Genomic DNA, 56948 nt, shown 5'->3' on the forward strand with positions numbered 1-56948 from the left:
TCGTCGTAGTCGGCATCGAACACTTCGCGCAGCAGGAACGCCGCGCGCGCTTCCGGCGTCAGCCGTTCGAGCAGCAGCAAGTACGCGACCGATACGTCGTTCGCGCGCTCGGTCATTTCCTCCGGCGTGGCAGGCGATTCGCCGAGCTCCGGCTCGGGCAGCCAGATGCCCGTGTAGTGTTCGCGCCGGAGCTTCGCCGCGCGCAGGCGATCGATCGACGTCCGCGTCGTGACCGCGACGAGCCAGGCCTCGGCGTTCTCGATGCGCTCGCGCGCCGCGTCGTGCCAGCGCAGCCACACGTCCTGCACGATGTCCTCGGCGTCCGCGATCGAGCCGAGCATCCGGTACGCGATCTTCTGCAGGCGCGGGCGCAACGCGTGGAAGGTTTGTGCGTCGTCGGTCATCACAGCCACACCCCGTTGAACCCGAACGTCACGTGCCCGCTCAGGAACACGCCACCGGCGCTGTTCCATCGAACCGTCACGTCCTGCCAGCCGAGCCGCGGCGCGCCCATTTCGACCTCGATCAACCCGTCTGTATCGTGGGAACAGTGCAGGCGCCCGCGATTCGTGCGCAGCACGACCGACGCCGCGCCGGTTCCCCGCCTCAGCTTTTTCCACGCGACACCGCGCGTCGCGCTGCCGCAGGTATCGAGCGCCGAGCCGTCGGGGTTCCGGAACGCGACGCGGGCGGCTGCATCGTCGCAATCCGACCCAACCGCGAGCGCGTTGGAGCCGATGCCGCGATGCCGACCGCCGATACGTCGCACGAGGTCGCGATCGACACGATGCGCGGGATCGTGCCCTTGACCACGCAGGTTGACGATGACGAAGTCATCGCCATTCGCGTTCGTCTTCTGAAATGCAATCGGCATGGCGGTTCCGGAATGGGGGCAGGCAAATACTGTACGTGGCTCGCCGGTCGTGAGCAATCGTGGCCTGACGGCGGGCATGTGACAGCGACTACGTAATTCTACGTAGATCCTCATACGTAGTTATCCGCTTGTAAGCGGCCCCCGTCGCGCGGAATACTACGGCCCATCGCCGCGGCTTCAGCGAGGCTGCGGCACGACGCATCGACGTCACGCGGGTTCGGCTTTCGGGCCGCATCCACTCAAAAACACATTGGAGACCAGGAGACGCCATGAATCGGGCTTCCAGTACCCTGCTCTGGATCGCGGTCGCGCTACTCGGCGCGTTCGCATTCGGCACGATCGCACTCGCGCACGGCGAGCGCGTCAGTGCCCTCTGGATCGTGATCGCCGCAGTCTGCGTGTATCTGATCGCATATCGCTTCTACAGCCGTTTCATCGCCAGCAAGGTCATGCAGCTCGACGGGCTGCGCATGACGCCGGCGGTCAAGTACAACGACGGCCTCGACTACGTGCCGACCAACAAGTACGTGCTGTTCGGCCATCACTTCGCCGCGATCGCCGGCGCCGGGCCGCTGGTCGGCCCCGTGCTCGCCGCGCAGATGGGCTATACGCCCGGCATGCTGTGGATCCTGGCCGGCGTCGTATTCGCCGGCGCCGTGCAGGACTTCATCGTGCTGTTCATCTCGACGCGCCGCGACGGCCGCTCGCTCGGCGACCTCGTCAAGATGGAACTCGGCACGGTGCCCGGCGTGATCGCGCTGTTCGGCGCGTTCCTGATCATGGTGATCATCCTCGCGGTGCTCGCGCTGATCGTCGTGAAGGCGCTGACGAATTCGCCGTGGGGCACGTTCACCGTCGCCGCGACGATTCCGATCGCGCTGTTCATGGGCGTCTACACGCGCTACATCCGCCCGGGCCGCATCGGCGAAGTGTCGATCATCGGCTTCATCGGGCTGATGGCGGCGATCGCGTTCGGCCAGAACGTGGCCGCCTCGCCCACGGTCGCCGCATGGTTCACGTTCAGCGGCACGCAGCTCACGTGGATTCTCATCGGCTACGGCTTCGTCGCATCGGTGCTGCCGGTGTGGCTGCTGCTCGCGCCGCGCGACTACCTGTCGACGTTCCTGAAGATCGGCACGATCCTCGGCCTCGCGATCGGCATCCTGGTCGTCGCACCGGAACTGAAGATGCCCGCGCTGACGAAGTTCGTCGACGGCACGGGCCCGGTGTGGTCGGGCAACCTGTTCCCGTTCCTGTTCATCACGATCGCGTGCGGCGCCGTATCGGGCTTCCACGCGCTGATCTCGTCGGGCACGACGCCGAAGCTGATCGACAACGAAACCAACGCGCGCTTCATCGGTTACGGCGCGATGCTGATGGAATCGTTCGTCGCGATCATGGCGCTGGTCGCCGCGTGCGTGATCGAGCCGGGCATCTACTTCGCGATGAACGCGCCGGCCGCCGTGCTCGGCTCGACGCCGGAAGCGGTCGCGAACACCGTCACGCAATGGGGCTTCGTGCTGACGCCCGACATGCTCACGCAAACCGCGAAGGCCGTCGGCGAAACGACGATCATCGCGCGCGCGGGCGGCGCGCCGACGCTGGCCGTCGGCATGGCGCACATCCTGCACCAGGTGATCGGCGGCGAAGCGATGATGGCGTTCTGGTATCACTTCGCGATCCTGTTCGAGGCGCTGTTCATCCTGACGGCCGTCGACGCGGGCACGCGTGCGGGCCGCTTCATGCTGCAGGATCTGCTCGGCACGTTCCACCCGGCGCTCAAGCGCACCGAGTCGCTGCCCGCGAACCTGGTCGCGACCGGGCTGTGCGTGGCCGCATGGGGCTACTTCCTGTACCAGGGCGTGGTCGATCCGCTCGGCGGCATCAACACGCTGTGGCCGCTGTTCGGCATCTCCAACCAGATGCTCGCCGCGATCGCGCTGGTGCTCGGCACCGTCGTGCTGTTCAAGATGAAGCGCGAGCGCTATGCGTGGGTGACGATCGTGCCGACCGCGTGGCTCCTGATCTGCACGCTGACGGCCGGCTGGCAGAAGATTTTCGACGCGAACCCGAAGGTCAGCTTCCTCGCGCACGCCGCGAAGCTGCAGGCCGCGGTGGACGAAGGCAAGGTGCTCGCGCCGGCGAAGTCGATCGCGCAGATGAAGCGGATCATCTTCAACGACTACATCGATGCGGCGCTGGCCGGGCTGTTCATCTTCGTCGTCGTGAGCATCGCGGTGTACGGCCTGCTCGCCGTGCTGCGCGCGCGCCGCGAATCGAAGCCGACCGTGCGCGAGACGCCGTACGAAGCGATGCCGGCCGCGCAGGCGCTCGGCAGCGGACGTTGAGGAGAGGCCGCGATGTTTACCGATCTCGGCAGCGACCTGCGCAGCGCGGGGCGTTACCTCGGGCAGGCGTTGCGGCTGATGGTCGGCCTGCCCGACTACGACACCTACGTCGCGCACATGCGCGAAACCCATCCGGACCGCGAGCCGATGACGTACGAGGAATTCTTTCGCGAGCGTCAGAATGCGCGGTACGGGTCGGGAGCAGGGAAATGTTGCTGAACCGGCCGTTGCAATGACCTGACGAATCGGTCCGGTTGACGAAACGGAAGCGCCGCGATGGATGTCGCGGCGCTTTTTTTGCGCCGGCCGGCGGCGCATGGCGCTCGCACGCCGTTTGCCCGGGCGCAGCACGGGCTATCCGGCCGCCGGTATCATAGGGCTCCCTCTTTTCCCGATGGACCGCAGGAGAACACGTCGTGCATGTCGGTGAGCGTTTCAACAGCATTTCCCATCTCGTCGGCGCGGTGCTGTCGGTAGCCGGCCTCGTGGCGCTCGTGACGATGGGCGCGCTCGAAGGGGACCCGTACAAGGTCGTGAGCTTCAGCGTGTACGGCGCGATGCTGATCCTGCTCTACGCGATCTCGACGGCGTATCACAGCGTGCGCAAGCCGCGCCTGAAGGCGATCCTGCAGAAATGCGACCATGCCGCGATCTACCTGCTGATCGCCGGCAGCTACACGCCGTTCACGCTGGTCACGCTGCGCGGCCCGTGGGGCTGGTCGCTGTTCGGCGTGAGCTGGGGGCTCGCCGTGTTCGGCATCGTGCAGGAGCTGACGCTCGGGCGCCGCACGCGCCTGCTGTCGATGATCCTGTACGTGCTGATGGGCTGGCTCGCGCTCGTCGCCGTGCGTCCGCTGATTCATGCGCTGCCGCCCGTGGGCACCGCGTGGCTCGTGGCCGGCGGCGTGATCTACAGCGCGGGAATCTACTTCTTCATCAACGACGAACGCATCCGCCACGGGCACGGTATCTGGCACCTTTTCGTGCTGGCCGGCAGCCTGTGCCAGTTCGTCAGTGTCGCGATGTATGTCGCGTGAGCGGCATGGAGCGTCGGGCAGGTGACGTCCGCGCGTGGCCAGCCGGCCCCAGCATGCGCTACGGGCGCGAGGCGGCCCGCAGCGCGTTGAACCCGGCCCATCCCCAATACACGCGATGATGCGCGATCAGCCCGTCGCGCAGATCCATCACTTCGACGAGATCCACCTGATCGCCGTCCGGCGTTGCGCGCGGGTACTCCCAGACGAGCTGGCGGCCGTTCGAGAAGAACAGCCCGGTCCGGTACCAGCGCCCGAGCCGGTTGTCCGGATCGCGCAGGCCGGCCGCGAGGAAGGCGCCGATCGCGGCCTTGCCGTGCAGCACGCCCGAGCCGTGCGCGGGCCGCGTGGCGACGACGAGCGGCGTTTCGAGCACCGCGTCGTCGGCATACAGCGACATCAGCGCGTCGAGGTCGCGGGCGACGACGGCGGCGTGCCAGTCTTCATGGATGCGTCGGGCGTCGGCGTGGGTGTCTGCGGGTGTCATCGCGGGTTTCCGGAAGTCGATCACGGAAACCACTGTAGAGGCGCGCCGCCGCCAGACGTTTCACGTCGACCCGAAACGTGAATGCCTCGCCGCGGCGAAGGCGGCAGGGCGCGCCGGCCGTTAGCTGGCCAGCGCGTCGAGATTCAGCGTATACGACTTGCCGATCCACATCGCGCAATCGCGATGGTCGCGCAGGTCGTCGCCGGTATTCGGATGCACGAAGATGTCGAGCGCGCCGTGGTTCAGCACGAGCCAGGGCACGATGTCGTCGAATCGCGCGGCGCCGAACGCGATCTGGTACGACCACGCCGGATGCGGGCCGACGAGGCGTTCGTGAAAGCGGCCGAGTTCGATGACCGCGCCGAACCGCGCGTCGACGACCTGGCGAAACGCCCAGGCCGCGTCGCGGCTCGCCGCATCGAAATAGACGTGCGCGTGCCAACTGTCGATGGCGGTAATGTCGAGAGCGACCATGGAGAGGCTCGATTAAAAATGAAAACGCCTGAGATGCCGTGTGAAACGGCTGATGCGTGATTATCGCGCGTCCTTGCGGCATGCGTCGTGTCCCGATCCGGCAGGCCGACGCGGACGATTTGTCCTGCATCAGAAGAATCGGCTGATCGGATGAAATCGTTTCGGCGGTATCCGCATGCGCGACATCACGCCAAAGCCTTGTCTGCAGGCGCGCCGGCCGGCATCGCGCCGGCAACACGTCATTTCGGAAATTGAAAGAGCGGTATGTGCGCCGAGCCGGATCGCCGGTAAGAATCCGATCAGGTCGTTGAATGAAATAAAGAAATTCCGTTTCGAATGGATTCGCGAATGACGCGGCTCATGCGCCGAATGCGCGGCTGAAAATAACAATTGCGGATTCGGCTATTCAACCGGGATGCGGCCCGACATACGATGATTTCAACGCATCGATGCTGGATCGATGCGGGGACAACCATCTGGAGGCCATTATGCGATCCCTCGTTCCCGTTGCCGTTCTTTCTTGCGCACTCGCTGCGTTGCCGGCCGTTAGCTTTGCGCAGTCGATCGGCGTCGCCGACACCCCGAATGCCGCGCCGTTGACCTGGTCGGCGGCGCGTGCCGAAACCGATGCGCAGCTCATGCAGATGACGCGCGCCGGCTATCGCGCGACGACGGCCGGCAACCAGAACTATCCGCTCGCGATGCAGCGTGCGCTCGAGCGCGTGAACAACCCGGTGCCCGACCGGTGGCGCGACGAGAAGGCCGCGATGGAAGCGCGGGCGGCCCGCGACGCGCAGAGCGGCCATCCGGTGAAGGCGTTCTTCGTGAAAACCGCGTACTACCTGAAGGGCGACAACACGTTTTGATGCGGGAGACGGACATGGCGTGCCCGAACCGATTGTTCGGCGTGTTGCGTGAGCTGGCGATACGCAGGCTGCCGCAAGCGAGCGCGACGCGACGGCGCGCCGATGTGCGCGGCGTGCGACGTCGGGCGCACGCCCTGCGCGACGCGGGCCGCTGCGCGCGCGTGTGCCGCAGCGCGTGGCCGGGGGCGGCGGCGAACGACGCATGCGCGAGCGAGGGCGAATCATGAAGGTTGCCCGAAAAGGCCGGCGCCATCCGCCGTTGACGCGCGAATGGCTGCTGCCGCTGCCGCTCGCGCATGCACGCGACATCTCGCTGAAATGCCACATGGCGCTGGTCGCGCTGCGCGGCGAGCACGGTAGCGAAGCGCTGCTGATGCGGCTGCGCACGAGCGTGTATCTGGTCTTCCTCGCGCTCGACGACGCGGTCTCCCCCGATGCGACCATCGCCCTGTGCGTCGACGCGGAGCGCGTGCTGGACGCGAGCGCGGCGCGCGCCGCGCAAGGCGGTGCATGGACGCTGCACGCCGACGAATGCGGGGTGCTCGAACGCGTGCTCGCCGCGAACGACGCGTGCGTCGCGACGCTCGCGCGGCATCGGCTGGCGGAGCTGTGGCGTCATGTCTGCACGTTCGCTTCCGCCGAACAGTCGGGATTGGTCGCGCAGGCCGCGACGAAGATGCGGGAGCCAGCCATTCTGCATTGAACGGCTGCCCGACGGCCGCGTTTCATACGTGTCCGATTCCATCGCGCGGCCGCGCGCCGTCTAATGGCATGACTGGAACCCGGCGTGGCCGGGGGACGACAATCCATCCTCGCGTTCGCGGCGATCGTGCGTGTCGACGCGAACGCATTCGTTTTCGGTCAGGAGGAGCGATGGCGCTATACAGGAGCGGCGGCTACTTCACGTGCGGAAGTGGGCGCGCATTCAGCGAGAACCTGCCGCCGGGCAGCAGGGTGACGGTGGCGGGCATCTACCGATGCACCGTGTGCGGCGACGAAATCGGCATCGCGAAATCACAGAGATTGCCGTCGGAGGAAGCGCATCGGCACGATCTCGACCCGCCGTCCGATCCGCTGCTCGATCCGGGGCCGACCGCGTGGCAACTGATCGCCGCTGCGGAGTCGCGAAGCTAGGCGACGGACGTTCGTCCCCGCACGTACACGTACACGTGCAAGCGCCACGCGTCGCACGGCGTCCGACAAAACAAAAGCGCCACGGAGCGAACTCCGTGGCGCTGCTTCGTTGCGTGGCCGCTGCGACGGCGCGAACCGCCGCGCGGCGAAACGCGCTTAAGCGGCCGTTGCCGACTTCGCCGGCTTCTGCAGCTTGCCCTTGCCGGCGCGCTGGATTTCCTCGAGCTTGATCTCGACGTGGCGCGAGAACACGTACTCGGCCGGACGCTGCTTCGCGATCGAGATGTCCGGTGCGAACGGGCCGTCGGTCTTGATGCCCTTGCGGCTCACGCGCAGCGCCTTCAGCGGGTTCGAGATCGTGTCCATCACGGCCGTGGCCTCGAAGCCACAGTGGACCATGCAGTCCGCGCACTTCTCGTAGTTGCCGACGCCGTAGTTGTCCCACTCCGTCGTTTCCATCAGCTCCTTGAAGGTCTTCACGTAACCTTCGCCGACCAGGTAGCACGGCTTCTGCCAGCCGAACACCGTACGCGCCGGGTTGCCCCACGGCGTGCACTTGTACGTCTGGTTGCCGGCCAGGAAGTCGAGGAACAGCGACGACTGGCTGAACGACCAGCGCTTGCCGCCTTCGCCGCGCTTCAGGATTTCGCGGAACAGGTTCTTCGTCTTGTCGCGGTTCAGGAAGTGCTGCTGATCCGGCGCGCGCTCGTACGCGTAGCCCGGCGACACGGTGATGCCGTCGACGCCGATCGGGCCCAACGTGTCGAAGAACTTCGCGACGCGCTCGGGGATCGCATCGTTGAACAGCGTGCAGTTGATGTTCACGCGGAAGCCGCGGCGCTTCGCTTCCTTGATCGCCGCGACCGCCTTGTCGTACACGCCTTCCTGCGACACGGAATGGTCGTGCATGTCCTTGTCGCCGTCGAGGTGGACCGACCAGACGAAATACGGGCTCGGCTGGTAGTCGTCCATCTTCTTTTCCATCAGCAGCGCGTTCGTGCACAGGTACACGAACTTCTTGCGCTTCATGATGCCCTTGACGATTTCCGGCATCTCCTTGTGGAGCAGCGGCTCGCCGCCGGCGATCGACACGACGGGCGCGCCGCACTCGTCGACGGCCTGCAGGCATTCCTCGACGGAAAGACGCTGGTTCAGGATCGGATCCGGATAATCGATCTTGCCGCAGCCGTTGCACGCGAGGTTGCAGCGGAACAGCGGCTCGAGCATCAGCGCGAGCGGATAGCGTTTGTTGCCGGACAGGTGCTGGCGCACGATGTAGGCGCCGACACGGACTTGCTGGAGCAGCGGAATAGACAAGGGATGTCCTCCTTAAACTTCGCGGGCGACAGCTTGCGTGAGCTTCGCCGGCAACTTGAATTCGACTTTTTCTTCACGGCCCGCCATCGTCGCGACCTCGACGGGCCCCAGCGCGCGCAGCGCGCCGATTACATCCTCGACCATTTCCTCGGGCGCCGACGCGCCGGCGGTCAGGCCGACCGTCTGCACGCCCGCGAACCATTCGGCCTTCACTTCCGAGCCGTCGGCGACGAGATAGCTCGGCACACCGCTTTCGGTGCCGATCTCGCGCAGGCGGTTCGAGTTCGAGCTGTTCGTCGCACCGACGACGAGCAGCACGTCAACCTGTTCGCTCAGCTCGCGCACGGCGGCCTGGCGATTCTGCGTGGCATAGCAGATGTCGCGCGTGTCCGGGCCGACGAGGTCGGTGAACCGGCGCTGCAGCGCTTCGATGATGCCGCGCGTGTCGTCCACCGACAGCGTGGTCTGCGTGATGTACGCGACCGGCGTGTCGACGGGCAACGTCAGCGTATCGACTTCGGCCTCGCTCTGCACGAGGATCACCTCGGCCGGAATCTGGCCGATCGTGCCCTCGACTTCCGGGTGGCCCGCGTGGCCGATCAGGATCAGCCGGCGGCCCGCCGCGACGTACTGGCGGCCTTGCACGTGCACTTTCGTGACGAGCGGGCAGGTCGCGTCGAGCACGTCGAGCCCCCGCGTTTGCGCGTCGCGCTCGACCGTCTGGGCGACACCGTGCGCGCTGAAGATCGCGACAGCGCCGTGCGGCACCTCGTCGAGTTCCTCAACGAATCGTGCCCCTTTATTACGCAGATTTTCGACGACATGCCGGTTATGCACGATCTCGTGACGCACATAGACCGGCGCACCGTGCTGTTGCAGCGCGCGATCGACGATCTCGATCGCACGGACAACCCCCGCACAAAAGCCGCGGGGCTGGGCAAGGATGACTCGCATAGGTGAGCGAACTCCGACGACAGACGCCGGGGTTCGAGGCGCTGGCACGCGCTTGCTCGCCCCGGCTTGATGTTATGAAGGCAGGAACGAACCGGCCGGCCAGGCCCCGGAACCCCGAATTAATCGCGCATTTTAACCCTATCGGGCCGTCCTTGCTTCGGTGCCGTATCGACACCGTTGCAATTGCGGGAGAGCCGCTTCGGCGCTGGCGCGCGCGGAACCCGGTAAACTGCGCGGTTTCGCGGGCGGCCGCTCCGGCTGCCCGCCATCGCGCTCATTTCAAGGCCATTCGATGACCGTCGATTCTTACGCGTATTGCCCGTCCGCCCCTGCGGGGCCGGGTGTTTTGTTCCAGACCCTTATTGATGTCGCACGCGCCGGTGCCCGGCAGGGGGCAGGCCGATGATGCTCGCGATCGCCTTCCTGGTGTCCGGCCTGTCGCTGGTGATCTGGATCGTGCTGCTCGTCGCGCGCGGCGGCTTCTGGCGCGCGCAGCCCGCGCGGCCGCTGCCGGCCGACGCCCGCGGCGCGGCGGCCGAGGCCGGCTGGCCGGCCGTCGTGGCCGTCGTGCCGGCGCGCAACGAAGCCGACGTGATCGCCCGCGCGGCGACTTCGCTGCTCGAGCAGGACTATCCGGGCGACTTTCATCTGATCATCGTCGACGACCACAGCGACGACGGCACCGCCGACGCGGCCCGCGCGGCCGCGCTCGCGATCAACCGCGCCGACCGGCTGACGGTGCTGAGCGCGAAGCCGCTGCCGGCCGGCTGGTCGGGCAAGGTGTGGGCGCAATCGCAGGGGATCGCCGCGGTGCAGACGCTTGGCCTGCCGGCCGACTACCTGTTGCTGACGGATGCCGACATCGGTCATCCGCCCGACGCCGTCGCGCAGCTCGTCACGCGCGCGCAGGCCGAAAATCGCGATCTCGTGTCGCTGATGGTGCGGCTGCGCTGCGATTCGTTCTGGGAAAAGGCGTTGATTCCGGCGTTCGTGTTCTTCTTCGCGAAGCTGTACCCGTTCTCGTGGATCAACAACCCGCGCAACCGGACGGCCGGCGCCGCCGGCGGCTGCATGCTCGTGAAGCGCACGGCGCTCGAGGAAGCGGGCGGCATCGAATCGATTCGCGGCGCGCTGATCGACGACTGCAGCCTTGCCGCGCAGATCAAGCATCGCGGCGGCGGCCGCCATCCGATCCGGCTCGATCTCGCCGATCGCAGCGTGTCGCTGCGCCCGTACGACAGCTGGCGCGACATCTGGAACATGATCGCGCGCACCGCGTTCACGCAGTTGCACTATTCGCCGCTGCTGCTGGCCGGCACGCTGCTCGGGATGACGATCATCTATCTGGTGCCGCCCGTCGCCGCGCTGGCCTACGGCGCGCGCGCATGGCCGGCCTGGCTCGCGTGGGCGTCGATGTGCGCCGCGTATGCGCCGATGCTGCGCTACTACCGGCGCTCGCCGCTGTGGGCGCCCGCGCTGCCGCTCGTCGCGCTGTTCTACGTCGGCGCGACGTTCGCGTCCGCGTGGCGTTACTGGCGCGGCAAGGGCGGCCAGTGGAAGGCGCGCGTGCAGGCGCCGGTGGAGCGCTGACCCACGCCGGCGGATGCCGCCGCCGTACCGATAAACCGGCCCCCTGAAAACACACAGCCCGGATCGACGCAAGCCGATTCGGGCTGTTTGCTTTCCGGCCGGTTGCCGGCCGATGCCGGCGCTTACCGCTGCGTCAGCATCATGTACATCTGGATCACGACGTCCGGCGAGAACGTGAACGGCACCCAGCCGTAGCCCGTGTGGCGCGCGACCAGCAGGCGGTCGCCGTTCGCCTGCTTCTGCACGGCCATCATCGGGTTCTTCGTCGTCACGAAACGCCAGCCGGCCGGAATGCCGGGCGGCGGCTCCGGCTGCATCGACGCGCGTGCATGCGCAAGCTCCTCGATCAACTGGCCCAGTTGCTCGGGATGCAGCGTGATCGACTGGCCGTTGATGGACAGCGTGAGTTCGTTCTGGGACGGGCGCGACACGTGCAGCGTCGCCTTGTCGGCAGGCGCGGCAGCGGCGTCGGCTTCAACCGCGGTTTCGGCTCGTGTGGTCGGAATCGGTGCCGTCTCGGCATCGGCCGGCGCGCCGGCTGCTTCGACCACTTCGACCGTCTCGACCGTTTCAGCCACGGCCGGCGCGGCCGCGTTCACGGACGCTGGCGGCGCCACCGCCGGCTCGACGACTTCAGCCGCCACGGCGGTTGCCGCCGCGCTCGTCGCGGCTTCCTGGACGACGGCCTCGACCAGCGCCTCGGCGTCGGCGATGGCCTTCGCGTGGTGCTGCGCGGCCGCTTCGGCCTGAGCGATCGCCTCGGTATGGCGCTGCGTGATGGCTTCGGCTTCGGCGGTGGCCTCGGCGTGGCGTTGCGCGGCGGCTTCGGCCTGGGCGATCGCCTCGGCGTGGCGTTGCGTGACGGCTTCGGCCTCGGCGGTCGCTTCGGCGTGACGCCGGGCGGCGGCCTGCGTGTCGGCGAGCGCCTGCGTGTGACGCTGGGCGAGCGCCTCGGCCTCGGCGATCGCGGCCCGGTGGCGCTGCGCGGCGGCCTCGGCTTCGGCGGTCGCTTCCGCGTGGCGCTTCGCGGCGGCTTCGGCTTCGGCGGTCGCCGCCGCATGACGTTGCGCGGCCGCTTCGGCTTCGGTCGCGGCAGCGTGATGACGCTGCGCGGCGGCCTCGGCTTCGGCGATCGCCGCCGCGTGCCGCTGCGATGCGGCCTCGGCATCCGCGTGACGTTGCGCGAGCGCTTCGGTCAGCGCGGTGGCTTCCGCATGGCGCTGCGAAGCGGCTTCGGCTTGCGCGGCGGCATCGGTATGACGTTGGGCGGCCGCCTCGGCGACGGCGGTGGCATCGGCATGGCGCCGCTGCGCGGCTTCGGCATCGGCGGCGGCGGCCGTGTGGCGCTGCGCGGCGGCCTTCGCTTCGGCTTCCGCCGCCGCGTGGCGCTCGGCGGCAGCCCGGGCCTCCGCCGCGGCGGCGCGCGCGAAGGCTTCCGCGCTGCGTGCCGCCTGCTGCGCGGCGTGGTGATCGTGGAGGAGCTGATCGACGCCCGTGGCGAGCGAAGCGATCTGATCGTTGAGGTTCATGCGTGTCTTCTCTGCGTAAGACCCGCGATTTTAACCGCTGCGCCGATGCCGGTCCGTGCGCGACGTGTAACAAAGTGCGCAAAGCGGCGCGAGGTGCGCCGCTTTGTGTTACTTCAGGTAGCCCGCCGAGCCGAACCAGTCGAGCGCATCGCGCAGCCCTTCGCGATACGGGCGCGCCCGGTAGCCGAGCTCGCGCTCGGCCTTCGCGGACGTGAAATACATCTTGTTCTTCGACATCCGCAGCCCGTCCACGGTGACGAACGGCTCCTTCTTCGTGAACTTCGCGACCGCTTCGGCGCCCACCGCGAGCGGATACAGCGGCCAGCGCGGCAGCGCGATCGTCGGCGCCTTGCGGCCCGTCATCTGCGCGATGTCCGCGAGCATCTGCTGCAGCGGCAGGTTCTCGCCGCCGAGGATGTAGCGCTCGCCGATCCGGCCGCGCTCGAGCGCGAGGAAGTGGCCGTGCGCGACGTCGTCGACGTGCACGAGGTTCAGCCCCGTATCGACGAACGCGGGAATCTTGCCGAGCGCGGCCTCGACGATGATGCGGCCGGTCGGCGTCGGTTTCACGTCGCGCGGGCCGATCGGCGTCGACGGATTGACGATCACGGCCGGCAGCCCTTCGTCGGCGATCATCCGTTCGACCGCGCGCTCCGCGAGCACCTTGCTGCGCTTGTAGACGCCGATCGCCTGCTCGGCCGTGAGCGGCCGGTTCTCGTCGGACGGGTCGCCGGCGCTCGTCACCTTCAGCGTCGCGACGCTGCTCGTGTAGACGATCCGCTCGACGCCTTCCGCGCGGGCCGCGCGCATCGTCGCGACCGCGCCTTCGAGGTTCGCGCGCTCGATCTCGTCGGGATCGGGCGCCCACAGCCGGTAGTCGGCCGCCACGTGCAGCAGGTAGCGCACGCCGCGCAGCGCGGCGCGCATCGACGCCTCGTCGCGCATGTCGCCGGTGACGATCTCGGCATCGAGATCCGCGACGTTCGTGCGCAGGCTGGTCGGGCGCACGAGCACGCGCACCGCATAGCCTTTCTGCTGCGCGATGCGCGCGACGGCCGAGCCGACGAAACCGGACGCGCCGGTGACGAGAACGAGATCGCGGGAAGTATCAGTCATGCGTTTCCTTCTGGGCCGCGCGGGCGGCGCGGCGGTTGGGCATCGGCGAGATTGTACGTGGTCGGCGGGCGCGGCGACGCCCGGCCGGCGCGTGTGCGAAGCGGCCGACGCGACTACAATGCCGGGCTTGAATGCAACGGGAGGGCGACGCGATGAGCCGCAATGAACTGGACGAACGGATCGAGACCTACTACGTGCGGGTGCGCGGCGTCGTGCAGGGCGTCGGCTTTCGTCATGCGACGGTGCGCGAAGCGCATGCGCTGAAGCTGCGCGGCTGGGTCGCGAATCTCGAGGACGGCACCGTCGAGGCGATGATCCAGGGGCCCGGCGCACAGATCGACCGGATGCTCGCGTGGCTGCGTCACGGGCCGCCCGCCGCGCGCGTGACCGAGGTGACGTTCGAGGAACGCCGCACCGAGAAGCGCTTCGAACGTTTCCAGCAGCAGTAAGGGGCACACGACGATCATGACGGGGTATCCGGAGGCGGGGCGCGGCCTCATGCTGTCGGTGATGGCGTCGACGCTGTTCGCGCTGATGTCGGCTTACGCGAAACTGCTCGCGCCGCTCACGGGGCTCGACATCTTCGCGTGGCGCATCCTCTGGACCGCGCCGGGCGCGCTCGCGCTGATCGCGCTGCGCGGCCGCTGGCCGGCGCTCGTCGCCCTCGCCGCGCGCGGTGCGCGCGACTGGCGCCTGCTGATCGCGCTGCCGGCGAGCGCGGCGCTGCTCGGCGTGCAGCTGTGGCTGTTCCTGTGGGCGCCGCTGCACGGCCGCATGCTCGAAGTGTCGCTCGGCTATTTCCTGCTGCCGCTGACGATGGTGCTCGTCGGCCGCTTCTACTATCGCGAACGGCTCGACCCGCTGCAATGGGCGGCGGTCGCCTGTGCGGCGCTCGGTGTCGCGCACGAGGTGTGGGCGACGCGCGCGTTCGCGTGGCCGACGCTGGTCGTCGCGCTCGGCTATCCGCCGTATTTCGTGCTGCGCCGGCGCATCAGCGCCGATTCGCTGGCCGCGTTCGCGATCGAGATCGTGCTGCTGTGCCCGGTCGCGTTCGCGATGGTCGCGGCGAGCACGACGCGTGTCGCCGGCCATCCGCTGCTGTGGGCCGCGCTGCTGCCGGGGCTCGGCATTCTCAGCACGCTCGCGCTCGCGAGCTACCTGAAGGCGAGCCGCATGCTGCCGATGGCGCTGTTCGGGATTCTCGGCTACGTCGAGCCGGTGCTGCTCGTCGTGGTGTCGCTGCTGCTGCTCGGCGAAACGCTGAGCGTCGCGCAGCTCGCGACGTACGGGCCGATCTGGGTCGCCGTCGCGCTGACCGCATGGCACAGCGCGATGCTGATGCGGCGCTTGCCCGCGCGCGGGTAACGGCCTCGTCGCGATGCGCGGGCCGTGCGGAAACGTGCCGCGCATCGCGTGCTTCATCGACCGTCGAACGGCGCCCGTTTCGCTGCGGAATCCCGCCGAATCCAATCGGTACCGACCGGCAACCGACGCCGCGCTGACGCGAATCTGGCGACGCCGCCAGCTTCGTTGCGCCACGCTCGCGCTTGTAATCGAAGAGAAGATTCAGTTGCATTTTGTTACTTAGGGTCTCCGCTGATCGGCCATTAGACTGACCTGACCGACTTCCCTTCGTATGCAGATTTTCGATGAACGGTCATCTCCGTGCCTGGCCAGCCGGGTTGGCGCGATACGGGCATACGCGTATCGCCGCCGATCGCGTTCGCCTGCTTGTTCCCGATCCCCTCCCCGGTGCACGCCGCACCGCCGCCGTACAGGTGCGCTCATGTCGTTGAGCCCGCTGCATTCCACTACGGTGCAGCCGCCGCGCAGCGGCCGCCTGATCGAAATCGATTTCTTCCGCGGGCTGGTGCTGTTGATGATCGTCGTCGATCACATCGGCGCGAGCGTGCTGTCGCGCGTGACGCTGCACGCGTTCGCGCTGTGCGATGCGGCCGAGGTGTTCGTGTTCCTCGGCGGCTTCGCGACCGCGAGCGCGTACGGCGCGATCGCCGAGCGGCACGGCGCGCGCGCCGCGCAGCAGCGGTTCGTGCGGCGCGCGATGCAGATCTACCGCGCGTTTCTCGCGACGTCGACGCTGATGCTCGTCGTGTCGGCGGTGCTCGACCACTACGGGATCGATGCGCCGAACCTCGCGCTCGACGACGTCAGCGTGATGCTCGCGTCGCCGCTCACGGGGCTCGCCGAGCTGCTGACGTTCCAGCGCCAGCCGTATCTCGCGTCGGTGCTGCCGATGTACGTGCTGTTCGCGCTCGCGTCGCCCGTGCTCGTGCCGTTCGCGCGGCGTCATCCGTGGCTGCTCGTCGCGATCAGCGTCGCGTCGTGGCTCGCGGCGGGCTGGCTCGGCCCCGAGCTGCTGGACACCGACGGCTTTCGCTGGAGCTTCAACCCGTTCGCGTGGCAACTGATGTTCGTCGCCGGCGTGCTCGCGCGCTGCCAGCCGTTCTACCGGCGCATCGCGCTCGGCCGCTGGGGCGCCGCGGCGACCGGGCTCGCGTGCGCGATCGTGCTCGGTTGCGCGAGCTACAAGCTGTTTTCGGGGCTGCCGGTGCCGGAAGGCGTGTTCAAGCGCGATCTCGCGCTGCCGCGCGTCGTGAGCTTCGCGGCCGTCGCGTGGCTGATGGCCGATTGCGTGCGCTTCGGCTGGATCGCGCGGATCGCGCAGGGCGTGCGGCCCGTCGTGGCGGTCGGCCAGCGCGGGCTGGTCTGCTTCGTCGCGGGCGCGGCGATCTCGCTCGTGATCGATTCGCTGCTGCATCCGGTCGTGCGCGGCGCCGATCTGCGGCATGTCGGCGTGGGCCTCGTGGCCGACGCGTGCGCGCTCGGGCTGATGATGGCGGTGGCCGGTTCGGGAACGTGGATCGCGCGATGGCGCGGCGCGGCGGCGTAGGCGCGCGGAAGCGGCGTATGCGGCGTATGCGGCGCGGCAGGCGCCGCGCGGCGTCAGTGAGGTGAGCCGATACGGGAGCGGGGCGTGGCGGTGGCGTCGTCGGGTTCGGCGTCGTCGCGTTCGTCCTGCGCCGGCTCGTCGCGCTCCGCGAGCACCGCATCGGCTTCGGCCGCGGCCCGGGCGGCGCGCATCGCGGTGCAGCGCTGCGCGTGCCGGATGTCCGACAGGATCCTCAAAAGCCGCGTCGTCTTGCTTTTCATCGTGTTCTCCCGCCAGTGCGCATCTCGCGAAGCGGATGCGTTGCCCGCAACCAGTGTAGGACGCGTTCGCGTTTCTGGCGGGAGAATGTGGCGTGCACGCCGCACGCCGAGGGATAGTCCTTACTGCGCGGCGGCGGCCTGCGCCTGCAGCGCTTCTTCGCGGCGCTCGTCCGTGCAGCGCTGATGCTGGCGCGACAGGCGGTTCATCAGCGGCAGCAGCAGCAGCGCGAGCAGCATGCCGATCGCGGCGAGCCAGCCGAGCTTCTCGAACAGCGACAGGTAGAGCGGCAGCGATTCGGTGGCCGGCAGTTCGTGCGACGGCATCTGCGCGAAGTTCGCGACGACGCTGCCCAGATACTGCGACACGCCCGTCGCGACGAAATACGCGCCCATCATGAAGCCGCTCATGCGCGCCGGCACGTAGCGGGCGATCATCGCGAGGCCGAGGCCGCTCACCAGCAGCTCGCCGAGCGAGTACAGGCCGTAGCCCCACACCATGAACCACGACGACACGCGGCCGTCGACCGCATAGCGGCCGCTGATCGTGAACACCAGGTAGCCCGCGGCGACCGCACCGAAACCGAGCGCGTACTTCGCGGCGACCGGCAGATCGCGCCCGCCCTTCGCGACGGCGTTGTAGACCCACACGAGCACCGGGCTCAGCAGCATGATCCAGATCGGGTTCAGCGCCTGGAACTGCGCGGCGCTCCACGTGAACAGCGTCGTGCCGAACAGCATGAAGCGCGGATCGACGTTGCGCAGCGCGAACAGCGTCAGCGACGTCGACATCTGCACGTAGAAGATGAAGAACAGGATCACCTGGCCGATCAGCACGAGCGCCGCGATCAGGCCCGCGCGCTCCGAGCGCTCCGATTTCGCGATCATGTACGCGAAGATCGCGAGAATCGCGAATGCGGCCGTCCACACGCTCGCGACCGCGAGCTGCTTGTGCTGCAGCACGTACAGCGTGACCAGCGCGAGCGCGACGCCGCCGGCCGCGACCGCGCCGAGGCGCTTCCAGCGGATCGGCTCGTCGTCCGGCTGCGAGCCGACGTGCGCGAGCGTGCGGTGCATCAGCATGAAGTTGAGGATCGCCAGCAGCATGCCGCCGCAGCAGACCGCGAACGCGGTGTGCCAGCCCCAGTGATCCTTGATCCACGGCGTCGCGAGCATCGACACCGTCGAGCCGATGTTGACCGCCATGTAGTAGATCGTGAACGCGCTGTCGATGCGCGCGTCGTCGCCTTCGTAGATGCGGCGCACGAGGTTCGCCGCGTTGGCCTTGAACAGGCCGTTGCCGACGACGATCACGCCGAGCGACGCGTACATGTACGCCAGGTGATCGTTCGGCACCGCGAGCATCAGGTAGCCGGCGCACAGCACGGACGCGCCGATGATCATCGTGCGGCGCGCGCCGAGCACCTTGTCGCCGATCCAGCCGCCGATCGACGGCGCGGCGTAGACGAGCGCGGTGAACGCCCCCCACGTCAGGTTCGCGTGGCTGTCGGTGAAGCCGAGCCGGTCGACCATGAAGAGGACCAGGAGCGCGGCCATGCCGTAGTAGCCGAAGCGCTCCCACATTTCGATGAGGAAGACCGTCGTAAACGATCGGGTCTGTGAAACAGGTGCTTGCATCATCAATCTCGTTTGAAACGGACGGCGCGGATCGCGCGTCGCCTTGGGGTCGAACTGGCGCCGGAGCACGGTGGCCGGGTAGGCTTGGCGTCGGCGATGGAGCAGTCGGGCGGTTAGCCCGGGCCGGGGTCGAACTCCGCGTTGGAAGGCGGAGCAAGCCCCCGACCGGCGCGCGAATGGTAACGTTTGCCGGTCCGGTGCGTCGGGTCCGCGCCACTTAGGGAAACTCCCGATATGGCAGCAGCTTTCAGGAACATTTGTCTCATCATCTACTTGTAAGCTTCGCGACCGTTCTCCGCAAATTCCCGGAGAGCCGCTTGCAGCTTGCCTGTGAAGCCGGCGAGTCTGGCAAGATAGCGCGTCGTTTCGCTCGCTTCGGCCCCTGTTTAGTGCACCGGGCTCAACGCCGAAAGCGTGTACGAAACCGAAGATTAAGCTATCTCTAATTAACTTAGTTACTTTCCATCAAACATTTTTTGACGACCACTTTTCGGCCTGCTATGGTTCCCCCCACTGAAAACTCGCGATCGGCAGACGCTGTCGCACTGGGCAGCAAGATTCGCGCGTTGCGCCAACGTCTGAAGCGCACGCTCGACGACACCGCTACCGCCGCGGGGATTTCGAAGCCGTTTCTGTCTCAAGTCGAGCGCGGGCTCGCGTCGCCGTCACTGACGTCGCTGGCCGGTATCGCCCACGCGCTCGGCGTGACGGTGCAGTACTTCGTGGATACGCCGAGCGAGGAACGCTCGGTGTGCCGAGGCGATCAGTTGCGCTTCTTCGGGTTTGCCGATTCGGCGAACCTGTTCGCGCGACTGACGAACGTGTCCGAAGGGCGCCAGCTGGAGGCGATCCTCGTGAGGATGCCGCCGGGGCAGAAGCGGTCGGAGGTGACGACACATGCAGGAGAGGAGTTCCTGTACGTGATTGAAGGGGAAGTGTCGCTGACGCTGGAAGGCAAGACGTTCGTCCTGCAGGCCGGGGACAGTTCGCACTATCAGTCGACGGTGCCGCACAGCTGGGTCAACACCGCGAAGATCGAGTCGGTGGTGGTCTGGGTCGGTACGCCGCGGCTGTTCTAACGCACGGGTATTCCTTCGTTTCTTCGACGGGATGCCCGTCGAAAGAAATGTAAGGAATACTAACATGCAATACGAGAACCACGGGCCTCCCCGATCGCTGCACCCGTCAGCGTCTCACGCGTAAGCCGCGGCATCCGCCGCGCGACGCCCACCGAACCACCTTCTCAAGACCGCCACGATGAAATCCTTGCATGCCATGTCGGCCGTGCTGGCCGCGCTCGCCCTGACGACGCCCGCCGCCCACGCCGTGACCGTTCCGTCCAACGTCGCGCTCGCTCCCCAACAGGACCTCACGCGCCAGGTGCCGGCCGAAGTCGAGTCGCTCGACCCGGCGCACATCGAATCGTGGACCGGCAACACGATCGGCCTCGACCTGTTCGAAGGGCTCGCGCGCATCGACGCGGCCGGCCAGATCGTGCCGGGCGTGGCGCTGTCGTGGGAACGCAAGACGCCGCAGACCTGGATCTTCAAGCTTCGCCACGACGCGAAGTGGAGCAACGGCCAGCCGGTGACGGCCGCCGATTTCGTCTACTCGTGGCAGCGTCTCGTCGATCCGAAGACGGGCTCGAAGTACACGATCCTCGTCGAGTTCATCAAGAACTCGAAGGACATCATCGCCGGCAAGGCCGCGCCGTCGACGCTCGGCGTGCGTGCGGTCGACCCGTACACGCTCGAGGTGACGACCGACGTGCCCGTCGCGTTCTTCCCCGAACTGACCGCGATGGCGCCGCTCGCGCCGGTGAACAAGGACGTGGTCGCGAAGTTCGGCGACGCGTGGACGCGCCCGGGCAACATCGTCAGCAACGGCGCGTACCAGCTCGCCGACTGGCAGCCGAACAACCGCATCGTGGCGACGAAGGACGCGAAGTACTGGAACGCGTCGAAGGTCGTGATCAACAAGGTCACGTACCTGCCGATCGAAAGCGACGAAACCGCGATGCGCATGTACCAGGCCGGCCAGATCGACTACAGCTACTCGATCCCGTCGGGCATCTTCCAGCAGGTCAGCAAGCAGTTCGGCGGCGAGCTGCGCCAGGGCCTGCAGCTCGCGACCTACTACTACTACCTGAACAACAGCGACGCGGCGCTGAAGGACAAGCGCGTGCGCCAGGCGCTGTCGATGGTGATCGATCGCGACGTGCTCACGTCGAAGCTCACGCAGGCCGGCGAGAAGCCGATGTACGGGCTGATGCCGAACGGCACGAAGGGCGTGCAGCAGCCGTTCACGCCGGAATGGGCGTCGTGGCCGATGGCCAGGCGCGTCGCGGCCGCGAAGGACCTGCTGAAGCAGGCCGGCTACTCGGACGCGAAGCCGCTGTCGTTTACGCTCACGTACAACACCAACGACCTGCACAAGAAGGTCGCGCTGTTCGCCGCGTCGGAGTGGCGCACGAAGCTCGGCATCAACACGAAGCTCGAGAACGTCGAGTTCAAGGTGCTGATGAAGCAGCGGCACGACGGCAAAGTGCAGATCGCGCGTGACGGCTGGTTCGCCGACTACAACGACGCGATGACCTTCTTCGACCTGATCCGCTGCGGCAGCGCGCAGAACACCGTCGGCTACTGCAACAAGCAGGTGGACGCGCTCGTCGAGGAAGGCAACCAGAAGCTCGACGACCAGGCGCGCGCCGCGCTGCTCACGCAGGCGCACGACATGGCGATGAAGGACACGCCGATGGTGCCGCTGTTCCAGTATTCGGCCGACCGTCTCGTGAAGTCGTACGTTGGCGGTTATTCGCTGAAGAACGTGATCGACATGCGCGCCTCGCAGGACATGTACCTGATCAAGCACTGAGCGGAGCGATCATGCTGGCCTACGCATTGAGGCGCACGTTGTGGGCGGTGCCGACGATCCTCGCGGTCATCACCGTCTGCTACCTGCTGCTGCACTTCACGCCCGGCGGCCCGTTCGATACGGAGAAGCAGTTGTCCGCCGCGACGCTCGCGAACCTGAACGCGAAGTACCACCTCGACGAGCCGCTGTGGAAGCAGTACCTGCTGTATCTCGGCTCGCTGCTGCACGGCGATCTCGGCCCGTCGTTCCGTTACGTCGACTGGTCGGTCAACGATCTCGTGAAGAAGGCGCTGCCCGTGAGCCTCGGCGTCGGCGGCGTGTCGATCCCGATCTCGATCGTGCTCGGCGTGCTGCTCGGCACCGTCGCGGCCGTGCGCCGCGACAGCGTGATCGACCGCTTCGTGATGCTGATCGGCAACTTCGGCAACGTCGTGCCGCCGTTCGTGCTCGGCCCCGTGATGGTGTGGATCTTCGCGATCCTGCTGAAGACGTCGGAAGGCAACGGCTGGCTGCCGGCCGGCGGCTGGGGCGACGGCGGCTGGCGGTACCGGCTGCTGCCGATCGCGCTGCTGACCCTCATCAACGTGTCGCTGCTCGCGCGCGTGATGCGCGGCTCGATGATCGAGACGCTGTCGAGCAACTACATCCGCACCGCGCGCGCGAAGGGCCTGCCGGGCTCGACCATCGTGCTGCGCCACGCGCTCAAGCCCGCGCTGATGCCGGTCGTGTCGCTGTTCGGCACGGTCTGCATCACGTCGATCACGGCGGCCGTCGTCACCGAATCGGTGTTCGCGCTGCCGGGCCTCGGGCAACTCGTCGTGAACGGCGCCATCAACCGTGACTACACGCTGGTGCTCGGCCTCGTCGTGCTGACGACCGTCTTCGCGGTGCTGTTCAACCTGCTGGTCGACCTCGCGTACGCGTGGCTCGATCCGCGCATCCGTTATTGAGCGAGGCACAGCGATGACCCCGACCACTCCCGTCGTCGGCCTGCCCGTGCAGACCGATTCGCCGCCGCGTTCGCGCTCGCCGCTCGAGCTGGCGTTCGCGCGCTTCCTTCACAACCGTGCGGCCGTGTTCAGCCTCGTGCTGCTCGCGCTGATTACGCTCGCGTGCTTCGTCGGCCCGTGGCTGCTCGCGGCCGATCCCGCCGCGAGCGACTGGGCCTCGATCAGCCTGCCGCCGACCTGGGCGAACCAGCACTGGTTCGGCACCGACGAGCTCGGCCGCGACCTGCTCGTGCGCACGCTGATCGGTGGCCGCGTATCGATCGAGGTCGGCCTGCTCGGCACGCTCGTGTCGGGCCTGTTCGGCGTCGCGTGGGGCGCGACCGCCGGCTTCGCGGGCGGCCGCGTCGACGCCGTGATGATGCGCGTCGTCGACATGATGTACGCGATCCCGTACCTGCTGATCGCGATCCTGATGATGACCCTGTTCGGCCGCTCGTTCATGCTGGTCGTGCTCACCATCAGCGCGTTCTCGTGGATCGACATGGCGCGCGTCGTGCGCGGCCAGACGCTGTCGCTGCGCAACCGCGAGTTCGTCGATGCGGCGCGCGCGATCGGCGTGTCGCCGGCGTCGATCGTGCTGCGCCACGTCGTGCCGAACCTGCTCGGCGTGGTCGTCGTTTACGCGACGGTCTCGGTGCCGAACATCGTGCTCACCGAATCGGTGCTGTCGTTCCTCGGCCTCGGCGTGCAGGAGCCGATGACGAGCTGGGGCGTGCTGATCCAGGACGGCGCGCAGAAACTGGAATCGATGCCGTGGCTGCTGCTGGCCCCGGCCGTCATGCTGTGCGTGACGCTCTACTGCGTGAACTTCGTCGGCGATGGCCTGCGTGACGCGCTCGACCCGAAGGATCGCTGAAGATGGCCGCTCTGTTGGAAGTTGAAAACCTCGGCGTGCGCTTCACGCGCAAGGACGCGCCGCCGATCGACGCCGTGAACGGCGTGTCGTTCTCGCTCGAAGCCGGCAAGACGCTCGGCATCGTCGGCGAATCGGGCTCGGGCAAGAGCCAGACCGTGATGGCGCTGCTCGGCCTGCTGGCCGGCAACGGCACGACGACGGGCGCCGCGCGCTACCGCGGCGACAACCTGCTCGACATGGATACGCGCGCGCTGAACGCGGTGCGCGGCGACCGCATCGCGATGATCTTCCAGGATCCGATGACGTCGCTCAATCCGTTCCTGACGATCGAGCGGCAGATGACCGAGACGCTGCAGCTGCATCGCAAGCTGTCGCGCAAGGAAGCGATCAAGCGCGCGATCGAGGCGCTCGAATCGGTGCGCATTCCCGACGCGGCGCGCCGCATCCGCATGTATCCGCACGAGTTCTCGGGCGGCATGCGGCAGCGCGTGATGATCGCGATGGCGCTCTTGTCCGAGCCGGAAATCCTGATCGCCGACGAGCCGACCACCGCGCTCGACGTGACCGTGCAGGCGCAGATCATCGACCTGCTGCGCGAGCTGAACCGCGAGCGCGGCACCGCGATCGTGCTGATCACGCACGACATGGGCGTGGTCGCCGGCCTCGCCGACGACGTGATGGTCATGTACGCGGGCCGCACCGTCGAATACGCGCCGGCCGACTCGATCTTCGCGGCGCCGTCGCATCCGTACACGATCGGCCTGCTCAACGCGCTGCCGCGCCTGACCGATGCGGACGATGCGCCGCTCGTCGCGATTCCCGGCAACCCGCCGATGCCCGGCACCGCGCCGGCCGGCTGCGCGTTCGCGAAGCGCTGCACGTATGCGGAAGAACGCTGCGGCGCCGAGCGCCCGGCGCTCGTAACCTATGGCGCCGAGGGCGCGGTGCGCGCGTGCCACCGGCCCGTGGCCGATTTGATCGGAGGTCTGCGATGAGCGTCGATGAACGCCGCCAAGCCGGCGCGACGGACGACACGCTGCTGTCCGTCGACAATCTGAAAGTGCATTTCCGCGTGCCGCTCGGCGGCTATCCGTGGTCGCCGAAGGGCACGCTGCGCGCGGTCGACGGCGTGTCGTTCGACGTGAAGCGCGGCGAGACGGTCGGGCTCGTCGGCGAATCGGGCTGCGGCAAGTCGACGCTCGCGCGCGCGCTGATCGGCCTCGTGCCGATGACGGCCGGCACCGTGAAATGGCGCGGCCAGGCCGTCGCGCCCGATCACCTGCGCGGCACCGCGATGCGGCGCGAAGTGCAGATGATCTTCCAGGATCCGCTCGCGTCGCTCGACCCGCGCATGACGATCGAGCAGGTCGTCGCGGAGCCGCTCGTCACGCATCACGCGGGCCTCGGTCGTACCGAAGTGCGCCGCCGCGTGATCTCGATGCTCGAACGCGTCGGCCTGAACGCGCATCACCTGCTGCGTTATCCGCATGAATTTTCCGGCGGGCAGTGCCAGCGCGTCGGCATTGCGCGCGCGCTGATCAGCGAGCCGAAGCTCGTGATCTGCGACGAACCGGTATCGGCGCTCGACGTGTCGATCCAGGCGCAGATCGTGAACCTGCTGCGCGATCTCCAACGCGAACTGTCGTTGTCCTATCTGTTCGTCGCGCACGACCTGGCGGTGGTGAAGGCCATCAGCCAGCGCGTGCTCGTGATGTATCTCGGCCGCGTGATGGAGTTCGGCACGCGGCATGACGTGTACGGCGTGCCGCAGCACCCGTACACGAAGGCGCTGCTCGATGCGGCGCCGACGCCGGAGCCGGCGCGCGAGCGTGCTCGCCGTCCGATGCTGCTGGCGGGCGAGATGCCCTCGCCGCTCAACCCGCCGTCCGGCTGCGCGTTCCGCACGCGCTGTCCGGTCGCGATCGACGCATGCGCGCGGGACGTGCCGCTGCCGGAAGTGCGGCAGGGGTCGGCGGCGCGCGTCGCATGCATCCGCGCGGGCGCGGCGTGCTGAAGTGACACAGCAAACATAACCAGGGCAGGTCAACAGGGGTAGGTGCGGCGCGAACGATCTTCGCACCGCGGGTACAGGCGCGTCCTTAGCGGGGCTCGCCGGGGGGGGCTGGGAGCGGATCGCGACCGGCGTGGACGATATCAACACAAGACGAGAATTATTACGATGAAAAAGCAGAAGACGATCGGGACGGCATCGAAGATGCTGCTTGCATGGGGGCTGCCGGCGCTCGCCGGCGTCTCGCTGACGGGCGTCGCGCACGCCGACGACGCGGCGCCCGCGCCGCTGACGGTCGCGCAGGCCGCGCCGGCCGCCGGCTCGGGCGCACCCGTTGCGCAGGCAACGACCCCGAACGCCATTGTCAATGCCGAGGCCACCCAGGCCGTCACGCCGCCCGACGAGCCGTCGGCGCAGTCGAAATCGAACGGCTTCATCGCCGACAGCCATCTCGACTTCCTGTTCCGCAACTATTCGGACATCCTCGACAACAAGGGCGGGCCGCATCGCCATGCGTGGGTCCAGGGCGTGATGGCGAACTTCGAGTCCGGCTATACGGCGGGCCTGATCGGCTTCGGCGTCGACGCATCGCTGTACGCGGGCCTGAAGCTCGACGGCGGCGCCGGCGCGGGCAACATGGTGCACGTGGCGAAGGGCGGCGGCGGGTCGAACCAGCTTGCATGGGCGTATCCGGGCATCTACGACGTGAAGGCGCGCATCTCGAACACGGTGGTCAAGTACGGTCTGCAGGCCGTCGACAACCCGTTCATGGAGCAGCACGACAACCGCGCGCTGCCGCCGACGTTCCTCGGTGCGACGATCGTCAGCAATGAATTCAAGAACGTGATGCTCGAGGCCGGCAGCTTCACGAAGACCGACGCACGCGGCCATACGACGCTCACCAACCTGACGACGCAATACGGCGGCACGCGCGTGAACCGCCTGACCTACGTCGGCGGCACGTGGGACTACTCGCCGAACGGCGAGGTCGCGCTGTACGCGAACCAGGCCGACGACGTGTGGCACCAGTACTACGCGTCGGTGAAGCACAGCATCGGCAGCCCGCAGACGATCAAGTGGACCGGCTTCGGCAACGTCTACTCGACGCACGACACGGGCGACGCGCTGCAGGGCAAGATCAACAACAACGCGTACAGCCTGTCGCTGGCCGCGCAGCACGGCCCGCACGAGCTGCTGGTCGGCTTCCAGCACGTGCTCGGCGACCAGTTCTTCGACTACCTGAACGAAACGAACGGCATCTTCCTGACCAACTCGATGGACGTCGACTACAACGCGCCGCACGAAAAATCGCTGCAGCTGCGTTACACGTTCTACGGCAAGGAAGCGGGCCTGCCCGGCTTCAAGGCGATGGTGTGGGGCGTGACCGGCTGGGGCGCGGACGGCAGCGCGGGCGCGGCGAACGACCCGAGCAAGTCGAGCATCTACTGGAGCAACGGCGCGCCGGTGCAGGGCCGTCACCACGAGTTCGGCTTCATCCCGTCGTACACGTTCCAGAGCGGCAAGCTGAAGAACACGAAGGTCACGTTCATCGCGATGTGGCACAACGGTTCGGCCCACTACTCGGACGCGACGAACACCGAGTACCGTCTGGTCGTGAACCTGCCGCTGCACGCGTTCTGACCGAAGGGGGCGCAAGGCCCCCTGTCTCGCACGGCCGGCCGGCGATCGATGCGATCAGGCCGGCTTGTGCCATCCCGCTACGGAATCGTTCGCGGCGGGCACCTCTTCCACGAGCGACGTTAGCTGGCGGCCCGTATCGCGCCACGCGTCGAGGCCGCCGCGCAATGCGAGCGCATCGGTGAAGCCTGCATCGAGCAGGCGCTTGGCCATCAGCGCGGCCGTCACTTCGTTCGGGCACGAACAATACACGACGAATTTTTGCGTGAGCGGATAGCGCGCGACGATGTCGCCGATCTGGCGCTCGTCGGCGAACTGCGCACCGGGAATCGTGAACGGGTCGAGCTTGCGGTGCTCGGGCGAGCGGACGTCGAGCACGACCGGCGCGGCGGCGTCGCGCAGCAGCATGTCGAGCTCGTCGACGCCGATCCGCGCGTTCGCGAGCTGGCGGATCAGCGCACGGCGGCGCATCCAGCGCACGGCCGCATAGACCGCGAGCAGCGCGACGATGACCAGCAGCACCGCGCGGCCGAGCTGGCTCGCGCCGGCGAACAGCCAGTCGATCTGCCGGTAGAACAGGAGGCCGGCGCCCAGCCCGACGATCGTCCACAGCGCGGCGCCGAGCGCGTCGTAGCCGGCGAACGTGCGGTAGCGCGTGCCGAGCGCGCCGGCCATCGGCACCGACACGAGCGACAACCCCGGAATGAAGCGCGCGACCGCGAGCACGCGCACGCCGTAGCGGCCGAAGAAGCGCTCGGTCTTTTTCACGCAGGTATCGCGCGACAGCGACAGCCGGCAGATCGTCTTCAGCGTCGTGCCGCCGTAACGCCGCCCGGCGACGTACCAGACCGTGTCGCCGACCAGCGCGCCGAGCACCGACAGCGCCACGACCGTCACGAGTTGCGAGCCGATCATGGCCGGATGCATCGCGGACATCGCGCCGAACAGCACGAGCGTCGGCATCGCGGGCACCGGCAGGCCGATGGCCGCCGCGAGCACGTTGGCGAACACGAGAAGCGGCCCGTACTGGGCGACGAGGTCACGGAGCATGACGGCTGGCCGAAAAGGAAACGCGTGGGCAGGAAAGGCGGATGGGCCGATTATCGGCCTTTTTCAACGCAGCGGCGGGAATGATGCAAAGCGCCTGACGGCGGCAGGGGAATGTGGGTGAGCCGGCGCGTTGCACGCGGCTCACCGTTCGGAATCAGGAAGGCGTACGGGCGAGCGACGCGGCGCCGTGGTTTTCGCCGGGCAGCTCGGCGCCGTGCGAGCGGATCGCCGCGATCAGTTCGGCCGGGGTGATCTCGTAGCGAACCTCGCGGTGGATGCCGGGCTTGCGTTCGTCGACCTCGATCAGCAGCACGCTCTTGCCGTCGCCGGTCGCTTCGAGCCGGAGCGAGCGCAGTTCGCGGCCGTCGGCCGCGTCGTGTTCGGTGAGCAGGGTCATTGCCCCGGATGAGCCGGTAGTGCGCATCGAACCTATCCTCGTATCGTGTCGTGGATGCCGGAGCGGCAAGGATGTCTTTGTTGAATACGGCTTGACGCAGTTTAACGCGAACGGGCCGCGACACGGAGCATTTTCGTGGGCCGGAAATGAGGGCTACACCACCGATCCTTCTGATGTTTGAGCCGCGCCGGGCGGGCGTCTGCGCCGGATCGGCCCCGGCCGGAACCGGTACTCGAACGGCGTTCGCGGCCGCCCCGGCGCGGGCGGCGCGCGCCGCGCCGCGCGTCGCCGCGGTGGCGTCAGAAGCGGTCGGCGAGCCCCATTGCCGGGTCGCTGACCGAGTGGCGGCCGGTTTCGACGCGCCCGGCCACGCGGCGCGAGAAGCTCGCGTCGCTGTCGGCGGTGACGATGAAGTCGTACCAGTAGCCGGTCGAATCGAGCTTCCAGTGCAGCTCGGACTGATCGCCGGCGCGCACCGTGACGGTCCACGTGGTGCCGGTGCCATGGCCGTTGCCCTGACCGTGACCGTTTTCGTCGCCGTGGCCATGACCATGGTCGGCGCTTGCGCCGCGGCCGGACAGCGGCCCGTAGACCTGGTTCGACTTCACCGTGAAGCGCACCGTGCCGCCGCCGTCGTTGCGCAGCCGCAGGTGGAGATTGCCGCTCGCGCCCGCATAGCCGACGCGCACTTCCGGGTGCGGCGCGCGCGCCCCGGCCAGGCGGCTCAGATCGCCGGTGAAGCGGCGGTGATAGCCGTTCGGGCCGAGCACCCACAGGTCATATTTACCGCCGTCGTCCGCGCGCGCGGCCCAGTCGCCATGCAGCGTCTTGCCCGGCTCGACGACGTAGCGCCGCGGCAGCCGGTCGAGGTGCAGCTTGTCGTAGACGTGAAACACGGCGGCCGCGCGGCCGGTGTTCGCGAACTTCAGCGTGACCGTGCCGGCGGCGGCATCGGCGCGCGCGCTCGCGTGCAGCTCGTACGGCAACGCGCGCGACGGGCGCACGCCGGTCGCCTGCGCGGGTAGCGCGGGCGTGGCGGGCGGCACGATCTTCGGCGCGGTTTGCTGCGCGGCGCTCAGCGCGTCGGCCTGGCTTTTCGTCGTGCGGCCCGCGAGCGTCGGCAGCGGTTCGTCGTTCGGCGTGCGGAAGTTGAACGCGCTCGTCAGGTCGCCGCACACCGCACGGCGGTACGCGCTGATCTGCGGCTCCGCGACGCCGAAGCGCTTCTCGAGGAAGCGCAGCGTCGACGTATGGTCGAACACCTGCGAGTTGACCCAGCCGCCGCGGCTCCACGGCGACACGATCCACATCGGCACGCGCGGGCCCGGGCCGTACGGACGGCCGTCGATGGCCGGCTGGCTCGACGTGGCCGGCGTGAAGTCGTGGTACTCGACCGCGACGTCGGCGGCCGACAGCGTATGGCCGCCCGCGAGCGTGCCGTCGGCGTTGCGCGACGGCATGGCCGGCGACGGCATGTGGTCGAAGAAGCCGTCGTTCTCGTCGTAGTTGACCAGCAGCACGGTCTTGCTCCAGACCTCCGGGTTCGCCGTCAGCGCATCGAGCACGGCCTGCACGTACCAGCCGCCCTGCGCGGGGCTCGACGGCCCCGGGTGCTCGCTGTACGCGGACGGCGGGATGATCCACGACACTTCCGGCAGCTTGCCGTCGCGGATGTCGTCGCGCAACGTTTCGAGAAAGCCGTATGGCATCGTGTTGCCGAAGCCCTTCGCGAGCGGGCTCAGCGGATCGTCGATCGCCGGATCGTAGAACGCGCCGGCCGCCGTCACCGGCTGCGTGATGTCGGTCGACGCGACGTACGTGGGCCGGCGCGCGGCCGGCATCTGCTCGATCGCCGCGCGCCAGTGGCGGAAGCTCATCATCTCGTTGCAGCCGAAGTTGTCGATCAGGCTCTGGTAGACCTTCCAGCTCACGCCGGCCTGTTGCAGCCGGTCGGCATAGGTCGTCCAGGTCCAGCCCTGGCTCGACGGGCCGATGTCGTTGCCGCCGTTGAACTGGTTGTTCAGCGCGGCGATCTTCACGCGGCTGCCGTCGGCCGGGCTGATGCCGTTCGGGCCGTTGGTGCCGCTCCAGTAGAACAGGCGGTTCGCGATCGTGCCCGTGTGCATCCCGCAGTGGTAGTGGTCGCACAGCGTGAACGCATCGGCGAGCGCGCGCTGGAACGGCACTTCGGCCGCGTCGTAATAGCCCATCGACAGCGGCGTCTTGGTGTCGGGCCAGCGGTTCATCCGGCCGTGATCCCACGCGGCCTGCGCATCGGCCCATGCGTGCGGCGTGCCGCCCGCGCGCTGCGCGTTGCCCTGGCGCGCGTCGAGGTGATACGGCGTCACGGTCGCGGCGGGCGTCACCTTCGTGTACGACTGGTAGAACACGTCGCGACCGTTCGGCGACGGCACCGCGAAGCGGTCGCCATAGCCGCGCACGCCCTTGAACGTGCCGAAGTAGCTGTCGAACGCGCGGTTCTCCATCATCAGCAGCACGACGTGCTTCACGTCCTGGATGGTTCCCGTTTCGTGGAAGGCGGGAATGGCGAGCGCGCGGCGAATGCTCGGCGGAAACGCGGACAGCGCGGCGGCGGCGAGACCGGAACCGGCGGTCTGCTGAAGGAATTTGCGGCGTGACGTCATGGCGTTCGGATCCTGTGAAGGTGGGAGCGTTCGTGAGTTCGTCTGGCGGTGCGCGCATCGCGGCCGGCGCGGCGCTCAGTCTAGGGAGGCCGCATGACGTCGACGTGATGAAGAAATGACATCGCATGTCGCGAAAGCGACGTTGCATGCACAACGATTCGTTCGAGCGCTTTGCGAGCTTGAAAACGGTAATAAATTACCGATCGCCGAGGGGCGGCCGGTCAGAATTTTCCGGATTCCGCGCGCGCGGCGCGAAGGCGTTTCGTTGCGGATGCAACCTGACGGACACGGCGTGACCCCGTGTTTCAAATGCGTGAAATCGGCTAAGCTCGATGCATTGCCGCGCGCGTGCGCGGTCCGCGCCACCGGCGCGACTTTTCGGACCCGGCCCACCCATGACCGATATCAGGATCCGGCACAGCGAGACGCACGACGTCGACGCGATCCGGCAGATCGCCGCGCACCCCGCGGTGTACATGAATACGTTGCTGCAGCCGTTTCCGTCGCTCGAAAAATGGCAGAAGCGGCTCGACGACATACGCGCGCACGGCGTGAGCCTCGTCGCCGAAATCGACGGCACGGTGGTCGGCCATCTCGGCCTGCGTCCCGAGCCGAATCCCCGCAGGCGGCACGCGGCGGCGCTCGGCATGATGGTCGACGCGGCCCGTCACGGGCATGGCATCGGCGGCCGGCTGCTCGCGGCCGCGATCGATCTCGCGGAGAACTGGCTGAACATCACGCGCGTCGAGCTGACCGTGTTCACCGACAACCGCGCGGCGATCGCGCTCTACGAGAAACACGGTTTCCGCATCGAGGGCGAATCGCCGGATTACGCATTGCGCGACGGCGTGCATGCGTCCGTGTATCACATGGCCCGGATCAGGGCGCGGCAATGAAGGGCCGGCCGTCGCGGACGTGACGGCACGCGCGGCCGTGCAGCCGCGCTGCCGCGCGTCATATTCAATCGAGAATTCGTTCGTTTTCCTTCGGCTGTATCCGTCGTATCGTCGAACGATTTGCCGGCCGATTCGGCCGGCTTCGCTTCTCCGTATCGATGCCTGCGCGGCGCGGCATGTCGGCCGACTTCATCGTCATCGCTTCACGGCCCTCGTTGCCTGCGCGGCATCGCCCTGAAACCGTCTTTTTCAACGGAATCCGCTTCGATGAAAACCGTTCTCCGCAATCTCACCGCCGCCTGCCTGTTCGCCGCCGCCGGTGCGGCGCTTGCCGCTGCCACGCCCGCGGCCGCGCCGGCGGCGAGCGCATCGCCCGACGGTGCGCATCTGCCGCCCGGCATCGCGTGGCAACACGGCGACGTCGATGCCGCATTCGCGCTCGCGAAGCGCGAGGGCAAGCCGCTGCTGCTGTACTGGGGCGCGGTATGGTGCCCGTCGTGCAACCAGGTGAAGTCGACGATCTTCAGCCAGCAGGCATTCAAGACGCGCTCGTCGTTCTTCGTGCCCGTGTATCTCGACGGCGATACCGAAAGCGCGCAGAAGCTCGGCGAGCGTTTCAAGGTGCACGGCTATCCGACGATGATCCTGTTCCGTCCCGACGGCACCGAAGTGACGCGGCTGCCGGGCGAAGCCGATCTCGACCGCTACATGCAGGCGCTGTCGCTCGGGATGACGGCCGCGCATCCGGTGCGGCAGACGTTGGCCATGGCGCTGAAGAACGGCGCGTCGCTGACGCCGGACGAATGGCGCCTGCTGGCCGACTATTCGTGGGATACCGACGGTGCGCTGCCGGTGCCGGCCGATCGTGTCGCCGAGACGCTGCAGTCGCTCGCGCAACACGCACGGGCGGCCGGCGCGAAAGCCGAATCGGCGCGCTTCGCATTGAAGTCGGCGGTGGTCGCCGCGTCGGACGACCCGACGCAGGCCGGTGCGCTCGACAAGGCTGCGCTGGCCGATTCGCTGCGCACGGTGCTGCACGATGCCGCGCTGTCGCGCGCCGATTCGGACGTGCTGGTCGCGGCGCCCGCGCGCGTCGTCGCGTATCTCGGCGGCGACGACGCGCAGCGCACCAAGTTGCGCGGCGCATACGACGCGGCGCTGGCGCGCCTGTCGACCGACACCACGCTATCGTCGATCGACCGGCTGATGGCGCTGCACGGCCGCGTCCTGCTCGCGCGCGGTGGCGCGCGCAGCGGCACGGCGCCCGCCGCACCGGCGGCGCTGGCCGACACCGCACGCAAGCAGATCGCCGCGTCGGTGCAGGGCGCGGCGAACGCGTACGAGCGGCAGGCGCTCGTCAGCGAAGGCGCGGACACGCTGACCGACGCCGGCCTGTACGACGAATCGGATGCGTTGCTGAAGGCCGAGCTGCCGCGTTCGTCCACGCCGTACTACTTCATGTCGGGGCTGGCCGCGAACGCGAAGGCGCGCGGCGACAAGGCGGCCGCGCTCGACTGGTATCGCAAGGCGTACGACGCGGCGAGCGGGCCGGCGACGAAGCTGCGCTGGGGCGCGACTTACTTTGCGAATGCGGTGGAACTGGCGCCGAACGATTCGGCGCGCATCGAAGGGATTGCGGCCAGCGTGCTCGCACAGGCCGACAAGACCCGGGACGCGTTCTACGGCGCGAACCTGCGCGCGCTGACCAAGGTCGTCACGCAGTTGAACCGCTGGCGCGGCAGCGGCGCGCACGATGCGTCGGTCAGATCGGTCGTCAAGCAGTTCGACGGCGTGTGCGGGAAGTTGCCGGCGGGCGATCCGCAGGCAGCGGCGTGCGCGAAGCTGATCCAGCCCGTGAAGGCGTAACGACGCGTCGACGGATCGTCGAGCGGGCGGGGCGAACGATTACCGGCCCGACTCCGACGATGCGCCGCGGTCGCTGCCGTATCCGGCGTCGTGCTCGCGGGCAATTTTTGCTTCGGCCGATACGATGCTGGCCGGATAGAACCAGTCGCTCGACTGGAAGCCGGCCTGCTTGAGCGCCTTGACTTCGGCGTGGACCTGCGCGCGCGTGAGCGGCTGGTTCGACTGGGCCTGTGCGGCGAACGGGGCCGAGACGGCCAGGGCGATGGCAACGGCTTGGAACAGGCGCTTCATGATCGGGACCTCCGCGATTCCGGTAATTCGCGGCGCTTCGTTCGTCGAAGCGCCGCGCGACGTTGGAACCAGTGTAGGCCGCGGCGGGCCCGGGAAAAATGCGATCGCGCCCAACGCAGTGTTTTGCTGCGGGTAACAATGGGCGCGTAAGGGGCGAGGTCGTGCAATGGCCCCGGGTAGCCGCCGCGCGCGGGCAGGCGCGGCGGCGTGAATTTGACCTGATTCGGCGGGCAGGGAAATGAAGTCGGACCGGATGCGCATTCCGGAATTGATTCCGGCGCGCATGCGGTCCGATCTTGAAAGACGGGAAGGCGGCGCACGAAGTGCCGCCCTGATGCCAACGCTTACACGAGCCCCGTCGCGTAGTACACGGCGATCACGAAGAACACGGCGAGCGTCTTGATGACGGTGACCGCGAAGATGTCGCGATACGACTCGCGGTGCGTGAGGCCCGTGACCGCGAGCAGCGTGATGACCGCGCCGTTGTGCGGCAGCGTGTCCATGCCGCCGCTCGCCATCGCGACGACCCGGTGCAGCACGTCCATCGGGATGTTGGCGGCCTGCGCGCCCTTGATGAACAGGTCCGACATCGCGGCGAGCGCGATGCTCATGCCGCCCGACGCAGAGCCCGTGATGCCGGCGAGCGAGCTGACCGACACGGCTGCGTTGACGAGCGGGTTCGGGATGCTCTTCAGCGCATCGCTGACGACGAGGAAGCCCGGCAGCGCGGCGATCACGCCGCCGAAGCCGTATTCCGACGCGGTGTTCATCGCGGCGAGCAGCGCGCCGGCGACGGCGGCCTTCGAGCCGGCCGCGAAGCGGTCGCTGACGCGCTTGAATGCCGTCAGCACCACCAGCACGATACCGAGCAGCAGCGCGGCCTCGACCGACCAGATCGCGACGACGGTCTTGATCGACGTCGTGACCGGCGCGTGCACGCCCGGCAGCACTTGCGGCGCGACCGTGTACGACGCGGCGCCGTACCACTGCGGGATCAGCTTCGTGAACGCGAAGTTCGACACGCCGACGAGGATCAGCGGCAGGATCGCCAGCGCGGGGTGCGGCAGCGCCTTCGCCTCGACGCGTTCCGGCTCGTTGACGAGCGACGTGCCGTAGCCTTCGCCCTTCGCCATTGCCGAACGGCGCCGCCATTCGAGATACGCGAGGCCGACGACGATGATGAACAGCGAGCCGATCGTGCCGAGCGCGGGCGCGGCCCAGGCGGTCGTCTTGAAGAACGTGGTCGGGATGATGTTCTGGATCTGCGGCGTGCCGGGCAGCGAATCCATCGTGAACGAGAACGCGCCGAGGGCGATCGCGCCGGGCATCAGCCGTTTCGGAATGTTGCTCTGGCGATAGAGTTCGGCCGCGAACGGATAGACCGCGAACACCACGACGAACAGCGAGACGCCGCCATAGGTGAGCAGCGCGCATACCGCGACGATCACCGCATTCGCGCGCGAGCGGCCGATGTAGCGGATCGCCGCGTGAACGATCGACTCGGAGAACCCGGACAGCTCGATCACCTTGCCGAACACGGCGCCGAGCATGAAGACCGGGAAATACAGTTTGACGAAGCCGACCATCTTCTCCATGAAGATGCCCGAGAAAACGGGTGCGACGGCGGCGGGTTCGGTCAGGAGCACCGCGCCGAGCGCGGCGATCGGCGCGAACAGGATCACGCTGTAGCCGCGATACGCGGCGAACATCAGGAACGCCAGCGCGGCGAGGACGATCACGAAAGACAAGGGAGTCTCCTAAAAGCTTGGAATGGCTTTGGTTGTTGTTCGATCGCGCGGTGCACCGCGGACCAACTCGGGTTGGTGCAGGTTTCGTGCCATCGGGCGCATTGCGCCGCCGGACATGGGCCCGCCGACGGCCGGCGGGCCCGCGCCGGCGTAAGTCTGACGATTCTACATAAAACGTCTCCATCGGGAGACGTTTCGGCCATCCGGCCGACCCTCGAAATCATGCAGGGCTTTCCCGGACAACGCATTGCGGGGTGTCTCCAGAGTGAGATAATCCGTCTCGTTCCGGAGGCATCTGCCCGACGATACATGGAGACGACGACACGATGATGAACGACTGGGCCCGCCTGCCCGTCAACTACGGCGACGTGCTGCGGCGCGCCGCCGAGTCGCTGTTCCGGACTTTCGAGGATTCGAGTGCGGGCACGGTGGTCGTCGATCGCGAGGCGCGCGTCGTGTGGATGAACGAGCGTTACGCGGCACGCTTCGGTTTCGCCGATCCGCAGCAGGCCGTCGGCCTCGACTGCGAGGCCGTGATTCCGAACAGCCTGATGCGCGAGGTCGTGTCGACCGGGCAGCCGATCCTGCTCGACATCATGGAGACGGGCCGCGAACCGCTCGTCGTCACGCGCCTGCCGTTGAAGAACGAGGCCGGCGAGACGGTGGGTGCGATCGGCTTCGCGCTGTTCGACCAGTTGAAGACGCTCACGCCGATTTTTTCCCGCTACGCGCAGCTTCAGCAGCAACTGATCGCGACGCAGCGCTCGCTCGCGCAGGCGCGCCGCGCGAAATACACGTTCGCGAGCTTCGTCGGCACGAGCGCCGCGAGCCTCGAGACCAAGCGCCAGGCGCGTCGCGCGGCGCAAGTCGATTCGCCGGTGCTGCTGCTCGGCGAGACGGGTACCGGCAAGGAACTGCTCGCCCATGCGATTCACGCGGCGTCGGCGCGTGCGCTCCAGCCGCTCGTGACCGTCAACGTCGCGGCGATTCCCGACACGCTGCTCGAAACCGAATTCTTCGGTGCGGCGCCCGGCGCGTACACCGGCGCCGATCGCAAGGGGCGCGTCGGCAAGTTCGAGCTGGCCGATCGCGGCACGCTGTTTCTCGACGAGATCGGCGACATGCCGCTGCCGTTGCAGGGCAAGCTGCTGCGCGTGCTGCAGGACAAGGAGTTCGAGCCGGTCGGCTCGAACCGGATCGTGCGGGCGGACGTGCGCATCATCGCCGCCACGTCGGCCGACCTGCCGGCGCTCGTGGCAGCCGGGCGTTTTCGCGCGGATCTCTATTACCGGCTGAACGTGCTGACGATCCATGCGCCGCCGCTGCGCGAACGCGCATCCGACATCGCGGCGCTCGTCTATGCGACGCTCGAGGAACTGGCGGCCCAGCACGGGCGCGCCGCGCACTGCGAGCTGACCGACGATGCATTGCGGATGCTGTGCGCGTATCCGTGGCCGGGCAACGTGCGCGAGTTGCGCAATACGCTCGAACGCGCGCTGATGCTGTCGGACCGTTCGGTGATCGATGCGCGCGCGCTCGCGCCGTTTCTCGGGCCGGTGCGCACCTCGCCGGACGGTGCGGCGCCGGCGCAGCGGGTTGCCGCGGTGCCGGCCGAGCAGCGCGCGGGCGACGCGTTGACGACATCCGGTGCGCCGGCCGCTTCGTATGCCGATGCACTGGCGGCGTGGGAGCGCCAGTTCCTGACCGATGCGCTGGCGGCTTGTGACGGGAAGGTCGTTGAAGCGGCCGCGCGCATCGGCATCGGCCGCGCGACGCTGTACAAGAAACTGGCGGCGCTCGGTATCGCCCGGTAAGCCGATCGGCGACGCCGATGCGGCCCGATGTAACGCATCGAACAGGAGTCACGATGAAGCAGATCGGCATCGCGGGGTGGCTGACCATGTTGCTGGCGGGCGCCGCACTCGCGCAGGCCGGCAACACCGACACGCCCGACACGCCCGACGCGCCCGACGCGCGGCGCAACTGGTACAACGATCCGTTCGTCGCGCTGTCGCGGGACGTGGCCGAATGCCCGTTGCCGCTCGGCCCGTGGATGACGCGCGCGGAGATGACGGACGATGCGCACTACCGCGCCGAACGCGGTACGACCTGCTGGCTCGCCCATCGCTGCACGAAGCCGAACTCGTACATGTATGACGCGTCGATCGCCGATGCGGCGAAGGCGCACTTTGCCGGCTCCGATCGTCTGCGCGGCACGAGCCTGTGGATCACCGTGCAGCGACGTTTCATCTACGTCGAAGGATGTGCGGATACGGCATTCGATCGCCAGGCGCTGCAACGCGAGTTCGAGGCGCTTCCGGACGTCGAGCAGGTTTTCATTCGCATCACCGACGATCCGCGCAAGCGCTTGCCGTACAAGGCGCGCGGGCAACCCGACCGCACGCCGGACTGACGGCCGAACGGCTGCCCATGGCATACTCGCGACATTCAAAAAAAGGTTGACGGGAACAACAATGAAACACATGCTTGCGTCGGTCTGTCGGTGGCCTCGGGCGGCCGTGATGCTGGTTCTGGTTGCCGGGCTCGGCGGGTGCGGTGGCGGTGCTCCGCTGTTCACTTCGGACGGGCGTCCGACCACGCAGGTGCAATGCACCGGCAGCGACTGGAGCAATTGCACGGACAATGCCCGGGCCATGTGCAATGGAGATTTCGACGTGATCCAGCAATCGACGGATGACGCCGTACGAAATCTTCTCTTCGCATGCAAGAAGAAAAGCGGTTATTGATCCCGAAATGACCGGCTGAGGAGACCACGATCGGGCGAAGCGCTTTTCTGTTTGCTTGAGTCACTTGTTTTTCACGAATAACACTCACGGAGTCCCATCCATATGGCGACCTACAGGCAATTGACCGCGCAGCTCGAACGGCTTCAGCAAAAGATCGACAAGGAACGTGAAAAGGCGATCGCCGACGCGATCGCGACGATCCGCGCGAAAATCGACGAATACGACATCACGCCGGAAGAGCTCGGTTTTCGCCCGGCAGGAGCGGCGGCCGCCGCTGCCGCCGCGAAGCCCAGGCGCACCTTGCCGCCGAAGTACCTGAACCCGAAGACGGGCGAAACCTGGAGTGGCCGCGGGCGGGCGCCGGCATGGCTCGGCAAGAATCGCGGACGTTTCCTGATCAAGGACTGACTCCCGAAAATCCTCACCTTTCGCGTGTCGACCGACGGTGCGAATGGCCATGCGGCCTTCGCACCGTTTTGTTTTTGCGCGCGCGTCATGCGATTTTCCCCGACGGATTGAAGTGCGCCGCCGCGCAATTAACGGATACCGTTTTGCGAATTTGCCGCGATCCGACTGCATATCGCGGGGAATTTCCGTAAACAACCGCGTAATGGCGCAGCGCACGCGCATGGGCATTCGCCATTTTCGCGGTGCATGCATGACGCGGATTTTCATCACCGTTCGCGTGGTGGCGCGGTATGTCGTGCGATTCCCGAAGATACTCACCATGGCTCCTGTAAATCCTCACCTTTGAGAGAGCGGCTGCAGCGTCGTGCCGCGTTGCGTGCATCGTGCGAGCGGCGCTGCGATGCCGGGCCGCATGTGGTGCAGGCCCATGGTGCGGGCATTGACGTCCGTCGAATAGTCGGCCGTTCGGCATATAGGCAGTCGCGGGCGCTTCGCCTATGCTTGGAGTTCGCGTCGATCGGCGCATGGCCTGCCCGGCCGCATGCCGATCGTGTCGTCTTTCGTCACCGCAGGGAGCCGATGTGACCGTTCGCCATCTCGATGCATTGTTCCAGCCCAGGTCCGTTGCGGTCGTCGGCGCGTCATCGCGCGCGGGCAGTATCGGCGCGATGGTGTGGTCGCGCGTGCTCGACGGCGCGTTCCAGGGGCCCGTGTGGCCGGTCAACCCGAAATATCGCGAGCTGGACGGGCATGCGGTCGTCTCCGATGTCGACCGGTTGCCCGCGCCGCCGTCGGTTGCCGTGATCTGCACGCCGCCCGCGACCTGGGCCGGCATCGTGCGCAAGCTCGGCGAGCTCGGCACGCGCGTCGCGGTGATCGTCGGCGAGGCGCGCACCGATGCCGATCGCGCCGCGGTCGATCGTACGCTGAAGGCGGCGAAGCCGTTCGTGCTCCGTATCGTCGGGCCCGGCAGCCTGGGCGTGTTGTCGCCCGCTCGGCATGCGCATTTCGGCGCGCCTGCGTATACGGCGCGATCAGGCGGCGTCGCGTGGGTGTCGCAATCGAATGCGTTGACGAACGCGGTGCTTGGCTGGGCCGATGCGCGCGGCCTCGGCTTTTCGCATGTCGTCGCGCTCGGCAGCGAATCCGACGTCGATGCGGGCGACGTACTCGACTATCTGGCAAGCGACCCCGGCACGCGCGCGATCCTGCTCGAACTCGATACCGTGCGCGCGGCGCGCAAGTTCATGTCGGCCGCGCGCGCGGCCGCACGCAACAAGCCGGTGCTCGCGTTGCGCACCGGCCGGGCCGACCCTGGCGACGCGCTGTACACGGCGGCGTTCCAGCGCGCGGGCATGGTGCGTGTCGATGCGCTCGACGATCTGCTCGACGAAATCGAGACGCTCGGCGTCGGCCGTGTCACCGCGCGTGGGGCGGCGACGCTCGTGACGAGCGACGCGGGCGTGGCGAAACTCGCGGTCGATGCGGTGGCCGAGGTGCGCGACGTACTGACAAACTGGTCGCCCGCGGCAACGTCGGCCGTTGCTGCCGCGCTGCCGCATCTCGCGGCACCCGGCAACCCGCTCACGTTGGGCGACGATGCGCGCCCCGAGCATTTTGCCGAGGCGATCAAGGCGCTCGCCCCGTTTCCGCAGACGGGCACGCTGTTCGTCGTTCATTCGACTTCGCACAGCGCGCCGGCCGATCGGGTCGCGCGCACGCTGATCGACTCGCGGCAATACGCGCATCGCGGCATCCTCGCGTGTTTCTTCGGCGCGGTCGACGCGGCGACGCGCGACGCGCTGCACGCGAACGGCATTCCGGTGCATACGACGCCGCAGCGGCTCGCACGCGCGTATGCGCGTCTCGTCGACTACAACCTCGGGCGCCAACTGCTGATGCAGACGCCGGAAGGCGCGCCGCTGCAGCCGGCCGAGTGCGTGGCATCGGCCCAGGCCGATGCGCGCCGCATGGTCGAAGCCGGCCAGCATGAACTGGCCGGCGAAGCCGCGCTGGCCTGGCTGTCCCGTTTCGGTCTGCAGGGCGAGCAGCCCGACGAGCCGGCCGGCAAGAAAATCGTCGATATCACGGTCGACATGTACGACGATTCGAACTTCGGTCCGGTGTTTCGCTATGCCGTGCCGCCGGCGGACGGCGTATCGGCGCCGTTCGTCGTCTACGGCCTGCCGCCGCTGAATACCGTGCTCGCCCGCGCGGTGATGGAGCGCTCGCCGTATGCGCGCAGCACGCCCGTCGAGCCCACGCTCGATGCGCTGACTGCGCTGTCGCAGGCCGTTTGCGACGTGCGTGAAGTCGTGGCGATGTCGGTCACGCTGCGCGTGCTGTCCGACCGCGCATGGGTAATCGCGCCGCGCATCACGCTGGCTTCGGGGCGCAGCCGGCTCGCGATCATGCCGTATCCGCGGCACCTCGAGCAGACGCTCGAGTGGCACGGCGAGACGGTGACGATCCGCCCGATCCGTCCGGAGGACGAAGCCGCGCACAACGAACTGCTCGGTGCGATGACGCCGGAAGATCTGCGGATGCGTTTCTTCGGCGCGGTGCGCAGCTTCGATCATTCGCAGGTGGCGCGCATGACGCAGATCGACTACGACCGCGAGATGGCTTTCATCGTGTCGTTTACCGATGTGTCCGGGCGCGACCACACGCTCGCGGTGGTGCGCGCGGTGGCCGATCCCGACAACGAGACGGCGGAGTTCGCGATCGCGGTGCGGCCCGACCAGAAGGGCAAGGGGCTCGGCCGGCTGATGATGACCCGCATCATCGACTACGCACGCTCGCGCGGCACCGCCTGGATGGTCGGCGAGGCGCTACGCGAGAATTCGGCGATGATTTCGCTCGCGAAATCGTGCGGTTTCGAGGTGTCGACGACGGAGGAGCCCGGTGTCGTGGGTTTCAGGATGAAGTTGCAGCCGTAGGCGTCGGTCCGCGCCCCGACGCTGAAGGGTGAGCGCATGGCGTCGAGGCAGCGATGTTTCGCCATGCCGGAATTTCGATCAGGAATGCAAAGAAGTCGAAAAATCATCCCGGATGAAGCGCTTGCCAACGTGTCGAGCCTGTCGATCGCGGCGATATCGTGAGGCACGGATGAGGTCGGGAGATGCGCACCAGCGTGCTGCGATATTCGTCTTGCGCCGCCGTTTCAAGCGATGTGCTCGCAAATATTCGCGGCCATATGCCGGCCTCGCGGATTCAAAGCCATCACGAAGGTGAGACAGGTGAGATTTTTCGGGAGCAGTGAGGGAGCTTTTCCGGGACAGCGTGGTGAGCCGATACGGGAGCATTCGGTGAGCTTTCCCGGGAACGGCCGGTGAGCACCTGCGGGAGGTGCCGGTGAGCCTTTCCGGGGCGCTTCGGTGAGCACTTGCGGGAGCAATCGGTGAGGATGTTCGGGAGGTGTCAGTCAGCGTCTCGGGGCGCCTTGGGTGAGGTTTTCCGGGAGGCGGTGGTGAGGGCTTGCAGGATGCCGAGGTGAGCTTTTTCGGGAGCATGCGAATGCACGGCTCCCGCGGGCGCGGCGCCGGCCAATGCCGGCGTCACGCGCGGGTGCAGGCACGCAGGAAGCGTGCCCGTGATGACATTCACGCGGTGAGTTTCGACGCCGCGTCGTTCACCTGATCGCGCGAAATCGCGAGTTCCTCGAGGTGCGGATCGGCATAGACGGCGCCGGTTTCGCGCTCGAGGCGGGCGATCGTCAGCGCACAGCGCGCGGTGTCTTTCGGCATCGCGATGAAGCGCTTGACCGATTCGCCGGACGTGAACGCATCGAAGAGTGCGCCGCGCACGTCGTCCGGAAGTGTCTTGGTCCACTGGTACGGCTTGCCGTTGAACGTGATCGACGGCGGCAGCGTGCGTTCCTTCTTGGTCGCCGTGATGAGCCCGTAGGTGCGGGCCGCGTCGCCGATCTGCTCGGGCGAGAAGAGTTCGTCAGGCGTGATGTCGAACTGCTCGATGTAGTTCTCGATCGCCTGCATCGCGGCGGCGCGATCGTCGCGCTTCTTCTGTGCGCGCGCGACGATATCGCGCAGCTCGTCCGCTTCCTCGGGCGTGATCGTGAAGCTTGCCTGCTTCTGCTGAAGTTCGGAGAAACGCTGGAATTCTTGATCGTTCAGAAGTTTGGCCATGACATCCATCGGACACGACGGCCGCGACAACCGGCCGCCGTAGTTTTTGAGAGGGCCGCTATTCTAGCGTAGCGCCGCGGGCGCCCGATGCGACATCGCGCATCGGCCACCGCACGGGCGCCGCGCGCAACCGGAGCCGGCGCCGCTTCGCGTTGCCCGGTGCGCGTGGCCGGCTATCCCGCGCGTCAGCAGGTCTCGGTGCGGCACATCGACAGATGGGCGGCCGTGTCGCGCAGTGCGCCGACGACCACGTCGACGGACGGCGCCATGTGCGCATCGATCCGGCGCATGTACGGGCAGGTCAGCACCGCGATTGCATGGCCGGCCGGCCCGAGGATCGGCACGGTCAGGTCGGTCACGCCGTACGCCTGGCGGCTGTCCTGGCGCAGATAGCCGGACTGCCGGATCGACTGGCACGCAGTCGCGAGCTCCTGTTCGTTCAGCGGCGCCTCGCCCTTGACCTTGCGGTGCTCGGCCAGCATGTGCGCGCGTTGCTCGGCGCCCTGGAACGCCAGCATCATGCGCCCCGACGCCGTATCGGCGAGCCCGACGCGCGAGCCGAGCCGGACCGACACGCCCCACGGCCCGGGCCCGTCCACCTGGGCGATCACGAGCAGGTTGCCGCGATCGTAGACGGACAGGTGGCACGACTGCTCCGCGGCATCGGCGAAGCGCTGCATCGGCGGCAGCGCCTCGGCGATCAGCCGGTTCATCGGCGGATGCCGGTGTGCAAGCGCGAACAGCTTGAGGCTGAGCGTGTAGCGATCGCCGCCGGTCGAACGCATCACGTAGCGGCGCGCGACGAGGCGTTCGAGCATCCGGTAGATTTCGCTCGCGTTACGGCCGAGCTCCTTCGTGATTTCGGTGCGGGTGAGTCCTTCCTTCTGCTCGGACAGGAGTTCGAGAATGTCGAGGCCCTTGTCGAGCGCGGGGGCGCGATAGCGTTCGATAGCGGCCATCGATTCCCGTGCGTCGCAGCCGGGAAGCGGGTCGTTGGTTGTCTGCATTGTCGGTGTGAGGTTGGGGGATTACTCGATCGATTGGCGACGCACGCTGGCCGGTTCTGCACGTGTAGAGGGCGGCCCCGCGGATGGCGATGAAAGCCATCCGTACGAGCTTAGCAATAAACATACAGTGTGCAATGCAGCGTCTTTTTACTGATCATTACCGGAAAAGAACGGATGGGCAAACGTTTCCGATGACAGGGCACCCCGAATAGCCAGTATTCACGCACCGATGGCCGGCGCCATTGCGAATGGCGGCCGAGCCACCGACGCCGGTGCAGCGCGTGCTGCGTCGCAGCGTCTGCGGGTGCACCAATAGTCGGTATCCGTCGCGCGTCATTTCACGGCGCGCGGCCGATGGTACAAAGGGTTGCGGGCCGGCGACGGCGCGGCCGCGCATGCAGCCGGCCGCATGGGGCGGCGTGCGTCGCAAGTGCCGGGCCGTCGTCGCCGATGCACGGACCGGCGGCTGCCCGTTCGATGCGCGCCGTCCTTCCGTATGGCGCCGCGATCGCTGCGCCCGCGCGACCCCCGCGCGTCGACGGCATGCCGCATGCGGCGCCGACGCGCGCAATCGACGATCGACCATCAGTCCGGTGCGCGGCTGCGGAAGGCCGCGCTGGCCGGTATGCTGTCTCATTCGACAACAGAGGTTAAGCACGATGAAACTGCTTCGCTATGGCCCGTCCGGCCAGGAAAAGCCCGGCATCCTCGACGCGGCCGGCCGGATTCGCGACCTGTCCGCACATGTACCGGATCTTGCCGGCGACGTGCTGTCCGACACCGGCCTCGCGCGGCTACGCGCGATCGATCCGGCCACGCTGCCGCTCGTGTCGGGCGAGCCGCGCATCGGCGCGTGCGTCGGGCGCGTCGGCAAGTTCATCGGCATCGGCCTGAACTATGCCGATCACGCGGCCGAAGCCGGGATGCCGGTGCCGAAGGAGCCGGTCGTGTTCGGCAAATGGACGAGTTCGATCTGCGGCCCGAACGACGGCATCGATATCCCGAAGGGCTCGGTGAAGACCGACTGGGAAGTCGAACTCGGCGTCGTGATCGGCGCGACATGCAAGGACGTCGACGAAGCGCGCGCGCTCGATTACGTCGCGGGCTACTGCGTCGTCAACGACGTGTCCGAGCGCGAATGGCAGATCGAACGCGGCGGCCAGTGGGACAAGGGCAAGGGTTTCGACACCTTCGGCCCGATCGGCCCGTGGCTCGTCACGCGCGACGAAGTGCCCGATCCGCAGCGTCTCGACCTGTGGCTCGACGTCGACGGCCATCGTTATCAGAACGGCAACACGCGCACGATGGTATTCACCGTCGCGCAACTGGTCGCCTATCTGTCGGCGTGCATGACGCTGCAGCCGGGCGACGTGATCACGACCGGTACGCCGCCGGGCGTCGGCATGGGCGTCAAGCCGTCGCCGGTGTTCCTGAAGGCCGGCCAGACGGTGCGCCTCGGGATCGAAGGGCTCGGCGAACAGTTGCAGCGCACACGCAACGCGCAATAAGCGCGTGCGCGGCGGGCGCTGGCCGGAGGGCGCAACCCGCCCGCGCGTGCCGGTCAGTCGCTCCGACATGTCGGCCCAGCCGCCGTCGGTGGCGGCCGCGAACCGAACGACGATGCAGCCAGCGCAAGCCCGTTATTAGCGTGAACAGCCCTAAACCAACGGCCCGATTCCGCGCGATGCGGAATCGGGCCGTTGTCGCTCGTCGGCGTCCGCACGAAGCGGATCAAACGACGTTGTCCAGCTCGCAATGCGCTTCGAGCCGATATCCGTCGGGATCGACGACGAACGCCGCGTAATAGCCGGGGCCGTAGTGCTCGCGCTTGCCGGGCCCGCCGTTGTCCTTGCCACCGTGCTCGAGCGCGGCGCGGTAGAACGCATCGACCTCGGCCGGCGACGCGGCCTTGAACGACAGGTGCATCCCCGACTCGGGATCGGCGGCGACAGGGCGAGCCGCGTGCTGCAACCACAGCTCGGGCTCGGTCGCGCCGTACCCGATGGCGCTGTCGTCGCTATACAGACGCTTGTAGCCGAGTGCGCCGAGCGCGTTGTCGTAGAAGGTGCGGCTGCGGTCGACGTGGGCAACGCCGAATGAAAGGTGATCGATCATCTGTGGCTCCTTGAACGGAAGGGGACGTCAGTGCGGCAAACCTGCTCAAAGGCACCATGCCAGCCGCTTGTAGCGAAGCGCGCCGAGCGTGCTGTCGTCGTACGCGCGGCCGGCCGCGGTGTGGATAACGCTGAACGAAAGGCAATCGATCATCTGTGTCTCCTTGGATTGAAGAGGCGTCAGTGCAATCAACCTGTTTTTAACCACCATGCAGGTTATGTTAGAAATCGCTCGGGCGCTTGTCAACCGGCATGGTGGTTAGATACGATCGCGTCATGAACAAAATGCAACCTTCTGTCGCGACCGACTGCCTGGTCCCGGCGCCGCCCGATACGCTGAGCGTCGATTTCGCGAACACGCTGTACTGGCGCGGCAGCGATCCGCCGACGGAAACCTTCGCCACGATGGACGACCTCCTGGTGTGGTGCCGCGAGCGGGCCGGCGTGCCGGCCTGCCTGACCGACGCATGCCGCGTGCCCGACAAGGAGAAAGACAAGAGCGACGCGCCGCCGATGCTTGCGCGGGCGCTCGCATTGCGCGAGGCGCTGTACCGGCTGTTTCTTGCACAGGCGGAGCAACGCGAGCCGCAGCCCGACGATCTCGCGCTGCTCGGCGGCTTTCTGGCGCAAGCGTCGCCGCGCGTTGCGCTGGCGCGCGTCGATGGCCGCTATGCGTGGCGGGTCGACGCGTCGAGCGCGACGCTCGCGGGGTTGTTGAGCCCGGTGCTGTGGTCGGCGATCGACCTGCTCGGCGGCGCGCGGCTCGCGAAGGTCAAGCGCTGCGCGAACGATGCATGCCAGTGGCTGTTCATCGACGACAGCAAGAACGGCAGCCGCCGCTGGTGCTCGATGTCGTCGTGCGGCAATCGCGCGAAGGCGTATCGCCACTACCACAAGGCCGAATGACGGCGCGGCCGGCGCTGCCCGAACCTATTTCGCCGACAACTTGCGCCACAGCGTCGTCTTGCTGATGCCGAGCATCGCGCAGGCGCGGTCGCGGTCGCCGCCGCACGCGTCGAGCACCGCGCGGATCTCGTCGGCCTCCGCTCGACGACGGCGCGCTTGCAGGGTTTGCGCGTCGTCGGCGTCGGCCGCATCGGGCCGCGCGGCGAACAGCTCGGGCGCGATCACTTGCAGCGCGCCGGGTGCGAGCGCCGCGCACGGGGCGGCCGGATCGCTTTCGTCGACTTCCTCGGCCAGCTCGACCGCGATCCGCTCGACCACGTTCTGCAGTTCGCGCACGTTGCCCGGCCAGCGGTAGCGCGCGAGCGTCGCCTGCGTCGCGTCGAGCACGCGCAGCGCGTCGTCGGTGTCGCGCACGCGTTCGGCGAGACGCGGCTCGCGCCGCGCGGCCTGCACGAGCAGCGTCGCCGCGAGCGCGGGAATGTCGGCCGCGCGCTCGCGCAGCGGCGGCAGGCCGATGTTCAGGATGTTGAGCCGGTAATAGAGATCCGCGCGGAACGTGCCGGCCTCGACGGCCGCGAGCAGCGGCCGGTGCGTCGCGGCGATCACGCGCACGTCGATGCGGATCGGCTCGGTCGAGCCGAGGCGGATCACCTCGCGCTCCTGCAGCACGCGCAGCAGCCGGCTCTGCAACGACGGCGGCATCTCGCCGATCTCGTCGAGAAACAGCGTGCCGCGGTGCGCGGCCTCGAACAGGCCGGTCTTGCCGCCGCGCCGCGCGCCGGTGAACGCGCCCTCCTCATAGCCGAACAGCTCGCTCTCGAGCAGCGCTTCCGGAAACGCGCCGCAGTTGACCGCGACGAACGGGTAGCTGCGCCGCGCGGACAGCGCATGCAGGCTCTGCGCGATCATTTCCTTGCCGGTGCCGCTTTCGCCGAGCACGAGCACGGTCGCGTCGGATTTCGCGTAGCGGCGCACGAGGTCGCGCACGCGCGTCATCGGCGCCGAGGCGCCGACCACGTCGTCGAGCGCATAGCGTGCGGCGAACTGCTGCGTGGTCGGTTGCGAGCGCAACGCGCGATCGAGCCGTTCGACCGCGCGCGATTCCTGGAACGTCAGCACGCTGCCCGACGTGACGCCGCGATCGACGAGCGGCCCGCGATGCACGACGTAGCGCACGCCGCGCACGGTCGCGAGCGCGTCGCCGTCCTCGCCGCGCAGCGTGCGCAGCTCGGGCCGCAGGTCGACGAGCGCGCGGCCGACGGCCGCCGCCGGTTCGACCCCGAGCGCCGACGCGAGCCGCTCGTTGATCGCCTCGACGCGGCCGTGCGCGTCGAGCGCGACCACGCCGTCGCGCAGATGCTGCAGCAGCGTATCGAGCCGCTGGCGGCGGAATGCCTCGGCGTGCGTCGCGTACGCGACCTCGAGCGCCGTCTCGACGGCCTTGCGCACCGACGCATGCGAATACAGGAACACCGCGCCCATGCCGGCGCTGGCCGCGAGATCGGTGACGAGGCCGGGGCCGACGATCGTCTCGATGCCGCGGTCGCGCAGGTCGTGCACGCAGGCTTCCGCTTCCTGCGCGGACTGATATGACGCAAACTGCACGTCGAGGCCGTATGCGGCGACGAAGCGGCGCACTTCGGGCGGCGTTTCGCCGGCGCTGACGAGCGCGATCCGCGCGGCGTCGCGCCGCGCGCGGGCGAGCGCCTGCATCACGTCGAAGCCGGTCGGCGACACGACCACCACCGGCACCTGCGCGCGCGTTTTCAGGAAGCCGCCGTTCGAGCCGGCCGCGACGATCACGTCGGGCCGCGCGGTGCCGGCTTCCGCGATCGCGCTCAGCGCATCTTCATAGGCACGCGTGACGATGCGCACGTCGGCGCGTTCGTCGAATTCGCCGGCGATCTCGCGAAACAGCTCGCGCAGCCGGCTGATGCCCATCGCCCAGATGCGCGGGCGCACCGTGCGGTCGGCCGGGCCGACGGGCTTGGTCGAAGAGAGGTCCATGACGACCGATTATGCGCGTGCGATTTCATTTTTGAAACACCAAATTGCCGAATTGAAATCGACGGCCGATGCAACGCCTATGGCCGTTGCTTAAGAATCAGTGGGTTAGCGACATTCCGCAAGCTGGCCCGGTCCTTGCTGTTATCAGGCATTCCATCAGGAGGCCGTTCATGAGCAATACGCATCTTCAGAGCGCCGGCGCGAAGTTCCGCGCGGCAGTCGCGGCCGAGCAGCCGCTGCAGGTGGTCGGCGCGATCACCGCGTACGCGGCCAAGATGGCGCAGGCCGTCGGCTTCAAGGCCGTGTACCTGTCGGGCGGCGGCGTCGCCGCGAACTCGCTCGGCATCCCCGACCTCGGCATCAGCACGATGGAAGACGTGCTGATCGACGCGACCCGGATCACCAACGCGACCGACCTGCCGCTGCTGGTCGACATCGACACGGGCTGGGGCGGCGCATTCAACATCGCGCGCACGGTCCGCTCGTTCATCAACGCCGGCGTCGCGGCCGTGCACCTCGAGGACCAGGTCGGCCAGAAGCGTTGCGGCCATCGCCCGGGCAAGGAAGTCGTGCCGACCGAGGAAATGGTCGATCGCGTGAAGGCCGCGGTCGATGCGCGTACCGACGACCAGTTCGTGATCATGGCGCGCACCGACGCGGCCGCCGCGGAAGGGATCGACTCGGCGATCGAGCGCGCGGTCGCGTACGTCGAGGCCGGCGCGGACATGATCTTCCCGGAAGCGATGAAGACGCTCGACGACTACCGCCGTTTCAAGGCCGCGGTGAAGGTGCCGATCCTCGCGAACCTGACCGAATTCGGCTCGACGCCGCTGTTCACGCTGGACGAGCTGCGCGAGGCGAACGTCGACATCGCGCTGTACTGCTGCGGCGCGTATCGCGCGATGAACAAGGCCGCGCTGAACTTCTACGAAACGCTGCGCCGCGACGGCACGCAGAAGGCGGTCGTGCCGACGATGCAGACGCGCGCCGAGCTGTACGACTTCCTCGGCTATCACGAATACGAACGCAAGCTCGACGAACTGTTCGCGCAGGGCAGGAAGTAACGCGGCCCGCACCCCCGATACCCATTGGAGAAGGAAAACATGAGCGAGACGAAAGACGCAGCAGCACCGGCCGCCGCAGGCGCATTCAAGCCGAAGAAGTCGGTGGCGCTGTCGGGCGTGACGGCCGGCAACACCGCGCTGTGCACGGTCGGCAAGACCGGCAACGATCTGCACTACCGCGGCTACGACATTCTCGACGTCGCCGAATCGTGCGAATTCGAGGAAATCGCGCACCTGCTCGTGCACGGCACGCTGCCGAATTTGACCGAACTGGCCGCGTACAAGACCAAGCTGCGCGCGCTGCGCGGCTTGCCGAGCGCACTGAAGGCCGCGCTCGAACAGATCCCGGCGTCGGCTCACCCGATGGACGTGATGCGCACCGGCGTATCGGTGCTCGGCACCGTGCTGCCGGAGAAGGACGACCACAACCTGCCGGGCGCGCGCGACATCGCCGATCGCCTGATGGCGTCGCTCGGCTCGATGCTGCTGTACTGGTATCACTTCTCGCACAACGGCAAGCGCATCGAGACGGAAACCGACGACGACTCGATCGGCGGCCACTTCCTGCACCTGCTGCACGGCAAGGCGCCGTCGAAGTCGTGGGTCGAGGCGATGCACACGTCGCTGATCCTGTACGCGGAGCACGAATTCAACGCGTCGACGTTCACGGGCCGCGTGATCGCGGGCACGGGATCGGACATCTACTCGGCGATCACCGGCGCGATCGGCGCGCTGCGCGGGCCGAAGCACGGCGGCGCGAACGAAGTCGCGTACGAGATCCAGAGCCGCTACAGCTCGCCGGACGACGCCGAAGCCGACATCCGCCGCCGCGTCGAGAACAAGGAAGTCGTGATCGGCTTCGGCCACCCCGTCTACACGATCTCCGATCCGCGCAACAAGGTGATCAAGGGCGTCGCGCACAAGCTGTCGAAGGAAGCCGGTGACCTGAAGCTGTACGACATCGCCGAGCGCCTCGAATCGGTGATGTGGGACGCGAAGAAGATGTTCCCGAACCTCGACTGGTTCAGCGCGGTGTCGTATCACATGATGGGCGTGCCGACCGCGATGTTCACGCCGCTGTTCGTGATCTCGCGCACGTCGGGCTGGAGCGCGCACATCATCGAGCAGCGCATCGACAACAAGATCATCCGCCCGAGCGCGAACTACACGGGCCCGGAAGACCTGCAGTTCGTGCCGATCGAGAAGCGCTGAAACGCCCGCCGCGCGCGCCGGCGCCCGTGATGCGGGCGGCCCGCGCGTGCGGCGCGTCATTCCCCGAATTCCGCCCCACATCATGAATACCGCCAACCGCAAACCCCTGCCCGGCACGTCGCTGGACTATTTCGACGCGCGTGCCGCGGTCGATGCGATCGCGCCCGGCGCGTACGACACGCTGCCGTACACGTCGCGCGTGCTCGCCGAAAACCTCGTGCGCCGCTGCGATCCGGCGATCCTCGCCGATTCGCTGAAGCAGATCGTCGAGCGCAAGCGCGAACGCGATTTCCCGTGGTTTCCGGCGCGCGTGGTGTGTCACGACATCCTCGGGCAGACCGCGCTCGTCGATCTCGCCGGCCTGCGCGACGCGATCGCGGACGGCGGCGGCGATCCGGCGAAGGTGAACCCGGTCGTGCCCGTGCAGCTGATCGTCGACCACTCGCTCGCCGTCGAATGCGGCGGCTTCGACCCGGACGCGTTCGCGAAGAACCGTGCGATCGAGGATCGTCGCAACGAGGATCGCTTCCACTTCATCGAGTGGACGAAGAAGGCGTTCGAGAACGTCGACGTGATCCCGCCGGGCAACGGCATCATGCACCAGATCAACCTCGAGAAGATGTCGCCGGTGATCCAGGCGCAGGACGGCGTCGCGTACCCGGACACCTGCGTCGGCACCGACAGCCACACGCCGCACGTCGATGCGCTCGGCGTGATCGCGATCGGCGTCGGCGGGCTGGAGGCCGAGAACGTGATGCTCGGCCGCGCGTCGTGGATGCGCTTGCCCGACATCGTCGGTGTCGAGCTGACCGGCAAGCGCCAGCCCGGCATCACCGCGACCGACGTCGTGCTCGCGCTGACCGAGTTCCTGCGCAAGGAGAAGGTGGTCGGCGCGTATCTGGAATTCCGCGGCGAAGGCGCCGCGAGCCTCACGCTCGGCGATCGCGCGACGATCTCCAACATGGCGCCCGAATACGGCGCGACGGCCGCGATGTTCTTCATCGACGGCCAGACGATCGACTACCTGCGCCTCACCGGTCGCAGCGACGAGCAGGTGAAGCTGGTCGAGACGTATGCGAAGACGGCGGGCTTGTGGGCCGATACACTCGCGAACGCGCAATACGAGCGCACGCTGACGTTCGACCTGTCGAGCGTCGTGCGCAACATGGCCGGCCCGTCGAACCCGCACAAGCGGCTGCCGACGTCCGATCTCGCCGCGCGCGGCATTGCCGGCCAGTGGGAAGAGAAGCCGGGCGAGATGCCCGACGGCGCGGTGATCATCGCCGCGATCACGAGCTGCACGAACACCAGCAACCCGCGCAACGTGATCGCCGCGGCCTTGCTCGCGCGCAACGCGAACGCGAAGGGCCTCACGCGCAAGCCTTGGGTGAAGAGTTCGCTCGCGCCCGGGTCGAAGGCGGTCGAGCTGTATCTGCGGGAAGCGAACCTGCTGCCGGAACTCGAAAAGCTCGGCTTCGGCATCGTCGCGTTCGCGTGCACGACCTGCAACGGGATGTCGGGCGCGCTCGACCCGAAGATCCAGCAGGAGATCGTCGAGCGCGACCTGTACGCGACGGCCGTGCTGTCCGGCAACCGCAACTTCGACGGCCGTATCCACCCGTATGCGAAGCAGGCGTTCCTCGCGTCGCCGCCGCTCGTCGTCGCGTACGCGATCGCCGGCACGATCCGCTTCGACATCGAGAAGGACGTGCTCGGTCACGACCGGGACGGCCACCCCGTCGCGCTGAAGGACATCTGGCCCACCGACGAGGAGATCGATGCGATCGTCGCGTCGAGCGTGAAGCCCGAGCAGTTCCGCAAGGTCTACGAGCCGATGTTCGCGCGCAGCGCCGACGCCGGCGAGCGCGCGGCGCCGCTGTACGACTGGCGCGCGCAGAGCACGTACATCCGCCGCCCGCCGTACTGGGAAGGCGCGCTTGCCGGCGAGCGCACGTTGAAGGGCATGCGCCCTCTCGCGGTGCTCGGCGACAACATCACGACCGACCACCTGTCGCCGTCGAACGCGATCCTGCCGGACAGCGCGGCCGGCGAATACCTCGCGAAGATGGGCCTGCCGGAAGAAGACTTCAACTCGTACGCGACGCACCGCGGCGACCACCTGACCGCGCAGCGCGCGACCTTCGCGAACCCGACGCTCGTCAACGAGATGGCCGTCGTCGACGGCGTGGTGAAGAAGGGCTCGCTCGCGCGCGTCGAGCCGGACGGCAAGGTCATGCGGATGTGGGAAGCGATCGAGACGTACATGAATCGCAAGCAGCCGCTGATCGTGATCGCCGGCGCCGACTACGGCCAGGGCTCGTCGCGCGACTGGGCCGCGAAGGGCGTGCGGCTCGCGGGCGTCGAGGCGATCGCCGCCGAAGGCTTCGAGCGGATCCACCGCACGAACCTGATCGGGATGGGCGTGCTGCCGCTCGAGTTCAAGCCGGGCACCAACCGGACGACGCTCGGCATCGACGGCACCGAGACCTTCGACGTGATCGGCGAACGCACGCCGCGCACCGACCTGACGCTCGTGATTCACCGCAGGAACGGCGAACGTGTCGAGGTGCCGATGACGTGCCGGCTCGATACGGCCGAGGAAGTGTCGATCTACGAAGCGGGCGGCGTGCTGCAGCGTTTCGCGCAGGACTTCCTCGAATCGTCGCAGGCCGCCTGACCGGCGCACACAGGGATAACGCAAACATGGCTCACATTCCTCAAATCAGGATTCCCGCGACCTATATGCGCGGCGGCACCAGCAAGGGCGTGTTCTTCCGGCTGCAGGATTTGCCGGATGCCGCGCAGGCGCCGGGCGCCGCGCGCGACGCGCTGCTCTTGCGCGTGATCGGCAGCCCCGATCCGTACGGCAAGCAGATCGACGGGATGGGCGGCGCGACGTCGTCCACCAGCAAGACGGTGATCGTGTCGAAGAGCACGCGGCCGGGCCACGACGTCGACTACCTGTTCGGTCAGGTCGCGATCGACCGTGCATTCGTCGACTGGACCGGCAACTGCGGCAACCTGTCGGCGGCGGTCGGCCCGTTTGCGATCGCCGGCGGGCTGGTCGACCCGGCGCGCGTGCCGCGCGACGGCGTCGCGACCGTGCGGATCTGGCAGGCGAACATCGGCAAGACGATCGTCGCGCACGTGCCGATCGTGAACGGCGCGGTGCAGGAGACGGGCGACTTCGAGCTGGACGGCGTCACGTTCCCGGCCGCCGAAGTGCAGCTCGAGTTCATGGACCCGGCCGCCGAGGAAGAAGGCGCGGGCGGCTCGATGTTCCCGACCGGCAACCTCGTAGACGATCTGGCCGTGCCGGGCATCGGCACGCTGAAGGCGACGATGATCAACGCGGGCATCCCGACGATCTTCGTCGACGCGGAAGCGATCGGCTATACGGGCACCGAGTTGCAGGACGCGATCAACGGCGACGCGAAGGCGCTCTCGAAGTTCGAGACGATCCGCGCGCACGGCGCGTTGCGGATGGGTCTGATCGACACGCTCGACGAAATCGCGACGCGGCAGCACACGCCGAAGATCGCGTTCGTTGCGAAGCCGGCCGACTACGTCGCGTCGAGCGGCAAGCGCGTGAACGCGGGCGATGTCGACCTGCTCGTGCGTGCGATGTCGATGGGCAAGCTGCACCACGCGATGATGGGCACGGCGGCGGTCGCGATCGGCACGGCCGCGGCGATCCCGGGCACGCTCGTCAATCTCGCGGCGGGCGGCGGCGAACGCAATGCGGTGCGCTTCGGCCATCCGTCGGGCACGCTGCGCGTCGGCGCGGAAGCGCGGTTCGAGAACGGGGAGTGGACCGTCACGAAAGCGATCATGAGCCGCAGCGCGCGCGTGCTGATGGAAGGCTGGGTGCGCGTGCCGGGGGATGCGTTCTGATCGTTGCCGTCGGGATCGGCGCGGATGCGGGCGGCTTCGGCCGCCCGCGTCGTCTGGGTCAGCCGTGCAGGAAGCGGCGCAGCGCGTCGTGGCTCAGGCGGCGCGCCGTTTCCGAGATCCGCGCGCCGGGCACGATGTCGAATCCGTGTACGCCGCCGGGCAGCACGTGCAGTTCGGTCGGCACGCCCGCGCGGAGCAGGCGCTGCGCATAGTCGAGGTTTTCGTCGAGGAACAGGTCGAGCGAGCCGACCGACAGGAAGGTGGGCGGCAGGCCGTCGAGCCGCGTGGCGCGCGCGGCCGCCGCGTACGGCGACACGCCATCGATGCCCGGCGCGTGGCCGAGCAGCGCGGTCCAGCCGAACCGGTTGTTGGCCGCATGCCAGATGAATTCGCCGGCATGCGGATGCGGCGTGCGCGTGCAGGTGCGATCGTCGAGCATCGGATAGATCAGGTGCTGGAACGCGAGCCGGAATTCGCCGCGGTCGCGGGCCAGCAGCGCCAGCGCGGCGGCGAGCCCGCCGCCCGCGCTTTCGCCCGCCACGCCGATCCGCGTGGCGTCGATGCCGAGCGTATCGGCGTGACGGAACACCCACGCGAGCGCCGCGTAGCAGTCCTCGATCGCGCCGGGAAACACGGTTTCCGGCGCGAGCCGATAGTCGACCGAGATCAGCGCGCAGCCGAGCTGCGTCACGAGCGACCGGTGCACCGCTTCGAGCTCCTTTGCCGCGCCGCGCACGAAGCCGCCGCCGTGCAGGTGGACGATCGCCGGCAGCGGGCGCACGTGGCCGTCGGGCAGATAGACGAGGACCGGGACGTCCGGGGCGCCGGCGGGGCCGGGCACCGTGCGGCGTTCGAGCGTGCTGCCGGCCGGGTCGGGCGGCGGCAGCGGCAGTACGCGCTGGCGCGACTGCGCGAGGTTGTCGGCGTCGAGCGTGACGGTCGGCCAGGTCTCGAGCAGCGGGCGGATTTCGGGATCGACGAGATGCAGGGTGTTCAACGCAGGGCTCCATCGTGGAAGTGGGCGGCGCACCGCGGTCAGAGCACGCTGCGCGCGACGACCCAGCGGTGCACCTCGGTCGGGCCTTCGAAGATGCGCATCAGCCGCGCTTCGCTGGCCATCTGCTGCAACGGCATTTCCTTCGTCATGCCCATCGCGCCGAGCGTCTGCATCGCATGATCGATGACGGTCGACGCCATTTCGGTCGCGAACACCTTGACCATCGAGATCTGCGTGCGGGCATCCTGCCCGGCATCCACGCGCGCGGCCGCTTCGTAGGTCATCAGGCGGCATGCGTGGATCTGCGTGAGCGCATCGGCGACCCACCACTGGACCGCCTGGCGCTCCTTGAGCGGCACGCCGAAGGTCGTGCGCTGTTTCGCATGGTCGCACAGGAGCGCGACCGCGCGTTCGGCGCGGCCGATGCACCATGCGGCCATCTCCAGCCGCCGGTTCGCGAGCCGGGCCTGCATCGGCGCGAAGCCGGCGCCTTCCCGGCCCAGCAGTTGCGCGGCGGGAATGCGGCAGTCTTCCAGCACGATTTCGTAGGTCGACAGTCCGCCGATCATCGGGATCCGGCGCTCGATGACGAAACCCGGCGTGTCGCGCTCGACGATGAACGCCGACATGCCGCCG

At 67.8% G+C, this 56948-nt stretch carries 51 protein-coding genes and 1 pseudogene (2 of these 52 cut by a window edge); 31 read left to right on the forward strand and 21 right to left on the reverse strand.

Annotated features, from left to right (window positions below; translation table 11 throughout):
- Together LGN10_RS11810 and LGN10_RS11815 are read right to left on the reverse strand one after the other, a co-directional pair.
- Nucleotides 1-404, reverse strand: the beginning of a protein-coding gene (locus tag LGN10_RS11810; protein WP_226223454.1) for an RNA polymerase sigma-70 factor. It extends 481 nt beyond the left edge of the window; the window shows 404 of its 885 coding nt (coding positions 1-404); its start codon is at nucleotides 402-404; the stop codon falls past the left edge of the window.
- 77 nt (nucleotides 405-481) lie between these two features.
- A pseudogene (locus LGN10_RS11815) lies at nucleotides 482-874 on the reverse strand (diaminopimelate epimerase); the annotation flags it as partial.
- Nucleotides 875-1143: 269 nt separating this feature from the next.
- Here LGN10_RS11815 and LGN10_RS11820 point away from each other — a divergent pair.
- From LGN10_RS11820 to trhA, 3 genes are all read left to right on the forward strand, one after another.
- Nucleotides 1144-3222, forward strand: a complete 2079-nt coding sequence (locus LGN10_RS11820; protein WP_059581690.1) for a carbon starvation CstA family protein — start codon at nucleotides 1144-1146, stop codon at nucleotides 3220-3222.
- Between the two features lie 12 nt (nucleotides 3223-3234).
- Nucleotides 3235-3441: a YbdD/YjiX family protein gene (locus tag LGN10_RS11825; protein WP_027781714.1), complete on the forward strand. Its 207-nt coding sequence runs from the start codon at nucleotides 3235-3237 to the stop codon at nucleotides 3439-3441.
- Between the two features lie 197 nt (nucleotides 3442-3638).
- On the forward strand, nucleotides 3639-4259 hold the full coding sequence (gene trhA / locus LGN10_RS11830; protein WP_059581693.1) for a PAQR family membrane homeostasis protein TrhA: 621 nt from the start codon (nucleotides 3639-3641) through the stop codon (nucleotides 4257-4259).
- Nucleotides 4260-4317: 58 nt separating this feature from the next.
- Here trhA and LGN10_RS11835 read toward each other — a convergent pair whose 3' ends face one another.
- Both LGN10_RS11835 and LGN10_RS11840 read right to left on the reverse strand, forming a co-directional pair.
- On the reverse strand, nucleotides 4318-4743 hold the full coding sequence (locus LGN10_RS11835) for a nuclear transport factor 2 family protein (protein WP_226223463.1): 426 nt from the start codon (nucleotides 4741-4743) through the stop codon (nucleotides 4318-4320).
- Between the two features lie 120 nt (nucleotides 4744-4863).
- Complete coding sequence (locus tag LGN10_RS11840) at nucleotides 4864-5217, reverse strand: DOPA 4,5-dioxygenase family protein (RefSeq protein WP_226223465.1); 354 nt, start codon at nucleotides 5215-5217, stop codon at nucleotides 4864-4866.
- A gap of 175 nt (nucleotides 5218-5392) precedes the next feature.
- Between LGN10_RS11840 and LGN10_RS11845 the strand changes: the two genes are divergently transcribed.
- The 4 genes from LGN10_RS11845 to LGN10_RS11860 all read left to right on the forward strand — a co-directional run bounded on the left by LGN10_RS11845 (nucleotide 5393) and on the right by LGN10_RS11860 (nucleotide 7217).
- Nucleotides 5393-5569: a hypothetical protein gene (locus tag LGN10_RS11845; RefSeq protein ID WP_226223466.1), complete on the forward strand. Its 177-nt coding sequence runs from the start codon at nucleotides 5393-5395 to the stop codon at nucleotides 5567-5569.
- 136 nt (nucleotides 5570-5705) lie between these two features.
- Nucleotides 5706-6083 (forward strand): hypothetical protein, encoded by a 378-nt coding sequence (locus LGN10_RS33665; RefSeq protein WP_319001227.1) that lies wholly within the window; start codon nucleotides 5706-5708, stop codon nucleotides 6081-6083.
- A 223-nt stretch (nucleotides 6084-6306) separates the two neighbouring features.
- Nucleotides 6307-6786, forward strand: a complete 480-nt coding sequence (locus tag LGN10_RS11855; RefSeq protein WP_226223474.1) for a hypothetical protein — start codon at nucleotides 6307-6309, stop codon at nucleotides 6784-6786.
- 170 nt (nucleotides 6787-6956) lie between these two features.
- Nucleotides 6957-7217 (forward strand): hypothetical protein, encoded by a 261-nt coding sequence (locus tag LGN10_RS11860; RefSeq protein ID WP_059644394.1) that lies wholly within the window; start codon nucleotides 6957-6959, stop codon nucleotides 7215-7217.
- Between the two features lie 156 nt (nucleotides 7218-7373).
- On the opposite strand, the gene hpnH is transcribed toward LGN10_RS11860, so the two are convergent.
- A complete protein-coding gene (gene hpnH, locus LGN10_RS11865) occupies nucleotides 7374-8534 on the reverse strand; it encodes an adenosyl-hopene transferase HpnH (protein ID WP_006480287.1) in 1161 nt (386 codons plus the stop codon).
- Nucleotides 8535-8546: 12 nt separating this feature from the next.
- Complete coding sequence (ispH, locus tag LGN10_RS11870) at nucleotides 8547-9488, reverse strand: 4-hydroxy-3-methylbut-2-enyl diphosphate reductase (protein ID WP_059581714.1); 942 nt, start codon at nucleotides 9486-9488, stop codon at nucleotides 8547-8549.
- Between the two features lie 402 nt (nucleotides 9489-9890).
- Between ispH and LGN10_RS11875 the strand changes: the two genes are divergently transcribed.
- A complete protein-coding gene (locus LGN10_RS11875; RefSeq protein ID WP_124860152.1) occupies nucleotides 9891-11078 on the forward strand; it encodes a glycosyltransferase in 1188 nt (395 codons plus the stop codon).
- 122 nt (nucleotides 11079-11200) lie between these two features.
- Here LGN10_RS11875 and LGN10_RS11880 read toward each other — a convergent pair whose 3' ends face one another.
- Together LGN10_RS11880 and hpnA are read right to left on the reverse strand one after the other, a co-directional pair.
- Nucleotides 11201-12607 carry a phage tail protein gene (locus tag LGN10_RS11880; RefSeq protein ID WP_226223476.1) on the reverse strand — a complete coding sequence of 469 codons (1407 nt, stop codon included), beginning with the start codon at nucleotides 12605-12607 and terminating at the stop codon, nucleotides 11201-11203.
- Between the two features lie 108 nt (nucleotides 12608-12715).
- Nucleotides 12716-13723 (reverse strand): hopanoid-associated sugar epimerase, encoded by a 1008-nt coding sequence (gene hpnA, locus LGN10_RS11885; RefSeq protein ID WP_226223478.1) that lies wholly within the window; start codon nucleotides 13721-13723, stop codon nucleotides 12716-12718.
- Nucleotides 13724-13875: 152 nt separating this feature from the next.
- Here hpnA and LGN10_RS11890 point away from each other — a divergent pair, with 152 nt between their 5' ends.
- From LGN10_RS11890 to LGN10_RS11900, 3 genes are all read left to right on the forward strand, one after another.
- Entirely contained in the window at nucleotides 13876-14172 is a 297-nt protein-coding gene (locus tag LGN10_RS11890) for an acylphosphatase (RefSeq protein WP_006480292.1), read from the forward strand.
- Nucleotides 14173-14188: 16 nt separating this feature from the next.
- On the forward strand, nucleotides 14189-15088 hold the full coding sequence (gene rarD / locus LGN10_RS11895; protein ID WP_124658192.1) for an EamA family transporter RarD: 900 nt from the start codon (nucleotides 14189-14191) through the stop codon (nucleotides 15086-15088).
- 421 nt (nucleotides 15089-15509) lie between these two features.
- A complete protein-coding gene (locus LGN10_RS11900) occupies nucleotides 15510-16634 on the forward strand; it encodes an OpgC domain-containing protein (RefSeq protein WP_226223483.1) in 1125 nt (374 codons plus the stop codon).
- A 53-nt stretch (nucleotides 16635-16687) separates the two neighbouring features.
- Here LGN10_RS11900 and LGN10_RS11905 read toward each other — a convergent pair whose 3' ends face one another.
- Nucleotides 16688-16894: a hypothetical protein gene (locus tag LGN10_RS11905; protein ID WP_059581729.1), complete on the reverse strand. Its 207-nt coding sequence runs from the start codon at nucleotides 16892-16894 to the stop codon at nucleotides 16688-16690.
- 120 nt (nucleotides 16895-17014) lie between these two features.
- A complete protein-coding gene (locus LGN10_RS11910; RefSeq protein WP_060011293.1) occupies nucleotides 17015-18532 on the reverse strand; it encodes a peptide MFS transporter in 1518 nt (505 codons plus the stop codon).
- Nucleotides 18533-19029: 497 nt separating this feature from the next.
- Here LGN10_RS11910 and LGN10_RS11915 point away from each other — a divergent pair, with 497 nt between their 5' ends.
- The 7 genes from LGN10_RS11915 to LGN10_RS11945 all read left to right on the forward strand — a co-directional run bounded on the left by LGN10_RS11915 (nucleotide 19030) and on the right by LGN10_RS11945 (nucleotide 26921).
- A complete protein-coding gene (locus LGN10_RS11915) occupies nucleotides 19030-19608 on the forward strand; it encodes a cupin domain-containing protein (protein WP_011548888.1) in 579 nt (192 codons plus the stop codon).
- Nucleotides 19609-19786: 178 nt separating this feature from the next.
- Complete coding sequence (locus tag LGN10_RS11920) at nucleotides 19787-21403, forward strand: peptide ABC transporter substrate-binding protein (protein ID WP_059581732.1); 1617 nt, start codon at nucleotides 19787-19789, stop codon at nucleotides 21401-21403.
- 11 nt (nucleotides 21404-21414) lie between these two features.
- Nucleotides 21415-22353, forward strand: coding sequence for an ABC transporter permease subunit (locus LGN10_RS11925; protein ID WP_059581735.1), 939 nt, complete (start codon nucleotides 21415-21417; stop codon nucleotides 22351-22353).
- Nucleotides 22354-22366: 13 nt separating this feature from the next.
- On the forward strand, nucleotides 22367-23269 hold the full coding sequence (locus tag LGN10_RS11930) for an ABC transporter permease (RefSeq protein ID WP_059644373.1): 903 nt from the start codon (nucleotides 22367-22369) through the stop codon (nucleotides 23267-23269).
- 2 nt (nucleotides 23270-23271) lie between these two features.
- On the forward strand, nucleotides 23272-24264 hold the full coding sequence (locus tag LGN10_RS11935; protein WP_226223484.1) for an ABC transporter ATP-binding protein: 993 nt from the start codon (nucleotides 23272-23274) through the stop codon (nucleotides 24262-24264).
- Entirely contained in the window at nucleotides 24261-25283 is a 1023-nt protein-coding gene (locus tag LGN10_RS11940; protein WP_059581742.1) for an ABC transporter ATP-binding protein, read from the forward strand. Before LGN10_RS11935 ends, LGN10_RS11940 begins: the two co-directional genes overlap by 4 nt.
- Before the next feature lie 165 nt (nucleotides 25284-25448).
- Nucleotides 25449-26921, forward strand: coding sequence for an OprD family porin (locus LGN10_RS11945; protein ID WP_124658197.1), 1473 nt, complete (start codon nucleotides 25449-25451; stop codon nucleotides 26919-26921).
- A gap of 54 nt (nucleotides 26922-26975) precedes the next feature.
- Here the strand turns inward: LGN10_RS11945 and LGN10_RS11950 are convergent, their stop codons facing one another.
- The 3 genes from LGN10_RS11950 to LGN10_RS11960 form a co-directional block, all read right to left on the reverse strand.
- A complete protein-coding gene (locus tag LGN10_RS11950) occupies nucleotides 26976-27968 on the reverse strand; it encodes a DedA family protein/thiosulfate sulfurtransferase GlpE (protein WP_099318050.1) in 993 nt (330 codons plus the stop codon).
- A gap of 154 nt (nucleotides 27969-28122) precedes the next feature.
- Nucleotides 28123-28392: a hypothetical protein gene (locus LGN10_RS11955; RefSeq protein ID WP_059581751.1), complete on the reverse strand. Its 270-nt coding sequence runs from the start codon at nucleotides 28390-28392 to the stop codon at nucleotides 28123-28125.
- A gap of 272 nt (nucleotides 28393-28664) precedes the next feature.
- The gene (locus LGN10_RS11960) at nucleotides 28665-31010 is read right to left on the reverse strand and encodes a phosphocholine-specific phospholipase C (protein WP_226223496.1); all 2346 of its coding nucleotides are present in this window, start codon (nucleotides 31008-31010) and stop codon (nucleotides 28665-28667) included.
- Between the two features lie 395 nt (nucleotides 31011-31405).
- On the opposite strand from LGN10_RS11960, the gene LGN10_RS11965 reads away from it, so the two are divergent.
- Both LGN10_RS11965 and LGN10_RS11970 read left to right on the forward strand, forming a co-directional pair.
- Nucleotides 31406-31906 (forward strand): GNAT family N-acetyltransferase, encoded by a 501-nt coding sequence (locus tag LGN10_RS11965; protein ID WP_059581756.1) that lies wholly within the window; start codon nucleotides 31406-31408, stop codon nucleotides 31904-31906.
- 267 nt (nucleotides 31907-32173) lie between these two features.
- Entirely contained in the window at nucleotides 32174-33772 is a 1599-nt protein-coding gene (locus LGN10_RS11970) for a thioredoxin family protein (RefSeq protein WP_226223498.1), read from the forward strand.
- 39 nt (nucleotides 33773-33811) lie between these two features.
- Here LGN10_RS11970 and LGN10_RS11975 read toward each other — a convergent pair whose 3' ends face one another.
- Nucleotides 33812-34063: a DUF4148 domain-containing protein gene (locus LGN10_RS11975; protein ID WP_059582185.1), complete on the reverse strand. Its 252-nt coding sequence runs from the start codon at nucleotides 34061-34063 to the stop codon at nucleotides 33812-33814.
- Between the two features lie 344 nt (nucleotides 34064-34407).
- Entirely contained in the window at nucleotides 34408-35811 is a 1404-nt protein-coding gene (locus LGN10_RS11980) for a GntP family permease (protein ID WP_226223500.1), read from the reverse strand.
- 326 nt (nucleotides 35812-36137) lie between these two features.
- On the opposite strand from LGN10_RS11980, the gene LGN10_RS11985 reads away from it, so the two are divergent.
- The 5 genes from LGN10_RS11985 to LGN10_RS12005 all read left to right on the forward strand — a co-directional run bounded on the left by LGN10_RS11985 (nucleotide 36138) and on the right by LGN10_RS12005 (nucleotide 41905).
- On the forward strand, nucleotides 36138-37625 hold the full coding sequence (locus LGN10_RS11985; protein WP_226223508.1) for a sigma-54 interaction domain-containing protein: 1488 nt from the start codon (nucleotides 36138-36140) through the stop codon (nucleotides 37623-37625).
- Between the two features lie 53 nt (nucleotides 37626-37678).
- Nucleotides 37679-38224, forward strand: coding sequence for a BON domain-containing protein (locus tag LGN10_RS11990; RefSeq protein ID WP_226223510.1), 546 nt, complete (start codon nucleotides 37679-37681; stop codon nucleotides 38222-38224).
- Nucleotides 38225-38285: 61 nt separating this feature from the next.
- Nucleotides 38286-38558 (forward strand): hypothetical protein, encoded by a 273-nt coding sequence (locus LGN10_RS11995; RefSeq protein ID WP_059608900.1) that lies wholly within the window; start codon nucleotides 38286-38288, stop codon nucleotides 38556-38558.
- A gap of 102 nt (nucleotides 38559-38660) precedes the next feature.
- On the forward strand, nucleotides 38661-38966 hold the full coding sequence (locus LGN10_RS12000) for an H-NS family nucleoid-associated regulatory protein (protein ID WP_059581767.1): 306 nt from the start codon (nucleotides 38661-38663) through the stop codon (nucleotides 38964-38966).
- Nucleotides 38967-39547: 581 nt separating this feature from the next.
- Nucleotides 39548-41905 carry a GNAT family N-acetyltransferase gene (locus tag LGN10_RS12005; RefSeq protein ID WP_226223515.1) on the forward strand — a complete coding sequence of 786 codons (2358 nt, stop codon included), beginning with the start codon at nucleotides 39548-39550 and terminating at the stop codon, nucleotides 41903-41905.
- A 663-nt stretch (nucleotides 41906-42568) separates the two neighbouring features.
- On the opposite strand, the gene LGN10_RS12010 is transcribed toward LGN10_RS12005, so the two are convergent.
- Both LGN10_RS12010 and LGN10_RS12015 read right to left on the reverse strand, forming a co-directional pair.
- Nucleotides 42569-43120, reverse strand: coding sequence for a hypothetical protein (locus LGN10_RS12010; protein ID WP_059581772.1), 552 nt, complete (start codon nucleotides 43118-43120; stop codon nucleotides 42569-42571).
- Between the two features lie 176 nt (nucleotides 43121-43296).
- Nucleotides 43297-44118, reverse strand: coding sequence for an IclR family transcriptional regulator (locus tag LGN10_RS12015; RefSeq protein WP_059581775.1), 822 nt, complete (start codon nucleotides 44116-44118; stop codon nucleotides 43297-43299).
- A 659-nt stretch (nucleotides 44119-44777) separates the two neighbouring features.
- Here LGN10_RS12015 and LGN10_RS12020 point away from each other — a divergent pair.
- Nucleotides 44778-45626, forward strand: coding sequence for an ureidoglycolate lyase (locus LGN10_RS12020; RefSeq protein WP_059644333.1), 849 nt, complete (start codon nucleotides 44778-44780; stop codon nucleotides 45624-45626).
- A gap of 223 nt (nucleotides 45627-45849) precedes the next feature.
- On the opposite strand, the gene LGN10_RS12025 is transcribed toward LGN10_RS12020, so the two are convergent.
- Nucleotides 45850-46233, reverse strand: a complete 384-nt coding sequence (locus LGN10_RS12025; protein WP_059581780.1) for a VOC family protein — start codon at nucleotides 46231-46233, stop codon at nucleotides 45850-45852.
- Between the two features lie 275 nt (nucleotides 46234-46508).
- On the opposite strand from LGN10_RS12025, the gene LGN10_RS12030 reads away from it, so the two are divergent.
- Nucleotides 46509-47138: a CGNR zinc finger domain-containing protein gene (locus LGN10_RS12030; protein WP_226093802.1), complete on the forward strand. Its 630-nt coding sequence runs from the start codon at nucleotides 46509-46511 to the stop codon at nucleotides 47136-47138.
- Nucleotides 47139-47162: 24 nt separating this feature from the next.
- On the opposite strand, the gene prpR is transcribed toward LGN10_RS12030, so the two are convergent.
- Nucleotides 47163-49145, reverse strand: a complete 1983-nt coding sequence (gene prpR / locus LGN10_RS12035; protein WP_059644326.1) for a propionate catabolism operon regulatory protein PrpR — start codon at nucleotides 49143-49145, stop codon at nucleotides 47163-47165.
- A gap of 170 nt (nucleotides 49146-49315) precedes the next feature.
- On the opposite strand from prpR, the gene prpB reads away from it, so the two are divergent.
- The 4 genes from prpB to prpF all read left to right on the forward strand — a co-directional run bounded on the left by prpB (nucleotide 49316) and on the right by prpF (nucleotide 55315).
- Nucleotides 49316-50209, forward strand: coding sequence for a methylisocitrate lyase (gene prpB / locus LGN10_RS12040; protein WP_059581788.1), 894 nt, complete (start codon nucleotides 49316-49318; stop codon nucleotides 50207-50209).
- Between the two features lie 39 nt (nucleotides 50210-50248).
- Nucleotides 50249-51421 carry a 2-methylcitrate synthase gene (gene prpC, locus LGN10_RS12045; protein WP_059644323.1) on the forward strand — a complete coding sequence of 391 codons (1173 nt, stop codon included), beginning with the start codon at nucleotides 50249-50251 and terminating at the stop codon, nucleotides 51419-51421.
- Between the two features lie 82 nt (nucleotides 51422-51503).
- Complete coding sequence (gene acnD / locus LGN10_RS12050; RefSeq protein WP_226223516.1) at nucleotides 51504-54098, forward strand: Fe/S-dependent 2-methylisocitrate dehydratase AcnD; 2595 nt, start codon at nucleotides 51504-51506, stop codon at nucleotides 54096-54098.
- 26 nt (nucleotides 54099-54124) lie between these two features.
- A complete protein-coding gene (prpF, locus tag LGN10_RS12055; protein WP_226223518.1) occupies nucleotides 54125-55315 on the forward strand; it encodes a 2-methylaconitate cis-trans isomerase PrpF in 1191 nt (396 codons plus the stop codon).
- A 58-nt stretch (nucleotides 55316-55373) separates the two neighbouring features.
- On the opposite strand, the gene LGN10_RS12060 is transcribed toward prpF, so the two are convergent.
- Together LGN10_RS12060 and LGN10_RS12065 are read right to left on the reverse strand one after the other, a co-directional pair.
- Nucleotides 55374-56312, reverse strand: a complete 939-nt coding sequence (locus tag LGN10_RS12060) for an alpha/beta hydrolase (RefSeq protein ID WP_059581796.1) — start codon at nucleotides 56310-56312, stop codon at nucleotides 55374-55376.
- A 38-nt stretch (nucleotides 56313-56350) separates the two neighbouring features.
- Nucleotides 56351-56948, reverse strand: the 3' portion of a protein-coding gene (locus LGN10_RS12065; RefSeq protein WP_059581800.1) for an acyl-CoA dehydrogenase family protein. 557 nt of this gene lie beyond the right edge of the window; the window shows 598 of its 1155 coding nt (coding positions 558-1155); its start codon lies beyond the right edge, outside the window; its stop codon occupies nucleotides 56351-56353.

The organism is Burkholderia sp. AU32262 (assembly GCF_020419985.1).
Taxonomy (GTDB): Bacteria; Pseudomonadota; Gammaproteobacteria; order Burkholderiales; family Burkholderiaceae; genus Burkholderia; species Burkholderia semiarida.

Bases quoted from the DNA above. Each gene is read 5' to 3' on its own strand.
- hpnA (WP_226223478.1), bottom strand. From the start codon at position 13,723: ATGACTGATACTTCCCGCGATCTCGTTCTCGTCACCGGCGCGTCCGGT.
- prpC (WP_059644323.1), top strand. From the start codon at position 50,249: ATGAGCGAGACGAAAGACGCAGCAGCACCGGCCGCCGCAGGCGCATTC.
- acnD (WP_226223516.1), top strand. From the start codon at position 51,504: ATGAATACCGCCAACCGCAAACCCCTGCCCGGCACGTCGCTGGACTAT.
- LGN10_RS11990 (WP_226223510.1), top strand. From the start codon at position 37,679: ATGAAGCAGATCGGCATCGCGGGGTGGCTGACCATGTTGCTGGCGGGC.
- LGN10_RS11835 (WP_226223463.1), bottom strand. From the start codon at position 4,743: ATGACACCCGCAGACACCCACGCCGACGCCCGACGCATCCATGAAGAC.
- LGN10_RS11845 (WP_226223466.1), top strand. From the start codon at position 5,393: ATGCGCGACATCACGCCAAAGCCTTGTCTGCAGGCGCGCCGGCCGGCA.
- LGN10_RS11965 (WP_059581756.1), top strand. From the start codon at position 31,406: ATGACCGATATCAGGATCCGGCACAGCGAGACGCACGACGTCGACGCG.
- LGN10_RS11880 (WP_226223476.1), bottom strand. From the start codon at position 12,607: ATGAACCTCAACGATCAGATCGCTTCGCTCGCCACGGGCGTCGATCAG.
- LGN10_RS11920 (WP_059581732.1), top strand. From the start codon at position 19,787: ATGAAATCCTTGCATGCCATGTCGGCCGTGCTGGCCGCGCTCGCCCTG.
- LGN10_RS11910 (WP_060011293.1), bottom strand. From the start codon at position 18,532: ATGATGCAAGCACCTGTTTCACAGACCCGATCGTTTACGACGGTCTTC.
- LGN10_RS11860 (WP_059644394.1), top strand. From the start codon at position 6,957: ATGGCGCTATACAGGAGCGGCGGCTACTTCACGTGCGGAAGTGGGCGC.
- LGN10_RS11935 (WP_226223484.1), top strand. From the start codon at position 23,272: ATGGCCGCTCTGTTGGAAGTTGAAAACCTCGGCGTGCGCTTCACGCGC.
- LGN10_RS11995 (WP_059608900.1), top strand. From the start codon at position 38,286: ATGAAACACATGCTTGCGTCGGTCTGTCGGTGGCCTCGGGCGGCCGTG.
- LGN10_RS12030 (WP_226093802.1), top strand. From the start codon at position 46,509: ATGAACAAAATGCAACCTTCTGTCGCGACCGACTGCCTGGTCCCGGCG.
- LGN10_RS11855 (WP_226223474.1), top strand. From the start codon at position 6,307: ATGAAGGTTGCCCGAAAAGGCCGGCGCCATCCGCCGTTGACGCGCGAA.
- LGN10_RS12015 (WP_059581775.1), bottom strand. From the start codon at position 44,118: ATGCAGACAACCAACGACCCGCTTCCCGGCTGCGACGCACGGGAATCG.
- LGN10_RS12010 (WP_059581772.1), bottom strand. From the start codon at position 43,120: ATGGATGTCATGGCCAAACTTCTGAACGATCAAGAATTCCAGCGTTTC.
- LGN10_RS12000 (WP_059581767.1), top strand. From the start codon at position 38,661: ATGGCGACCTACAGGCAATTGACCGCGCAGCTCGAACGGCTTCAGCAA.
- LGN10_RS11940 (WP_059581742.1), top strand. From the start codon at position 24,261: ATGAGCGTCGATGAACGCCGCCAAGCCGGCGCGACGGACGACACGCTG.
- LGN10_RS11915 (WP_011548888.1), top strand. From the start codon at position 19,030: ATGGTTCCCCCCACTGAAAACTCGCGATCGGCAGACGCTGTCGCACTG.
- prpB (WP_059581788.1), top strand. From the start codon at position 49,316: ATGAGCAATACGCATCTTCAGAGCGCCGGCGCGAAGTTCCGCGCGGCA.
- LGN10_RS11950 (WP_099318050.1), bottom strand. From the start codon at position 27,968: ATGCTCCGTGACCTCGTCGCCCAGTACGGGCCGCTTCTCGTGTTCGCC.
- LGN10_RS11875 (WP_124860152.1), top strand. From the start codon at position 9,891: ATGATGCTCGCGATCGCCTTCCTGGTGTCCGGCCTGTCGCTGGTGATC.
- LGN10_RS11970 (WP_226223498.1), top strand. From the start codon at position 32,174: ATGAAAACCGTTCTCCGCAATCTCACCGCCGCCTGCCTGTTCGCCGCC.
- LGN10_RS33665 (WP_319001227.1), top strand. From the start codon at position 5,706: ATGCGATCCCTCGTTCCCGTTGCCGTTCTTTCTTGCGCACTCGCTGCG.
- prpR (WP_059644326.1), bottom strand. From the start codon at position 49,145: ATGGACCTCTCTTCGACCAAGCCCGTCGGCCCGGCCGACCGCACGGTG.
- LGN10_RS11925 (WP_059581735.1), top strand. From the start codon at position 21,415: ATGCTGGCCTACGCATTGAGGCGCACGTTGTGGGCGGTGCCGACGATC.
- LGN10_RS11985 (WP_226223508.1), top strand. From the start codon at position 36,138: ATGATGAACGACTGGGCCCGCCTGCCCGTCAACTACGGCGACGTGCTG.
- ispH (WP_059581714.1), bottom strand. From the start codon at position 9,488: ATGCGAGTCATCCTTGCCCAGCCCCGCGGCTTTTGTGCGGGGGTTGTC.
- LGN10_RS11945 (WP_124658197.1), top strand. From the start codon at position 25,449: ATGAAAAAGCAGAAGACGATCGGGACGGCATCGAAGATGCTGCTTGCA.
- LGN10_RS11890 (WP_006480292.1), top strand. From the start codon at position 13,876: ATGAGCCGCAATGAACTGGACGAACGGATCGAGACCTACTACGTGCGG.
- LGN10_RS11820 (WP_059581690.1), top strand. From the start codon at position 1,144: ATGAATCGGGCTTCCAGTACCCTGCTCTGGATCGCGGTCGCGCTACTC.
- rarD (WP_124658192.1), top strand. From the start codon at position 14,189: ATGACGGGGTATCCGGAGGCGGGGCGCGGCCTCATGCTGTCGGTGATG.
- LGN10_RS11955 (WP_059581751.1), bottom strand. From the start codon at position 28,392: ATGCGCACTACCGGCTCATCCGGGGCAATGACCCTGCTCACCGAACAC.
- LGN10_RS11960 (WP_226223496.1), bottom strand. From the start codon at position 31,010: ATGACGTCACGCCGCAAATTCCTTCAGCAGACCGCCGGTTCCGGTCTC.
- LGN10_RS11840 (WP_226223465.1), bottom strand. From the start codon at position 5,217: ATGGTCGCTCTCGACATTACCGCCATCGACAGTTGGCACGCGCACGTC.
- LGN10_RS11825 (WP_027781714.1), top strand. From the start codon at position 3,235: ATGTTTACCGATCTCGGCAGCGACCTGCGCAGCGCGGGGCGTTACCTC.
- LGN10_RS12025 (WP_059581780.1), bottom strand. From the start codon at position 46,233: ATGATCGATCACCTTTCATTCGGCGTTGCCCACGTCGACCGCAGCCGC.
- LGN10_RS11975 (WP_059582185.1), bottom strand. From the start codon at position 34,063: ATGAAGCGCCTGTTCCAAGCCGTTGCCATCGCCCTGGCCGTCTCGGCC.
- LGN10_RS11900 (WP_226223483.1), top strand. From the start codon at position 15,510: ATGTCGTTGAGCCCGCTGCATTCCACTACGGTGCAGCCGCCGCGCAGC.
- LGN10_RS11930 (WP_059644373.1), top strand. From the start codon at position 22,367: ATGACCCCGACCACTCCCGTCGTCGGCCTGCCCGTGCAGACCGATTCG.
- LGN10_RS11905 (WP_059581729.1), bottom strand. From the start codon at position 16,894: ATGAAAAGCAAGACGACGCGGCTTTTGAGGATCCTGTCGGACATCCGG.
- LGN10_RS12020 (WP_059644333.1), top strand. From the start codon at position 44,778: ATGAAACTGCTTCGCTATGGCCCGTCCGGCCAGGAAAAGCCCGGCATC.
- prpF (WP_226223518.1), top strand. From the start codon at position 54,125: ATGGCTCACATTCCTCAAATCAGGATTCCCGCGACCTATATGCGCGGC.